Source organism: uncultured Comamonas sp. (genome assembly GCF_964277875.1).
Taxonomy (GTDB): Bacteria; Pseudomonadota; Gammaproteobacteria; order Burkholderiales; family Burkholderiaceae_C; genus Comamonas; species Comamonas sediminis.
In genome coordinates, this window is sequence record NZ_CAXYJV010000038.1 from 114,262 (window position 1) to 170,178 (window position 55,917).

A 55,917-nucleotide genomic window follows, 5' to 3' on the forward strand; every position below is an offset into this window, starting at 1 on the left:
CCCACGTAGGTGCTGCTGGCAATCCAGCCTGCCTGGATGCCGGTCAACCCCCATTGTTCGCGCAGCGACGGCAGGATGAAGGCGATGATGCCCGCATCCAGCGCCTCGAAGGCCAGGCCCAGGCCGCCAATGATGAGCAAGGTGAAATGGAAGCGGCTGAAAGGCAGCCGCTCCAGACGTTCGGAAGCGTTATACATAGAGTGGTGCTCGCTCAAAGGCCCATCAGCAGGCGTTCTTGTGGATGAAGCCGTCGCGCATGATCAGCTTGATCGCCGTGTCATGCCGGGTCAGCACCGATACATCCTCCAGCGGGTTGCCATCGACCAGCAGCAAATCGGCATAGGCGTTCTCCACCACTTCGCCCAGCAGGCCTTCGTGGTTCAGAATCTCGGCACCGATGAGCGTTGCCTGCTGCACCACCTTGGCATGGCCCAGCACCTTGGCGCGCAACACCAGTTCGTCCGATTGCATGTAGTGCGTCTCGCCCAGCAGATCGCTGCCAAAACCCATCTTCACGCCGGCGGCGTCCAGCACTTCCAGCGCCTTGAGGCCGTTGGTGCGCACCTTGGCAATCTTTTGCACCGATTCGTCGGGCAGACCGTACTTGGCGCCGTCGTTGGCCAGGCCTTCGTAGGTGATCAGGGTCGGCACCATGTAGGCACCCTTTTCCTGCATCAGCTTGGCGGTGGGTGCATCGACCAGGTTGCCGTGCTCGATGGTGCGCACGCCGCACTCGATGGCACGGGTGATGGCCTGGGGCGTATAGGCATGGGCCATCACATAGGTGTTCGCATTGTGGGCCTCTTCGACGATGGCGGTCAGCTCCGACACCGAAAAGCCCAGGTTGTTGATCGGATCGTTGGGCGAGGCCACACCGCCCGAGGCCATCACCTTGATCTGGGTGGCACCCTTCAGGATCTCTTCGCGCACCGCCAGGCGGCAGGCGTCAACGCCATCGACCACCTTGCCGATATTGCCGATCTTGTAGGCGCAGGAGCAGGGGTCGAGCGTGTCATTGCGCGCCCGGAAATCGCCATGGCCGCCGGTTTGCGACAGCGCCTTGCCGGCGCAGAACAAGCGCGGGCCGGCCACCTGGCGGGTACGCACGCCTTCGGCCAGCGCCCAGTCGGCACCACCGGCATCGCGCACCGAGGTAAAGCCCCGGTCGATCATGCCCTTCATGATGGGCAGCGCGCGCAGCAGCGCCAGCGCATTGGGCAGATTGGCAACCGCACCCAGGTTGAAGCCCGAGGCCATCACGTGCACGTGGCAGTCGATCAGACCGGGCATCAGGGTCATCCCCTTGGCATCGATGACGGTGGCATCGGCCACCTCGAAGTCTTCGGCGCTGATCTTTTCGATCAGACCGTTGCGCACCCAAATGGTATGAGTAGAAGTCAATACGAGATGCCGGGTGTCGAGAATCTTGGCATTGCGGATCAGGGTGGATTGCATAATCGGATTTGGCGTTCACAGCGCCATGGTTGCCTCTAATGCCCCGAACTCTAGCCAAGCTGCAACAATATGTGGCAATGACATGAGGTCATGCATCTGCCAATTTTTTCTACCGTCATGAGTGGAGCTCATACCCCATGCGCCGTCGCTGCCCCACGATCTCCGAGCTGAACGCCTTCCTGCTGTCGGCGCAGCACCTGTCGTTTTCCAAGGCCGCCAAGGAGCTGTTCGTCACGCAAAGCGCCATCAGCCGCCACATTGCGGGCCTGGAGGCCTACCTGGGCCACCCGCTGTTCATGCGCCGCAGCCATGGGTTGGCGCTGACCCATATCGGCGAGAACTACCTCAAGCTCGTGCGCCCGGCGATGGAATCGCTCGAACGCGCCACCACCCAGGTCATCTCCACCGCGCAGAACGCCCATCTGCTCAGCCTGTCGGTCGCGCCCACCTTTGCGGCCAACTGGCTGTTTCCCCGGCTGGAGAGCTTTCGCGCCAGCAACCCGCACATTGCCATCCACTTTGTGCGCTACAGCACCACCGACAGCGCAGAGACGGGCGATGGCTTCGATGCCTCCATCCAGTACGGCTACGGCGACTGGCCGATTGCCGATGCCCAGTACCTGATCGGGCGCGAGACCAGCATCGTCTGCTCGCCCAGCTACCTGCAGCAGCACCCGATCGTGCATTTCAGCGACCTCAAGCAGTGCAGCCTGCTGCAGCACATCGAGCTGCCCACTTCCTGGGACGACTGGTTCACCGCCTACGCCGGCCCCTATGAAGGGGCACGCATCGGCCCCGGCTTCAACCTCTTTACCCTCATCATCCAGGCGGCCATTGGCGGCCTGGGCGTTGCCTTGGTCCCTAGTTGCCTGCTGCAGGAGCCGCTGGCATCACACAAACTGGTCGAGCCCTTTGGCCAGCGCTTTGAAAGCCCACTGGGCTACTACCTCTGCGCGCCCACCTGGCGCAGCGACATGGAGAGCTACCAGCGCTTTGGCGAATGGCTGCAGCAGGAATGCCGCCGCCCTCCTACAGCCACTTGATCTGCGGAGGCAGCCTCGCCCCAGCCGCTTGGTTCTATGCTGGTCGCCATCTGCGATCGAAGGAGTTCTCCCATGAAAACCAAGCATTCCGCCTTCAACAAAATTGCCCGTGCCGTCGCCAAGTTCAGTGGCCGGCCAGTGTGCTTTGTCGGTGCTGTCCTGGTGATTGTGCTGTGGGCGGTCAGCGGTCCGTTTTTCGGCTTCAATGACACCTGGCAGCTGGTGATCAACACCGGCACAACCATCGTCACCTTCTTGATGGTGTTCCTGATCCAGTCCACCCAGAACAGCGACACCGAGGCCATGCAGATCAAACTGGATGAACTGATCCGCGCCATCGAGCCGGCCCGCAACTGCATGCTGTCGCTCGAAGAGCTGGACGAAGAGGAGCTGGACGCCTTGCGCAAGGAGTTCGACATCCTGGCCGAAAAAGCGCGCCAGAAACAGGATGCACAGCAGCATCCCAGCGCTGGCTGAAGGCCCCGCCCTGCGCTGCACAGGGCGGTGAGCGGCCTGCATTCATCGCTTCCGCTGCGCGCATGGGCCGCCGGCCCATGCAAAGCCTGGGCGTCTCAGCGCTTGTGCTTGTTCTTTGCCCCGCCCTGGCGCGCCTTGAAGCGGGGGTTGGACTTGCAAATGACATAGATGCGGCCACGCCGCTTGACCACCTGGCAATCACGGTGGCGCTTCTTGGCTTCCTTGAGGGACGACAGAACTTGCATGCAGTGCTTCTCCAAAACGGCAACAGATGCTTAAATGATAATGCATTCTCATTATCAATTCAAGCATCCGTGGCTTGCAACAAGCAAGCGCCACCAGGTGCCTGCGCCAACACCTGGGCCAACACCAGGTCGGGTGCAGGCCAACAGGTTGCCAGCGATCCTGCGCCCGTGGTCAGGATGCACCCACGCTGCCCGTTACCGGCAGCACAATGCCTGAGATATAGCTGGAGCACACCTGCGACGCGAGAAACACATAGGCGGGTGCCAGCTCCTCGGGCTGCGCGGGGCGGCCCATCTGGGTGTCGGCACCAAACTCGCGCAGGTCCTCCGCGTCCTTGTCGGCCGGGTTCAAGGGCGTCCACACGGGGCCAGGAGCCACCGCATTCACGCGGATGCCGCGCTCCATCAGGTTCTGGGCCAGCGCCTTGGTGAACGCATGGATGGCACCCTTGGTTGCGGAGTAGTCCAGCAACTCCTTGCTGCCGCTCAGGCCCGTGACCGAGCCGGTGTTCACGATGGCATCACCCCGCTGCAGATAAGGAATGCTCGCCTTGACCATGTGGAAGTAGCCAAAGATATTGGTGCGGAAGGTCTCGTCCAGCCGCTCGATGTTCAGGTCTTCAATGTCGGCCGCATGCTGCTGGAATGCCGCGTTGTTGACCAGTACATTGAGCGCACCAAATTTCTTCAGCACCTGCTTGACCGCCTGCTCGCAAAATTGCGGGTCCTGCACATTGCCGGAAATCGCCAGACTCTGCTGGCCCTCCTCCTCGATCAGGCGGCAGGTTTCCTTGGCATCGTCGTGCTCGTTCAGGTAGAGGATCGCCACATTGGCGCCCTCGCGCGCAAACAGCACCGCCACCGCCCGGCCAATGCCCGAGTCTCCGCCGGTGATGACCGCCGTCTTGCCCTCCAGCTTGCCGCTGCCCCGGTAGTTTTCTGCCAGATAGAGCGGCTGCAGATCCAGCGCTTTCTCAAGGCCGGGCTTGGCCAGCTTTTTGCCGGGCATCGGTGGCGTGGGCACCTCATGGCCGGGGCCGGGTGCGGTCTTTTTGCTGGTTTTATCGTCCTTGCTGCTCTTGGCTTTTTTGGACGCTTTGGCCGCCTTGTCCCGCGCGTCGTTTTGGCCTTGCTCTTGCTGGATGCGCTGCTGCGCAGCCACCACTTCCTCGACCGAGCGCTTTTCTGGCGGAGGCTTCTTGCTGACGCTCTTTTGGGATGGACTGTTGGATGGGCTCATGCTGAAACTCCTTGGATCTTGAACTTTGGAAAAAATGAAACGGCATCGCGCAGCGGCAGACCACTGCAACATCAACCTCGACAGCCCTACATGCACTTACCCGCTGACAAGCTTGTCCGACATACGGCCGCCGCACCGCGCAGTACAAAGAAGGCAGAAAGGAGGCCGCCAATGCCAACCCCCACTACGCCCCCTCAGCCGCCGGTGGCGCCACCACCGCCGGATCTGCCCAAGCCCGAGCCCATCGATCCGCCCGACAGCACCTTGCCGATCGAGGAACCCGGGCATGAGCCACCGGTGAAGGATCCGGAACCGGTCTAGACCGGCAACGCAACAGGCCAGCACACCACCCGGTGGCTGGCCTGTTCTTAGTTCTTCTTGGCAGCGGCGTTGCGCTTGCGGGTGGCCGCTGCTTTTTTAGCCGATGCGGATCGCGCCTCGGGGCTGCGGCTGGCGGCGGCTTTCTTAGCAGCTGCCGAGCGCGCGGCTGCGAGCTGCGAGCCCGGCCCTGTTGCCTTGCCCCGGCCGGATCCGGAGCGCTTGCCGCCACCGGTTTCCTTGTTCACCGTGGCCCAGGCGCGTGAGGCAGCCTCGTCTTCCGAGACGCCTTTTTTCTCGTAGCTTTTCTCGATATGGCGAGCCATGCGTTTTTGCTTATCGGTATAAGCGGATTTATCTCCTTGGGGCATCACAAAACTCCTTGGGTGGGTGCAGGCAGGGATGAGGGCGGAGGCGGTATGGGGCGGTCCGTGGTCATGGCCCCACCGCGTTGCCGGGCTCCGTCATTGGGAAGGGTCACCATCGGCGGGCGGGCCACCGCCGCCTGGCCGTGGCTTCTTGGGGGTGGTGGGAACGGGCTTCTGGGCCTGGGCCCCTACCAGGGCGAGAAACATGGGGTGCAGGTGGCGCATGGCGTCCTCCAATCGCTGAACAGGCTTTCAGAGTAGCTCTGGCGCACAGCGCTGCCTGTCGGAAAAACGCTTCCCAATACATTGTTCCGCTTCACACATGGCGTAACGGCACTGGGCGTACCCCCGCGCGCTACGCAGACCTACACGGCCTGGCCCCTGCGCTTGCAACACTGGGCTTTTGCCCCATGCTGAATCCAGCCGTATGCGCCGGTGCGCCAACGACTCCACCAGCTGCACCAGGAGAGCCACCATGCCCCAACCCTACGAGCCCAGTCCGTCCCCTGCCCAGCCCCCCATTCCCGGCCAGCCGCAGCCGGCGCCTGGTGAGCCGGGCACGTATGAGCCCAGCCCTTTGCACCCCTACCCAGGCAACCCGCAGCATCCCTATCCCAGCGAGCCGGCACACCCCTACCCCGGCAACCCCGAGCACCCTTACCCCGGCACGCAGCCAGAGCCAGCGCCCGATACGACGACGAGCCAGTCAGTGGGAGGGGATGCAGCGCTGTAGCGGCAGCAGGCTTACTTCTGCGTGGCCTGCAGCAGGTCCAGGCGGCGCTGCACCTGGTCGGCCAGTGCCGTATCGCCCAACGCGCGCGCCAGGCGCTGCTGGTTGATCAGCCAGGCCATCACGGCACGGCGCCAGCCTTGGGCAGAGGCGGTATCGACCGCCTGGGTGACGACCGCCATCGGCACCGGTCCGCGCACCGCCAGCACGCCGGCCGCGACCAGGCGCGACAGCGGGTCTTCCATAGCGGCCAGCGCAGCGGCTGCTTGCTCAGGCGCCAGCGGCGCCACTGCCTGCTGGGCCTTGGGCAGCAGCGCCACATCGCCAGCAGCCAACTGGCCCTGCAGATAGCGGGCATAGGCCTGCTCGGCATCGGCAGCATCCTGGGCCACGGCCTCAAAGCCCGTGCAAGGGGCAGCCTCCAAGGCAGCTACCTGTGCAGCGCAGCGCGCCAGCTCCAGCCGGGCCAGCAGATCGGGCCGGGCCGTGCGGCTCACCTCTTCACGCGCACGCCGCCATTCGGCCTCCGCCACCCGTTGGTTGCCTGACAGGTAGGCATCGGTCGCGCGTTCGGCAGCACCCTGTTCGTTGACCGCCCAGTCGGGCGCCTTCTTGCCGCTGGCGCAGCCGCCCAGCACAGCGGCGGCCAGCAAGGCTGCGGCCAGGCGGGCGGTGATGGCAATCGCGGTACTCATGGCAGTCGCACCTCGGCATCCTTTTTGGCAAACGGCCATTTGCGGTTCAGCTCGGTCAGCATGCCTTCGACCTTGCGCAGATTGGCCTCCACATCGGCACGCAAATCACCCAGCTGGCTGGTGGCATCCTTGGCATTGGCGCCCACGGCCTGGGCCTCCACCAGCACCGCATCCACCTTCTTCAGGCTGCCGCGCACATCGCCGAGCACGGCATTGAGTTGCTGCACCGTGGCGCGCACTTCGGGCATCACGCCATCGGCACCAAACACCTGCTTGTCGGCATTCTTGGCCAGGCCATCGAGGCGCGCCAGCAGCTGGTTGGTGCGGTCCAGGGTCTGCGATATCTTGCGCGCCTCGGCGTCCCCACCCATCACCACGCCCAGCGCGCCGCTGGGGCCGTTGAGCTTGGTGCTCAGGTCACGCAGCTGCTCCAGGGTGCCACCCAAGGCCGAGCCAGCCGAGGTCATCATGTTCAGGTTCTCCAGCAGCTGGCGGGCATTGCTCATCAGCTGCGGCAGCTCGGCCGTCGCATCGCCCGACAGCACCGCGCGCACCGCGCCATCCTCCAGCTGCGGGTCGTCCAGAATGCCCGAATAGGCCTTGATCGTCGTGCCCCCTACCAGGCCCTTGACCAAGGTGAACACGCTGCTGCTGCGCAGCCAGTGCGCATCTTTCTCGGGCACATCCACATGGATGCGCACCGTGCCATCGGGCGCCAGCTCGATCTTGCTGACCTTGCCAATCGCAAAGCCGGAGAAGGTCATGTCCAGACCGATGGAGACACCCTCGGAATCATCGGCCGTCAGGATCAGCGACTGCTTGGGCTCGAAGACGCCGCGCGCATACATCAGATAAAAGGCCGAGCCCAGGATCAGCAGCAGGGTAAACAGCAGCAATGCCCCGGCCTTGCGCTCCAGGTGCGGCACTGGCGTCAGGCCATCGACGGCCACCCCATCGACCACCGCCGCACGCCGTGCAGAGGCGGCAGAAGACGGCGGCGCAGGGCGGTCGGCAGAGTCGTGGGGTTCTGGTATTTGCATGTACCGCGATCTTACCCGGGCTGGCTGTCAGCTTCAAAAGAAAGCTGCAGGGGGTTGTTTTGAAAGGCAGACACTCACTTTCCAGCCCAGTCGCCCGCGGCTTGCCCGGCGCTTGTTACACATTGCCGCTGCGCTAGCTCTTATACTGTACATATATACAGTTATTTGTCATGCCCAAACTCGATGCCCTGTCCTTGCCGCCCGCGGTGAACGCCCAGCTCTGGCGGGGCGATCACATGGTGCGCGCGCCGATGGCGGGCATCCCCACTGGCTGGGATGCACTCGATGCCGAGCTGCCGGGCAAGGGCTGGCCCAGCCAGTGCCTGACCGAGGTGCTGCAGCCCCAGGCCGGCACCTTGGAGTGGCGCCTGACCGGCCGAGGCCTGCAGCAGTGCCCAGCGCACAAGCCCGTCATCGCGCTGGGCCCGCCACTGCCGCCCCACGCCAGCGGGCTGGCCCAGAGCGGCCTGGCGCCCGGGCAACTGGTATGGATACACAGCAGCCGCCCGCAAGACCAGCTCTGGGCGCTGGAGCAACTGCTCAAAGCCAATGCCGCAGCGGCCTTGCTGGCCTGGCTGCCCCAGGTGCAGCCCGAGCAGATACGCCGCCTGCAAATCAGTGCCCAGCAGTTTGAAGGGCCCGTCTTTGTCTTTCGACCCGAGAGCAGCCAGCACCAGGCCTCCGCCGCCCCGTTGCGGCTGCTGGTGCGCAGCAGCCAGCCGTGGTCACTGCAGCTGCAGCTGCTCAAACGCCGGGGCCCCGTGCACCAGGGCACGCTGGAGCTGCCTGCCGTGCCGCCCAGCCTGCAAGCCGTGCTGCCCGCCCGGCTGTGGCCTGGCACCGCGCCGCTGCCCCAACCGGTCACCGCTGCCGTTTCCGTCTCCTCCTCCAACACTGCCCTTAGCTTGCCATACCATGACACCGATCTGGGCCGCCCTGCTGCCCCACTTCCCCTGCCCCGCAGCCAGCGCGCGCGCCAGTCCAGCCTGCTCCACTGAAGCTGCCCACGCCACGCCCTTGGCCGATATGCAAGGCCTGGCGCTGTGGGCGCAGCAGTTCACGCCGCGCCTGGCCTGCGTGCCATCGGACACGGTTTTTGGCGATGCACTGGTGCTGGAGCTGTCGGCCAGCGAGCGCCTGTTTGGCGGACGCCAGCCACTGGCCCGGCGCCTGCTGCGCGAGAGCCGCGAGCTGGGCGTGCAGGCCATCAGTTGGGCCCCCACCAGCCTGGCCGCGATTGCGCTGGCGCGCTGCGGTATCCGCCACGGCATGGGCCAGCCGCTGCCGCAGGTGCTGGCCCCTTTGCCGCTGCATGCCATCGATGCGGTGGCCCGGCATGCCGAGCTGCTGAGCCAGCTGGGCTGCCAGAGCCTGGGCGCCGTCCATGCACTGCCCCGGGGGGCGCTGGCCCGGCGCATGGATACCGGCATCCTGACCGCCCTCGACCAGGCCCATGGCCTGCTGCCCGACCGCTACTCCTGGATCAGCCTGCCTGCCCGTTTCGATGCCCGGCTGGAGCTGCCCATGCGCATCGACCAGGCCGATGCGCTGATGCAGGGTGCGCGCCACCTGCTGCTGCAGCTGTGCGGCTGGCTGGCTGCCCAGCGTGCAGGCGTGCGCAGCTTTCGGCTGCGCTGGTGCCACGATGCGATGCGCTCCCGCCATGTGGGCGATGGCGGCGAGCTGACCATCCACACCGCCAGCACCACGCGCGACCTGCAGCACCTGTGCCGCCTGCTGCAGGAGCACCTGGCCCATGTGGAACTGCAAGCCCCGGTGGGCGAGTTGAGCCTGCATGCCGATACGCCCGAAGCGCTGCAAGAGCGCAGCGCCAGCCTGCTGCCTGACAAAACCGCCGATGGCGAAAGCCTGGAGCAGGTGCTGGAACGCATCACCGCCCGCCTGGGTGCCGACCAGGTGCAGCGCCCGCTGCTGCGGCCCGACCACCGCCCCGAGTGGCAGGTGCAGTGGCTGCCCGCGCAGCCCGCCGGCAAGGCCAAGGCCGCCCCACCCGCTGCACAGCCCCATGTACCACTCCATGTGCCGCCCCTTGCCCAACCCAGCTTCTTGCTGCCCACGCCGCTGCAACTGCTGCAGGACAAGCAGAGCCGGCCGCTCTACCACGGCCCCTTGCAATTGCTGCTGGGCCCGCAACGCATTGAAGGCGGCTGGTGGCACCGCAGCCCCGGCTTTTTGCCGGTGAGCGATGCGGATGGAGACACCCACATCGACGAGGCGGCCCCCGGCAGCGACCACCGCGATCACCGCAATGACCGCGAAAGCCCGCCCAAACCCGCCCCCATCACCCAAACCGCCCACACCGCGCTGCGCGATTACTGGGTCGCCCACAGCCCGCATGCCGGCTTGCTGTGGATCTTCCACACCCGCTTGTCCGCCAACAGCGGCGCCTGGTTTCTGCATGGCCGTTTTGCCTGAGCAGCGCCGCACCCGTCTAGAGCCATGGCCACGCGTCCCAAACTCACCATCCCCCACTACGCCGAGCTGTGGTGCCTGAGCAATTTCAGCTTTCTGCGCGGCGCCAGCCACCCGCATGAGCTGGTCGAGCGCGCCCACGCCCAGGGCTACCGCGCGCTGGCCCTGACCGATGAATGCTCGCTCGCCGGCATCGTGCGTGCCCATGTCGCCGCACGTGACTGCGGGCTGCCGCTGATCGTCGGCGCGCAGTTTGAGGTGCAGCCCAGCGATGCGGCCGCGCCCGCCTTCACCCTGGTGGCACTGGCCTGCAACCTGCATGGCTATGGCAACCTCTGCGCCCTCATCACCCAGCTGCGGCGCAAATCACCCAAGGGCAGCTATGCGCTGGCGCAATCAGCCATCCACCCGCGCGCGCTGCAAGACTGCCTGCTGCTGCTGGCCCCCAGCCGCCAGGCCAGCCCGGCGCAGATCGAGGCCCAGGCCGCCTGGCTTCAGCAGCACTTTGCCGGCCGCTGCTGGCTGGCCGTGCAGCTGGACCGCAGCCTGGGCGACGAGGCCTGGCTGGCGCAGATGCGCGCAGCGGGCAGCAGCAGCGGCGCGCCGCTGGTAGCCGCCGGCAATGTGCACATGCATGTGCGCTCGCGCAAGCCCATGCAGGATGTGCTGACCGCCATCCGCCTGCGCACACCGCTGACCGACTGCGGCTACGCGCTGCAGCCCAATGCCGAGCAGCACCTGCGCAGCCGGCTGCGGCTGGCGCAGATGTACCCGCCCGATCTGCTGGAGGCTAGCTTGGGCATTGCAGCGCGCTGCCAGTTCTCGCTGACCGAGCTGCGCTACCAGTACCCCGACGAGGTGGTGCCGCCCCAGCTCACACCGGCGGCCTACCTGCGCCAGCTCAGCTACGAAGGGGCGGCCCGCCGCTGGCCGCAAGGCACGCCGCCGAAGGTGCAGGCCACCTTGGAGAAAGAGCTGGCGCTGATCTCCGAGCTGCAGTACGAGCACTACTTTCTGACCGTCTACGACATCGTGCGCTTTGCCCGCAGCAAGGACATCCTCTGCCAGGGCCGGGGCTCGGCCGCCAACTCGGCGGTCTGCTATTGCCTGCAGATCACTGAGGTCGATCCAGACAAGACCCGGGTGCTGTTCGAGCGCTTCATCAGCAAGGAGCGCAACGAGCCGCCCGATATTGATGTGGACTTCGAGCATGCCCGGCGCGAAGAGGTCATCCAGTACCTGTACAAGAAATACGGCCTGCACCGCGCCGGCCTCACCGCCGTGGTCATCCGCTACCGGCGCAAATCCGCGATCCGCGATGTGGCCAAGGCGCTGGGCTTTGCGCTGCCCAGCATTGACCTGCTGGCACGCGACCATTCGCGCTGGGACGACGAGCTGCTGCGGGCCGAAGCGCTGGCCCAGTGCGGCCTGCAGGCGGGCGACCTGGCCGTGCGCCAGCTGCAGGAGCTGGTCGAGACCCTGCGCGATTTTCCGCGCCACCTGTCCCAGCATGTGGGCGGCTTTGTGCTCACGCGCGGCCCGCTCTCGCGCATCGTGCCGATCGAGCGCGCCAGCATGGAGAACCGCACCGTCATCCAGTGGGACAAGGACGACCTCGATGCCGTCGGCCTGCTCAAGGTCGATGTGCTGGCGCTGGGCATGCTCACCGCGCTGCAAAAAATGCTGCACCTGGTGGGCGCACGCCAGGGCCGCAGCTTTGCGCTGGGCGATATCCCGCACGGCGACGAACCCACCTACGACATGATCTGCGCGGCCGACACGATCGGCGTCTTCCAGATCGAGAGCCGCGCCCAGATGAGCATGCTGCCGCGCCTGCGGCCGCGAGCGTTCTACGACCTGGTGATCGAGGTCGCGCTGGTGCGGCCCGGCCCCATCCAGGGCGGCATGGTCCACCCCTATCTGCGCCGCCGCCAGGGGCTGGAGAAAGTGCAGTACGAAAGCGAGCTGCTGCGCCCGGCGCTGGAGCGCACCCTGGGCGTGCCCATCTTCCAGGAGCAGGTGATGCAGATCGCCATCGATGCGGCCGGCTTCAGCGCCGGCGAGGCCGACCAGCTGCGCCGCTCGATGGCGGCCTGGCGCCGCACCGGCAACCTGCAAAAGTACTACGACAAGATCATCAACGGCATGACCGGCAACGGCTACTCGCAGGCCTTTGCCGAGTCGATCTTTCAGCAGATCCAGGGCTTTTCGGAATACGGTTTCCCTGAAAGCCATGCCGCCAGCTTTGCGATCCTGGTGTACTTCAGCGCCTGGATCAAATGCCACTACCCAGCCGAGTTTCTGGTGGCCATGATCAACAGCCAGCCGCTGGGCTTTTACAGCAACAGCCAGCTGATCCAGGATGCCAAGCGCCATGGCGTGCAGGTACTGCCCGTCGATGTGATGCACAGCGGCATGGACTGCAGCACCGAGCCTTCCAGCGGCCCCTATCCCGCCGTGCGCCTGGGCCTGCGCCTGGTCAAGCAGCTGCAGCTGACGCAGGCCGCGCGCCTGCTGCAGGCCCGCGAAGCCGCCCCCTTTGTCAGCGCCCAGGACCTGGCACGCCGCGCCCAGCTCGATGCCCCGGCGATGAAGTACCTGGCCGCCGCTGACGCACTGGCCAGCCTCGAAGGCCACCGCCGCAACCAGCTCTGGCAGGCCTCCGCGCCGCTGCACCACAGCCGCCTGCTGCGCGCCGCCCCCATCGACGAAGACGAGCTACAGTTGCCCGCCGCCAGCGAGCAGGAAGACATCCACTGGGACTATGCCGCGCTGGGCCTGAGCCTGCGCCGCCACCCCATGGCCTTGCTGCGCGAGCGCCTGCAGCGCCACCGCTTCCAAACCCAGGCAGAGCTGCGCGAAGCCCGCGACGGCAGCTGGGTGCGCGCCTGCGGCATCGTCACCCTGCGCCAGCAGCCGCCCACCGCCAAAGGCGTCATCTTCATCACCCTGGAAGACGAAACCGGCAACCTGCAAGTCATCTGCTGGCCCCACCTGCGCAGCGCCCAGCGCGACGCGCTGCTGCACTCTCAGTTCCTGGCCGTGCAAGGCCGCTGGCAGCGCAGCGGCGAGGTCGGCAACCTGATCGCGCACCAGCTGCGGGATGTGTCGGATTGGTTTGACAGCCTGCGGATTCGGAGCCGGGATTTTCGGTGAGTATTTTTTAATAATGCATGCGGCATCCCACCGCATATTTTCATCTTGACGACATACAACGGTATTGAGAAATTCTCCGCGTGCTTTTTCAACATAACCCAGGGTATTCCCTTTCACTGATTTAAGCGATTGACAACAGGAATGGGCGGAAAGAAAATTTAAAGTTACATTTCCAAACAAAGTCCATCAAGGATTCTGGCCAAGTCATGACACCGATCTCAAAGTCCATCGCTGTATCAGCACTCTTCGTTTTCGGCGCAGCGTCAAATGCACAGACGTTTGTCTCGGAGCCATTCAGAAGTGACCAGGCTGCCGCATGGTCTTTGTTGGGCTCAGCCAGGCTCACAGCGTCACCAACACCGTCTACGGCAGTAGGGGCAGACAATGACAGTGCAGGTAACGGCTGGCTCGAAATAACACCAAATGCGGGGAGCCAAATCGGGGCCGCAGTATTCAACTCCCCCGTTAGCAGTGCTGCCGGCCTGGATGTCGAATTTGATTACGCCATGTACCTATCGACCAACAATGGCGGCTCTCTGACACCGGCATTTGGTCAAGGAGATGGGTTCACGGTGTTCCTGATGGATGGAAGCCAAGCCGCCAATCTGGGACTCGGCGGCTCACAGCTGGGCTACAACACCATGCTGGGTGCCTATGTCGGTTTGGGATTTGACCGCTATGGTGGAGGTTTGGGAAATTCCGGCTTCGGCACATCGTCAAACCATCTGGGTATGCGTGGCTCCAGCAGCAGTAACCCATGGCTGGGAGAGATGCCCTACAGCGGAAACCTATCTGCCAACCGATCAGCGCCCAAGCATGTTCGTGTGACGATCACGCCTGCACCCGATATCCGCTTGACGGTTTCCATCGATGGCGTCGAAATCTGGAGCAAAGATATTGTCATTGGCGGAACACCCATTAATGGCATCAACGCCGTCCCCGCAAGCTTCAAACTGGGACTGAGCGCATCAACCGGGGGCGCCAGCCAGAATCAACAGTTCCGGGATATGGTCATCACGGGCCTCACTCCGATAACGGCCGCCGACGACGAGTTCGTGGTGAATGGCGTGATCAACGACAGTGTTCGCCTCAATGACCCCCATGCCTTCAGCGATGCTGAATACACGCTTGTGTCTGCACCGGCACCATCGCAAGGCAACGTCTCCCTCAACCCTGACGGAAGCTTCAGCTTCACTCCGGCCGCCGGCTTTTCAGGTACTGGCTTCGAATACCAAGTCTGCGCCGGGCCCGGCGGAGCATTGCCATGCACACAGGCACAGGTGGTTTTGAAGCTTGCCGCAGCAACGGCACCGACCATCACCAGCGCAACGGCCAGCGACAAAACCATCACGTTGGCCATCGACCCGCCGGCCCCGTTGATAGCGGGAGTAAGCGTGTTGAACTATGACGTGCAATGCACCTCATCGGCGGGGAACATACAGGCACAGGCGGTAACTCCACCAGTGGCATTGAATGGGCTGGCCAATGGCGTCAGCTACTCCTGCCAGGCCGTGGCCCACCTCTCCAACGGCGAAACCACGCCCCCATCGTCAGCCGTTGAGGTGACGCCCCGAGCCCCCACCCCCCAAGCGGTCCCGGTGCTCAACCAATGGCTCGTGGCTTTGCTGAGTGCAGCATTGGCGGCCGTGGGCTGGTTTGGCGCACGCCGATCACATCGAAAGCATCCATCGGCCAAAGGCCAGACGTTTTTTGGGTACTGGTAAAGGGCCACAGCCGGCACTAAAGCGCGCATGGGCTACAGAAACCAACCAAGCCGTGCCCACTATCCGGCGGGGCACGGCCTTTTTTAAAAACGGGAGCTGTTGTGCTGGCCTTGTCAGGCCGGAGGCAACAAACAGCTTCAATGCGGGCTCGCCGTAGGCCGCATGATGATCTCGCTGGTATCCACATCCGCCGGCTGCGAGATCGCAAAATGGATGGCCCGTGCGATCGCCGATGCGCTGATGGCCACCTTGCGGAACTCCTTCATCTCTTCGCGGCCAGCGGCATCCGTGATGGTTTCCGCCAACTCCGACTCCGTCACCCCGGGGCTGATCGTGGTCACGCGGATGTCGCTGCTTTCCTGCCGCAGGCCTTCCGAGATGGCCCATACCGCGTACTTGGTCGCGCAGTAAACTGCGGCAGTGGGCGACACCGCATGCGCACCGATGGAGGCAATGTTCACGACATGCCCAAAGCCCTGCTGGCGCATGGCGGGCAGCACCGCCGCAATGCCGTGCAGCACACCACGAATGTTTACATCAATCATCCAGTCCCACTCGTCCACCCGCAATGCGGCAAGCGGTGACAAGGGCATCACGCCGGCGTTGTTGATGATGGCATCGATGCGCCCATGGCGATTCAGCGCATGGTCCGCAAAGGCCTGCAGCTGCGCACGCTGGGTGACATCCAGCGCCAGCGCTTCGGCCACACCGCCTGCGTTCTGGATATCGGCCACGATCTGGTCCAGTTTGTCGACCCGGCGGGCGCCGAGCACGACGGTGGCGCCGTGCGCGGCCAGCAGCTTGGCAGAGGCCTCACCGATACCGCTGCTGGCACCAGTGATCAAAATGACTTTGTCGAGCAAGTTTTTCATGGAGAACTTTCTGCAATGGCGTTGGAAAGTTCAAACTGTAGGCAGCTTGGCTTGATCAGAGAAGTGCACCAATGCTGCACAATTCGGTTAGACTTTCTAACCAATGAAAGACGAACTCCAGTTGCTCCCCTGCTTTTTGGCGGTGGCCAACGCACAAAACTTCCGTGCAGCGGCCGACCAGCTCGGCGTGACGCGCTCTGCCGTCAGCCAGGCCATGCGCAAGCTGGAAGACCAGTTGGGCATCGCCCTGGTCCACCGCACCACCCGCCATGTGCGCCTGACCGAGGCTGGCCAGACGCTGCACCAGCAAATCAGCGGCCCTTTGGCTGCCGTAAAGGTGGCGCTTGAAGAAGTATCTGAAGAAGGCCCGGCGCGCGGGCTGCTGCGCGTGGCGGTCACCTCTATCGCCGAGCGCTTTCTGTCCGGCCCCTTGATCAGCGCCTTTGCCGCCGCCCACCCGCATATCACCTTGGATGTCACCGTCACCGATGACGAATCCGACATCATTGCAGGTGGCTTCGATGCCGGCCTGCGCCTCGGTGAAGTCATCGAGCAGGACATGATCGCCATCCCCTTGACGGGGCCGCAACGCCAGGTGGTCGTCGCCACCCCTGCCTACCTGTCCGCACACGGAACGCCCCAGCACCCCCATGACCTGCTGGGCCACCGCTGCATCGGCTGGCGCGCCGAGCTGGAGCTCGCCCCCTACCGCTGGGAATTCCAGGAAAACGGCCGCGACTTCAGCCTCGCGGTCGCCCCCCGTGTCACCACCAATGACATGCTGCTGATGGTGCGCACCGCGCTGGCCGATGGCGGCATCACCATCGGCATGGAAGAGACCTTTGCGCCCTACCTGGAACGCGGCGAGCTGGTCTCGGTGCTGGACAGCTACCTGCCCTACTTCCCCGGCTTTTACCTCTACTACCCCAGTCGCAGAAACCAGCCGCGCAAGTTAAGGGCCTTGGTGGAGCATGTCAAAGGGTGGGCGCCGGTGGCTGGATCATCACCTGCAACAAAACCAACAAGTGAAAAATAAAAATCGATGCAGAACTCCCTTCAATCATCAGCAACATCCAACCAGGTCATCCTTGACACCGATCGTCCTTGGTCAGGTGTTCCTTGCGGACCATCAGCACCAAGGGGATATGGGGAAACCTCATCCCGCCGTGCCACCCCTCACACCCGCACCGCCGCCGCAGCATCCTTGAAAACCGGCGTCTGCACCACAGCAGCAATACGTCCTGCGGGCAACTGCAGGGCTTCGCGTATCGATGCGCGTTGCGCCCGCGCATGGACTTCGAGGGGCCAGGCGAGGACGGCGTCCAGCGATGGCGCTCCGGTGCGCAGGCTTACGGGGCCGCTCACGAAATGGCCTGACCCCGACGCGGTCTCGTTGAGCTGAAGGTCCACCGAAGGGCCGGTAGAAGCCTCCGCGCCGTGGGGCGAAAGCAGCAGCAGCGGGGGCTTGCCCTGGGTATCGGTGGGCAGCGTGAGCGGGCCGCCGATATGGGTGTAGACGGGATCTGCTATGCGCACGATGCGGTCGGCATCCACCTAGCGGCCGCCTTCGGTATCGCCAATGAGCGCGTCCAGTGGCCAGCTGTCCCAGAGCGAGGAGACCAGGCGCAAATAGTCGGCAGCGCTGGAGGGAGGCGCCGCATCCTCGGGCCGAAACCAGCCGGCGGTGGGCGCATCTGCGTGCAAGGCCAGGCCAATGCGCGGGCCATGCAGTGCGCAAGCGCCAGCCACCGTGTGCTGACAATGCAAGCGCCCCAGCGATGCCGCTGCCATAATGGCCCGCCATGACCATCGCGCTCAACACCCTGCTCATCTACGCCAAAGACATGCAACGCACGGCGCGCTTTTATGTCGAGCATTTTGGCTATGCCTCTGACTGCAAGGTGGTCGATGGCCTGATCAGCCTCCAGCCCCTGCACGGCGGCGCGGAGATCCTGATCCACCAGGCTGCCAAGAGCCTGAAGTTTGGCTCTGCAGTGCTCAAGCTCAGCTTTAGCGTGGCAGACGTTGAGCAGTTTGTGGCCCAGGCTGCCGCCCGGGGGCTGGCATTTGGCACGGTGCACCAGGCCCATGGCTATGCCTTCGCCAACACCAAGGACCCGGATGGCAACTCCATCAGCGTGTCGAGCCGCCAGTACCGGACGACCTAAGTACAAGCGACCGGCATCGTTGCTGGAGCTGCGCTATTCCAGGCCAAGGGTTTGGCTAGAATCCCCCTCTTTGTCCGCGAGCAGCACAGCGGGCCACAACCCGGCAAAGGATGGAGATGCGCTATCTGGTGGTAGGCACAAGTGGTGCAGGCAAATCAACCCTCGCCCAAGCGCTGGCAGGCCTGACGGCGTCCCGCTATATCGAGCTGGACGCGCTGTACTGGGGACCGGACTGGCAGGCCGTGCCGACGGAGCAATTCCGGCAGGGGGTGGCGCAGGCCACGCAGGGCGAGCGCTGGGTGGCCGATGGCAACTACAGCGATGTGCGCGATATCCTCTGGCCGCAAGCCACCCATGTCGTGTGGCTCAACTACAGCCGCTTCACGGTTTTCTCGCGCCTGCTCTGGCGCACGCTCCGGCACAGCATCACGCGCCAGCGCCTGTCGCACGGCAACCGGGAGTCGCTGGCGATGGCCTTGTTCTCCAAGGATTCGATCCTGCTGTGGGCCTGGACCACCTATGCCAACAACCAGCGCAAGTTTGCGGCGCTGCGCAATGATGCGCAGTTTGCGCATCTGCAGTGGCTGGAGATCCGCAAGCCTTCGGAAGCAGCGGAGCTGCTCCAGGCCATCGCGGCATCGCCACAGCGCTGACGCCGCCGCGCACCGCCTTACTGCAACCCCAGGAACTTGAACGGCGCCGAAGGCTGGAAAGCCCCGGTCGCATCGCCGGCAAACGCATGGTTCTGGTTGGGGCCCAGATCCAGCTTCAGCACCTTGCCGGTGTCGCGGCTGAAGTTCAGCGCCTTCAGGTCCACCCAGAAGGTATTGGGCGTGAGCGCCGATTCAAAGAAATAGAGCTTGCGCTTGTGGTCGAAGACCGTGCGCCAGCGCGTCGAGGAGATATTGGGCTGGTCCGGGGTCGTGATGCCATAGGGCACGGAGACATTGCGGATCACGCTGAACACGCTGGCCAGCGCCTTGTTGGGCTCCTGGTCCTGGGGCACGGCATTGACGTAGAAGGAGGCGCGCGCAAAACGGTCGGCAGCGCGGTTGGTGCCGGGCAGCATGACGGTGCCGCCAATCTGTTTCCAGTAGCTGTTCAGCGCCAGCTGCTCGTCAAAGGTGGGCGAGTTGGTCATCACCTGGTAGCTGCGGCTGTGGTGGATGACCTGGCGGCCGCCGATGTACTCGACGATGGCGCTGTCGCCACTGGCGTCCGACATCGACAGGTGCAAGGTAGTGAGCCGGTCTTCGCCGGGTACGTTGTCCGAGACGATGGTGAAGGGCTGCTGCTCCAGCGCCTTGACGGCCTCGGCCACGGTCGCAAAGTTGTCGAGCACATACTGCGCCCAGGCGGCAATCGTCAGGCCGGGCTTGCTCTTGTCATCAAATGGGGGGTACTGCGACTCGGCCAGCCACAGCAGGTTGGCACTCAGCCCTGCTTCGTTGACGCCATCGGTGGTCGAGACGTCATAGCCCGAGGTCACCAGGCTGCCATAACGCGAGGTCCAGCGCAGCGAGTTGGGCCCCGCCTGGCCCGTGCGCTCCATGCCGCGCGGCAAGACCCAGAGGTTGCTGGTGATGTCGTTTTTCCAGTCCATCGAGCGCGCGGTGATGACCTGGTCGTTCGCACCCAGGTAGACCACCCGCGTGCAGGCGATGGCGCTGCTGATGCTGCTGAGGCCCAGCACGCCCGCCAACATGGCCGCAGCCAGCTTGCGCGCAGTCGGCCGATTCATCTTGTTCGTCATTGCTCTCTCCCTCCCATCGCCAGATGGGCTCTGTCAGACAAGCCAGCGGGCCGCCTGCCGCACCGGGCAGTGGCGACCCGGCTGCGTGTTTACTGGGCGCTGGCCTTCCAGGTGCCGTCGGCCTGTTTGCAGAACCAGAACTGCCACTCCTCCTTGCGCTTGCCGGTGGGCCGGCTGGCTTCCACATTCAGCAGGCGGCAGGTATCGGCCTTCTGGGTCTGGCTGGTTTGCAGCGGGGTCAGTGCCATCTGCACCTGGCGCGAGCGCGGGCCGTGGCTGCTGGTCCATTGTGTGGTGCTTTTGTCAGCGGCATGGTTCAGCACATCGCCCACCGCCTTGCGCAGCGCGGGCACATCCTTGGCGGGAACGCTGGCGGTGATGGTCTGGTTCAGAAACGTCAGCGGAGCGGCAGAAGCGGCACAGGCCAGCCCCCCCAGAACGGTGGCCAGCACCAGGGCGGACAGGGGACGAGCAGCGGGCTTTTTCATGGTGGCATATCCTCTCATTGAATTTCTCGGTGCGGTCCCGCGCGGCTGGGCAGGCCTGCACAGCGAGCGTCCTCGGGACCGCGTTATCAGCGAGATGATCATATTCCATATAGCCTGATCCACCCACCCAATGAAGGCGACGATGGCGTTCAGCAGCGCTGCCAGGTCCCCCGCCGGATACCGCCCTGCGCTGCAAACACATCAATGACTCGCGGGCCTGGGCGGTAGCGCGGAAAGGCAGTTTCACCAGGGTGGCCGGGCATCGCAAGTGCCGCTGCCGGTGCCCAGCGGCTGGGGGGTGGTCAGGCCAACCGGGGCGGGTGCCGGGTCACTGCCGGTTCCCTCTGCTGCGACCAGCTCGGCGGGTTCTACTACCCGCACCGGCACCGCTTGAGGTCTGCGACGCGCGTGGGCGGGATGCAGGGCGTTAGTAGTAGCGCTGACCCCTTCCATGCCACCGCAGCACGAGGCTTGCCAACAGGACGATGCCAAGAAACAACGCAAATGATAATCATTTTCATATAAAATGGCATTTTTCAGGCGCCAGCAATAACAACACCTTGCCTTGAGCCTGCATCCTCCGCATGCAGCACGGGTCAGTAGCCAGCAGTCCTTCCTTCCCCTCTTCTTGCTTTAACTGGCTGGACCCTATGGCTTCTCGCACCTCTGACAAGGCGCAGCGCATGGCTGCGCGCGCCACTTCCACTTTCCAACCCCGTTACCTGGCCGCCGCCGTGGCCGCGCTCGTATCCAGCGGTGCCTGGGCGCAGCAGGCCGCGCCGGAGCCGGCTGTGCCACTGGCCCAGACAGAATCGACGATGCCGCAAGTGACGGTGCAGGCCAAGGCAGAAAAGGCCCCCGGCACGATCACCGTGATCTCCGGCGAGGAGCTGGAAAAGGCCAACAGCATGGCGGACATCTCGCGCTACCAGCCCCTGGTATCGGCCCCCGGCACGGCATCGGGCACCAGCCGCAACCGCAGCAGCTTTGACCGCTCGGGCACCACGGGCTACAACATTCGCGGTATCGAAGGCAACCGCATCGGCATGGATGTGGACGGCATTGAAATGCCCGACGCCAGCACACGCCCCTACGTCAGCCGCGCCGGCAACAACACCTTTGGCATTGGCCGCGACTTTATCGACCCCGAAATGTTCTCCTCGGTCGGTATCCAGTCGGGCACCACCACGGCCCGGCGTGCAGCCGGTGGCATTGGCGGCGCTGTCAGCTTCAAGACCAAGTCGGCCAGCGACTTTCTGCGCAATGGCAATACCAGCTACTTCGGTGGCAAGCTTGGCTTTGATTCTGCCGACCATTCCTGGAACGAAAGCATCACCGCAGCGGGCAAATCGGGCAGCCTCGATGGCCTGATCGCCTTCTCGCGCCGCGATGGCAAGGAGACCCAGAACAACAGCGCCCTGGGCATCAAGGCATCGCCGGAAGACTGGCATTCCAACGCGCTGCTGATAAAGGGCGGCCTGCAGATCGATGCCGAGAACCGCCTGGAGCTGTCTGCCGACCTGTACCGACGCAGCAACCAGAACCAGTTCTACGGCTGGAGCACCGACAACAGTTCCATCACGCAAAACAATATGCAGGACAGCGACACCAGCCGCAACACACTGCAGCTGTCGCACCTGTGGACGCCCAGCGACGCCTTTGTGGACCAGCTGGACACGCGCCTGTTCTTCCAGAACACCGATACCAAGGACGTGACCGACACCACCACCTTGGCGAGCGGCGCCGTCGCGCGCAACCTGTCGCAAAACAAGACCAAGGCCTGGGGCCTCTCGACCACCGGCGACAAGCGCATCGACCGCCACCGCCTGAGCTTTGGCTTCAACGCACAGACGCAAAGCCAGGAACGCCCCTGGGACGTTGCCGGCTACATGAAGCCACAGCCAGACACCGACACCCTGCGTTTGGGCGCCTTCATCCAGGATGACATTGGTTTTGACGTAGGCGGCAAGCGCCTGGGCGTGATCCCGGCACTGCGCGTTGACCGGGTCAAGGTGGAACCCAAGCACCTGGGCGATTTTGCCGAAGGCGCGTTGACCGAAGACGCGGCCTCCAAGCTGTACAGCAACCTCAGCAGCACCATCTGGAGCCCGAGCCTGGGCCTGACCTATGAGCTGACGCCCAAGTTCATCGCCTACGGCCAGTACAAGCGCAGTGGCCGTGCACCCACCGCTGGCGAAGTGTTCGGCTCCTGGAACATGGACCAGAACTACGCCGGCTCTGCCCAGTACGCGCTGATCGGCAACAGCAACCTCAAGCAAGAGACCAGCAACGCCTTTGAGATCGGCGTCAAGGGATCGCCGACCGACGGCGTGCTGTTCAATGCATCGACCTTCTACACGCGCTACAAGGACTTCATCGGCTACACCCGCTACACCCGCGCCAGCGCGCCTGGCAAGTTCAGCAACGTACCTGCACACATCGGCACCATCTACCAGGCCGAGAACCGCGACGAAGCCACGATCTACGGTCTGGAAATGAGCGCCCGTCAGGACCACGGCCAGTGGGCACCTGCCGTGAAGGGCCTGTACTCGACCTGGGCGCTGGGCCTGTCCCATGGCACCTCCAAGTCCAACTATGCGGGTGACAAGGATGTGCCGCTGGATACCATCCAGCCGCGCAAGGCCGTCATCGGCGTGGGCTATGACGCGCCCATGCGCGCCTGGGGCGTCAACATGACCGGCACCTTTGTGGCCGGCAAGCAGGCCCAGGCCACCAACCGCGAGAGCTACACCAACGCTGGCAGCGACATTGCCGACTCCAGCATCGAGCAGTTCCGCGTACCCGGCTATGCGCTGTTCGACCTGTCGGGCTACTGGCAGATCAACAAGAACGCCCGCCTCAACGTCGGCATCTACAACCTGACGGACAAGCGCTACTGGGATTACGCCAGCAGCCGCAGCCTGCAGCCCTCCGTCGCCAAGGACCAGCGCGACATCCAGCTGCTGACCAACCCGGGCCGCACCTACGCCGTTTCGTTGAACGTCAATTTCTAAGTTTCTCTCCCACCACGAAAGGACCCCAGCATGAACCGCTTTTCCGCCGCCATGACCGCAATCGCAGCCGCCGCGCTGCTGACGGCCTGCGCCAGCTACGACAGCAAGACCGCAGCCCCCGCCGCTGCGGCCAAGACCGAGGCCAAGGGCCCGGCCACCCCCGTGGGCGGCCACGGCCACAATGCCTTCATGGGTGGCTATGACGCCAACCGCGACGGCGTTGTCACCCGCGAGGAATACGACACCCTGCGCAAGCAGCGCTTCGTCGCCGCCGACACCAACAAGGATGGCTGGCTGAGCGAGGACGAATACGTGGCCGAGTTTGAAGGCCGCCTCAAGGCCCAATACGCCGCCGCAGGCAAGAAGCCCGACCAGCAGTACGAAGGCAGCATCAAGCAGGCCCATGTGCGCTTCCACATCCTCGACACCAACAAGGATGGCAAGCTCAGCATCGAAGAGGAAATCGACATCGCCAACAAGACCTTCAAAAACGCCGACCGCAACGGCGACGGCGTGGTCAACGCAGCCGACATGGCAGGCCAGTAAGCCATGCAAGCGCGCCATTTGTTTGCTGCGCTTGCTGCGACGTTCAGCCTGAGCGCTGCCCAGGCCCACATGCCCTTTCTGCTGCCCAGCGTGTTCGATGCGCAGCCCAAATCCACCATCAGTGTGGATGCGGGCTTTGCAGAAAAACTGTTCCTGTCCGAGGTCCAATTTGGCGACACGCCGTTCAGCGTCACCACGCCCTCGGGCACCACGCTGCCCTTTGGCGATGTGCACCAGTTCAAGACCCGCACGGTGGCGGAGCAAAAACTGCCTGACGAGAAAGGTACCTACCGCCTCTCCACTGGCCCGCGTCTGGGCGCCATCTTCCGCAGTTGGCAAGTGAACGGCAAAACCACCGTCGTGCGCGACCCCAAGGCCGTCATGCCCGAAGGTGGCGTGATGAAGCGGCACTACCAGTCGCTGTCGGTCTCCGATGCCTACGTCACGGCTGGTGCACCCACCCCCACCAAGCCCTACGGCAAGGGGCTGGAGATCGTGCCCAGCACGCACCCCAGCGATGTGTTCGCCGCAGAGAGATTCAACTTTGCAGTGCACTTTGACGGCAAGCCGCTGGCAGACCACAAGGTCAGCATCTACCGCTCGCCGATGGATCTGCAAGGCCAGAACAGCGTGGATGAGTTGAGTACCGATGCGCAGGGCGACATCAGCTGGACCCCGGGCAAGCCCGGTATCTACATGGCGCTGGTACGCCACCGCGCCCCGGCCCCCGAAGGCGCTGCCGCGCCGACCTATGGCTACAACTACACGCTGACCTTCCGCGTGCTGGCGCAGTAGTGTTGCTCAGGGCTGTGGCACGCGCAGCGCTTGCTCCATCCCGAGCAAGCTCCCCGCAGGGCCACGGCCCGCCTTCCATCACCCATCACCAGTTGGCATCCGCCCTCCCCGGCGGGCGCTGCGGTGCGAACACCTCGACCAGGTGGTCCACCAGCGCCTTGGTCTTCGCGGGCAGATGGGCTCCGCCGTGGAACTGCAGATAGATATCGGCGGGCGGCAGCTGCCAATCCGGCAGCACCGGCAGCAGTTGACCCGCGCGCAGCAGTGGGCCGACCTCCCACTCCGAGCGCATCAGGATGCCGTGCCCCGCCAACGCCCAGGCGGTGGCCGACTCGCCATCGTTGGCGCTCAGCGGCCCCCTCACCTTCACCGTTTCTGTCTGTGCCCCGTTGCGCAGATGCCAGGTGCCAAACGCCTCGTCGCCCTCGCGGATGAAGAGGCAGGCATGGCGCGTCAGCGCTTGCGGTGACGAAGGCGCGCCCCTGTCTTGCAGATAGCCTGGCGAGGCACAAAGCACACGGCGGTTGCGGGCCAGCACCCGGGCTGTCCAGCGCGAATCGGGCATGTCACCCATCCGGATGACCACATCGAAACGGTCCTGAGCGAGATCGGCAGGCCGGTCGCTCAGCTGCAGCTGTACCTCCACCTCTGGATAGCGGCGTGCAAACGTTCCCAGCGCTGGCGCAATATGCCGGCGGCCAAAGCCGAAGGTGGCATTGACCCGCAACAGGCCCTGCGGCACGGCGGCCGCCCCGCCAATGGCGCGCTCCAGCGAACCCAGCTCGGAGAGCAGACGCGCACCCTCGACCAGGTAGCGCTCGCCCTCAGGCGTCAAGCCCATGCGGCGGGTGGTTCTCTGCATCAGCCGGGCACCGAGCCGGGCTTCGAGCGCCGCCAGGCGCTTGCTGACGGCCGGGCCGGTGACACCGAGCTGCTGGGCCGCGCTGCGCATGCTGCCCTCTTTGCTGAGCAGCGCAAAAAAGGCGATGTCGGAAAATCCATCCATTCGTAACTCCAGCGACCGAAAGTCGTGCTCTGGCGCGCATTGTATATTTTTGACTCAGCGGTGAGACTTGGAGCCATCAGTACACAGAGCTTCCCACATGCACCGCACCCTTTACCGCAAGCTGGTCGACGCCCATACCGTCGCCCAGCTCGATGCGCAGAACGTCCTGCTGTTCTGCGATCTGCACTTGATGAACGAGTACACCAGCCCCCAGGCCTTTGCCGGCCTGGACGAGCAAGGGCGCCAGGTGCTGATGCCCGGCCAGAACATGGCCGTGGTCAGCCACGTGATTCCGACCGACCCAGGCGTCATCCGCGTCATCCGCGATGCTGCGCCCGCGCTGCAGGCCAGCAACCTGCGCAAGAACTGCGACCAGCATGGCATTGCCCTGTTCGATACCCAGGATGCGTTGCAAGGCATCGAGCATGTAGTGGCGCCTGAGCACGGCATGGTCCGGCCCGGCATGGTGGTCATTTGCGGCGATTCGCACACGACCACCTACGGCGCATTGGGCGCGCTGGGCTTTGGCATCGGCACCTCGGAGGTCGAGCATGTGCTGGCCACGCAGACCTTGGTGTACCGGCTCGCCAGGGACATGCGCATCCAGGTCGATGGCGTGCTGCCGCTGGGCACCACCGCCAAGGACCTGATCCTCATGGTCATCGGCCATATCGGCGCCCAGGGTGCCCGTGGCCATGTCATCGAGTTCTGCGGCACGGCATTCGACGCCATGTCCATCGAAGCCCGCTTTACCGTGTGCAACATGGCCGTCGAGGCAGGCGCCCGTGGCGCCTTGATCGCGCCCGACCAGAAGGCCGCAGACTATGTGCTTGCGCGCTCCGCAGACCTGAGCGGCGCCGTACAGCAGGCCGCCCTGCAGCACTGGGCCGGCCTGCGCAGCGATGCAGGCGCGGTGTTTGATGTGGAGCACCGTTTTGATGCCAGCGACGTGCCCCCGCATGTGACCTGGGGCACCAGCCCGGACCAGGTGGCGCCTATTGGTGGCGCGGTTCCTGACCCGGCGATGCAGGCCCCTGGGCCCCTGCGCCGCAGTACCGAGCAGGCACTGCGCTACACCGGGCTTGCAGCAGGTATGCCGCTCGAAGGCATCGCCATCCAGCATGTCTTCATCGGCTCCTGCACCAATGCCCGCGTGGAAGACCTGCGGGCCGTGGCCGAGGTGGTGCGCGGGCGCCAGGTGGCCCAGGGGGTCCGTGCGATGGTGGTGCCGGGCTCCGGCGCGGTCAAGCAACAGGCCGAAGCAGAAGGCATCGCCCGCCTGCTGCTGGATGCCGGCTTTGAATGGCGGGAGCCGGGCTGCTCCATGTGCCTGGCGATGAACGGCGACATTCTGGCAGACGGTGTGCGCTGCGCCTCCACCACCAACCGCAATTTCGAGGGGCGCCAGGGACGCGGCGCCATCACCCACCTGATGAGCCCTGCGATGGCAGCCGCCGCTGCCATCACCGGCACCATTACCGACGTTCGGCGTCTGGAGACCTTGCATGCGTGAGCAACACATCCTGAGCGGCAAGATGGCCCCTCTGGCGATCGAGAACCTGGACACCGACCAAATCATGCCCAAGCAGTTTCTGCACGGCATCGACAAGGCCGGGCTGGACAAGGGCCTGCTGTACGACCTGCGCTTTGACGCCGCAGGCCGCCAGCGCCCCGGCTTTGTGCTGAACCAGCCCGAGCGCGCCGATGTGGAGATCCTGGTGGCCGGCGCCAACTTTGGCTGCGGCTCCAGCCGAGAGCATGCCGTCTGGGGGCTGCAGCAGTACGGCATCCAGGCCATCATCGCGCCCAGCTTTGGAGAAATCTTCTACTCCAACGCGATGAACAACCAGCTGCTGCTGGTCATGCTCCCCGAGACGGACATCGCCATGCTGATGGCCGATGCCGGCAGCCTGGAGACCGCGCATGTCCATATCGACCTGCAGGCGCTCCGGGTCAAGAGCCAGAGCGTGGACGCCGCCTTCAGCCTGTCGGAACGCCACCACCGCATGCAGCTGGAGCGCAGAGACCTGATCGGCATGTCGCTGATGTACCAGGCCGACATCACGCATTTTGCGCAGCGCCACTGGGCAGCCTATCCTTGGCTCAAAGACGTGGCGCTGCGCACCCGCCAACATCTTGGCGATACGCCACGTACACAGCAACCGGCAAGCTTTGGAGGAAAAGCCTGATGTTCGAGCGTTTTGACACCCGCGATGTAGCCGTCAATGGCACCGTGATTCGTTGCCGCGTCGGGGGCAGCGGCCCCGCGCTTCTGCTGCTGCACGGCCACCCGCAGAGCCATGTGATGTGGCACCGCGTGGCGCCGGCGCTGGCCGAAACGTTCACCGTCGTCTGCGCCGACCTGCGCGGCTATGGCGACTCGGCCCGCCCCGGGGCCAGCCCGCACAACGCCGCCTACAGCAAGCGCACGATGGCCCAGGACATGGCCGATCTGATGACCAGCCTGGGCCACCAGCAGTTCCGCCTCGCCGCCCATGACCGGGGCGCGCGCGTAGCCCACCGGCTGCTGCTGGACCACCCGGACCGGGTGCAGCGCGCCATGCTGCTCGATATAGCGCCGACCCTGGCGATGTACGAGCAAACCACGCAAGCCTTTGCCAAGGCCTATTGGCACTGGTTCTTCCTCATCCAGCCTGCACCGCTGCCAGAGCGGCTGATTGACGCCGACCCCGCCGCCTACATCCGCGATGTGATGGGACGCCGCCACGCGGGTCTGGCCGCCTTCGCACCAGACGCCCTGCAAGAGTACCTGCGCTGCATCGCCATCCCTGGCACCGCCACCGCCATCTGCGAGGACTACCGCGCATCCGCAGGCATCGACCTGGAGCACGACCGGGCCGATAGGGCCAAAGGCCACCAGGTAACGGCCCCGCTGCGCGTGCTCTGGGGCGCCGAAGGCGCCGTGGGGCGCTGCTTCCCGGTGCTGGACCTGTGGCGCGAGGCGGCTACTGACGTCAGCGGCAAGGCGCTCGGCTGCGGCCACTACATTGCCGAGGAGCAGCCTACACAGTTGCTGGAGGAGATGGCGGAGTTTTTTGCCGTCTGATGGGTAGCGATGGAGGTGGTCATCTCGAGACTCGCTGAGGGTATCGGCGGGCCTTTTGCATGAACTAGGACTGATCAGCTGCTATGGAGCCCACTGCATGGGTGACCTTGGCCTGCCGACCTGCGACTGTCTCCGCCCGCTTCTTTCCATGCAGAGCTGCAGAACGCCGTTCGCCAACGCGCAGACAGTTTGCAATTTATTGCTCATCTTCAGGTCCCAACACCGAATACATCCAAGGCAGGCTGACGAGAAGTGCCTTGGCATCTACGTCAAACTCTTCCCTGTAGTGGTGCTGGTGTGGAACCGGAATGCTCGGATCACCCACCTCGAAACCGAGTGCATTGAGCCTTTCTTGGTACCGGCCGATCGGCCCGTAAGCAAAGATTTGATCGTGGCGGTCCCAGACAATAGTCGCCCTTTCTTCCACGGAATAGGCCCAAATATCAAACCTCGCGTCACCGCCTAGAAACGAGCAGAATCTGCCGATGAAATCTTGAAATTCTTCTAGTGAAAGTGCTGGACTTTGGTAGCGACCTTCCGCCCCTTCCCCTCGCGACGTGTGAAGAACAAAAAGCAGAAGATAAGGCGGCGCGAGACTGGCAACGAGCGCCGTAAATGGCAAGGCATCGCCAGCAGGTACGCCTGCTATCAAACGCGCTGTGGAATCCACTGATAAAACTGTATACACCCGTCTATGCGAGAACGGAGCCCAACTGTTGGCGACAAAATAGGAAAGCTTGTGCATCTGGGATAACCACTTGAATGTCGGCCTCTGTGTGAAGCAACCAAGGCCAGAGCAGATCACCAGATTCGCCTGATCCAAGCCGAATCGACGAATCCTAGAGCCCCTTGTGACGCTCAGATAATCTTCAGATATTAGACCCATTCAGGAACCTGACCTTTTCCACCGGAAGTGCAGTCCTGAAAGCCTTGCACACATCGCTTATCGTCGACATTTTCAATCGGTTGATGGTGACCAAGATCATTGGAATGAATCCCGCTGCTCAGATGGTTTCGACCATCCCACACGCTGTCATATAGACGGTGAATCGCCCCATCTTTGGGACCCATTGAGGCGTTTGAAATATCGCTGTTCAGAGGAGATAGCCCTGCCGCCGGCCCGACTTGGCTCTCAAAGAACTCGTTGGCCTTGGCAACAAGCTTTGGGTGATGAATCCTTGCCTAACCCATCTCTCTGATCAGGAATGAACGCCAATTCTTCTTGCATATCCGGACTCGGTTCGAGAGTACTACTGGTGATATCTTCTCAGCTGAGTGGAAGGACAGGCAGGGACGCCTGTTTGCGGCCCATTTAGCGCTGAGCCTTGTATTTCACCATTAGGCTCGCCAATGAAAGTTTTCGTCATCGGTTTAGATTCCTCCCCTACGTAGCGGCCGATTGCGGCCCTAAATCGTCATCTCGAAACTACCAAAGGCCCTTTCGCTGCCATTCATGAGTCCCACTTATGACTACATGCGCTCTAAAGGGCTCGAACAAAAGCCGCTAAACCTCTAGCATGCAAGCCATGTATCAGCGGGCCGAGCCTGCGGCCAACGGCAAAGTCCACACGCCATCGTGCCAGCACGGCGCTGCCTAACACCTTGGCCAACCAGAAGCGTTAAAGCGCTAGCCCTTGGTGGGCTCGCCCTGCACCTGCCCCCAGCCGCCGCCCAGCGCCTTGTACAAGGCCACGCTGGCGCGCAGCCGCTCCTGGTGCAGCTGCACTGCCAAGTCCTGCGCCTGGTACAGCGAGCGCTGTGTGTCGAGCAGCACCAGCTGCGTCTCGGCGCCGGCGCGGTAACGGGCCTCGGCCAGCGCCAGCGCCTTGCGGGCCTGGCGCAGCTCTTCCTCTTGCGCCAGCGCCTGCTGCTGCACACCGGCAACGGCGTTCAGGGCGGTCTGCACATCGCTGAAGGCCTGGACAATGCTCTGGCGGTAGGCCAGCAGCAGCTCCTCGCGCTGGGCGATCACCAGGTCGCGGTTGGCGGCCAGGCGGCCGGCATCAAAGATGGGCGCAGCCAGGCCTGCGGCCATCGAGTACAGCGGGTTGTCCAGCACACGGTGCAGTTGCCGGCCTTGTGCGTCCAGCCCGGCCGTCAAGCTCAGGCGGGGCAGCATCGCGGCGCGTGCGGCTTCCAGGTCGGCATCGGCCGCCTGCAAGCGGGCCTCGGCGCGGGCGATGTCGGGCCGGCGGGTGACCAGCGCGATGGGCTCGCCCTGGTCGATGCGAGGCACCTGCAAGGCCAGCACACTGCTTTGGCTGACGGCAGGGCCTTGCGCCTGGCCCAGCAGCAAGGCCAGGCTGCGCTGGGCATCGGCCTGCTGCTGGTCCAGGGCCGCCAGCGCCCGGCGCTGCGCCGCCACCAGGCCGCGTTGCTGCGCCAGCTCCAGCGGTGTGGCCGCGCCAAAATTGGCCTTGGATTCGACCAGCGCCAGCAGGCGCTCGGCGGTTTGCAGATTGCGCTGGGCAATCTCGCCGCGCTCACGCAGGCCCACGTTCAGCAGCCAGGCATCTGCCACTGCAGCGGTGACCGACAGCCGCACCGTGTCATGGTCAAAACTGCTGGCACGCAGCGCAGCGCCTGCCGCATCGCGCTGTGACTGCAGGCGGCCCCAGAGGTCCAGCTCATAGCTGGCGGCCAGGCCGACGGACAGGTTGCGGCCCGTCGTTTCGGCATGGCCGCCCAGCCGGCCTTGGTGCCCGGCCTGGGCCGTGGCGTTGACGGTGGGCAACAGCTCGGCCCCGGCATAGCGGGCGCTGGCCTGTGCCTGCTGCACCCTGGCCATGGCGGCGGCCACATCCAGGCTGTGCTGCTGGGCATCGGCCACCAGCGCATCCAGCTCCGCGCTGCCAAAGCTGCGCCACCAGCCCTGGCTGACGGCATCGCCTTGTGCAGCGTCACTGCGCTGCCATTGGGCCGGCACATGCAGCGCCTGCAGTTGCGACTGCTGCACCTGGGGCGGCGCCGACACACAGCCTGCCAGCACCAGGGCCGCTGCCAGCGCGCTGGCGGTTGGGAAGATCTGCATACTCACTCTCCTGCCAGGGCCCGTACCGGGTCCAGGCGCGCGGCCGTCCTGGCCGGCATATAACCAAACACCAGACCGGTGACCACCGCGCAGGCAAAGGCACCGCCCATGGCCCGGATGGAAAACACCACCGGCACACCGGCCAGCACCAGCACGGCGCCGACCAAGGCGCCCACCACCAGGCCCACGGTGCCACCCGACAGCGTCACCAGGCTGGCCTCGGTCAAGAACTGGCGCAGGATGTCGCTCTGCCGCGCACCCACTGCCATGCGGATGCCGATCTCCCGCGTGCGCTCGCGCACCGTCATCAGCATCACATTCATCACGCCAATGCCGCCCACCACCAGCGACACCGCCGCAATCAGCCCCATCATCACCGCCATGCTCTGGCGCGTGGCCGCCTCAGCCTGGATGCGTGCGGCGGCATTGCCGATGCCAAAGTCTTCGCGGCCGCCATGGCGTGCCAGCAGCACGCGGTGGATGGCCGTCTCGGCCTCGTTGACCACCTCGGAGGACATGGCCTCGACCACCACATAGTCCGGCTGGGTCTGCGCCTGGTAGACGCGTGCCCGGCCCGATTGGTAGGGGATGAAGACCATGTCGTCATAGTCCTGCGCGCCCGAATCCGCCCCGCGCTCGCTCATCACGCCAATCACCTCGAAGGCCGAGGTGCCGATGATCAGTTGCCGCCCCAGCGGGTTGGGCGTGTCGGGGAAGAAGTGCTTGTGCGCCTTGTGGCCCAGCACCACCAGCGGCGCCAGATCGCGGTCCTCGGTGTCCGTGTAGTAGCGGCCCAGCCTGGGCTTCCAGTGGTGCACCAGCGGCATTTCTTCGCTGGCGGCAAACACATAGACCTGCTTGTCCGCATTGCCATAGCGCACGGTGATGGGGTCGCCAATCACCGGCATCACGCGCCGTATCTCGGGCAGCTCGCGCAAGGCGTCCAGGTCTTCCTCTGTTATCTGGCCTGCCGGCCCGCCGGTCGCTGGCGGCTTGCTGCCCATGTAGAGAATCGCCGTGCCCATGGTGCCCATCTGCTCGACCACCTTGCGCCGCGCGCCTTCGCCAATGGCCAGCATCACGATCACCGAGACCACCCCGATCACAATGCCCAGCAAGGTCAGGCTGGTGCGCACCCGGTTGAGGCGCATGCCCCGCCAGGCCGAGCGCGCGGCCTCCAGCAGCTCGGCCACCAGCGGCGCGGCCGAGGCACTGCCACCCATGGGCACAGGCGCCAGCTGCATGCGCGTGCCATCGCCTTCTGCGGTAGTTGCAGTGGTTGCCGCCGTTGCAGGCTGGCTCGCACTGTCGCCCACAATGCGGCCGTCGCTGATTTCAATGACCCTCTGCGCCTGCGCCGCCACATCGCGATCGTGGGTGATCAGGATGATGGTGTGGCCGGCAGCGGCCAGTTCGCGCAGCAGCGCCATCACCTCGGCGCCGCTGTGCGAATCGAGTGCGCCGGTGGGCTCGTCGGCCAGGATGATGTGGCCGCCATTCATCAGCGCACGCGCAATCGACACGCGCTGCTGCTGACCGCCCGAGAGCTGGTTGGGCCGGTTGCCCAGGCGCTCGCCCAGGCCCAGGCGTTGCAGCAGGGCCTGCGCGCGCTGCGCCCGCTCGCCCTTCGGCAGGCCGGAGTAGATGGCCGGCATCTCCACGTTCTCACTGGCGCTTTCGCTGGCGATCAGGTGGTAACCCTGGAAGACAAAGCCGAAGGCCTCGCGCCGCAACCAGGCCAGCGCGTCCGAGTCGAACTGCGCCACATCCTGGCCCTGGAAGTGGTAGCTGCCATCGCTGGGCCGGTCCAGGCAGCCCAGGATGTTCATCAACGTGGACTTGCCCGATCCCGAGCTGCCCACGACGGCCACAAATTCGCCCGCGTAAATATCCAGGTCAATGCCATGCAACACCGTCACCAGCGGCTGGCCGCTGGCGGGGTCGCCATAGTGTTTGCGAATGCCCCGCAGTGCGATCAGTGGCTGGTTTGCGTCCACCGGGCCGCTCACCATTGCAGCCACCTGGGGCCACGCTGCAGCGGGGTTTCGCCGGTGACGACCTTCTCACCTTCGGCCAGGCCTTCCAGTACCTCCACCTGGTGGCGGCTGCGTATGCCCAGCTTCACCTTGCGGGTCTGGGGTTGGCCGCCGGCATCCAGCACCCGGGCCACATGGGCGCCTTCGCGGGCCTTGTCTTCTTCCACCGCCGTCAGCGCCACCGCCAGCGCCTGGCTGGCACGGGCGCTGACAAACACCACCTGCGCCGTCATCTGCGGCATCAGCTCGGCGTCGTCATTGCCCACGTCAAACAGCACGGTATAGGCCACGGCCTTGGTGGCGGGTGCCGGCGTCTGCGCATTGCCGGCCGGCTGGGCCTGGCTGGCTGCGGGCGCGGGCAGCACCTGGCGCACCTGGCCCTGCCAGCGCCGGGCCTTGGTCTGGCCGGCGCCCCCCAAGGTGGTGAAGTAGACCGGCATGCCCTCCTTGACGCGGCGCACATCGGCCTCGGACACCTCGGTCCAGACCGTCATCGCCGACAAATCGGCAATGCGCAGGATATTGGGCGTCTGGTAGGTCGCATTCAGAGTCTGGCCCTCGCGTGCCTCGACCGACACCACGGTGCCCGCCATCGGCGCATAGATGCGGGTGTAGCCCAGGCGTGCCTCGTCGGCCTTCAGCGATGCCTGCGTCTGGCTGATCTGGGCCTTCAAATGGTCCATGCGCGCCACGGCCATGGCCAGGTTGGCCTGGGCGGTCTGCAGGTCTTCCTCGCGTGTGGCCTCGTGTGCGCTCAGCTGCTGCTGGCGTTGCAGCTGCTGGCCCGCCAGCCGGTGCTGGGCCTGCTGCTCGGCCAGCTGGGCGCGCAGGCCCGCCAACGAGGCACGGCCCGCATCCACCGTCGCACGCTGCACGCTGGGGTCAATCTCCACCAGCAGATCGCCCTTGGCCACCTCGGCACCGGGCGCCACCTTCAGCTTCAGGATCTGGCCCGAGACCTGGGCACCCACATCCACATAGCTGCGCGGCTGCAAGGTGCCAATCGCCGTCACCGTGGCCTCGATATCCTGGCGCGCCACCGGCTCGCTCTGGTAGGCCATGGCCGGGCGGCCCGACCACCACAGCACCGCCGCTGCCACTACCGCCGCAACGGCCACCACGGTCACTCCGACACGCGAGGCCTTCATGAGATATGTCCCTCAGCCACGCCCAGCCACTGCTTGTGCACACCCGTCATTGCTTCCCCCACCATCGTCCCCTCCACGGTTCTTCAACAGGCCTTCAGGCCCACCACCAACAACCCAACAAGGCCAGCGGCGCCGCTGCAGCCGCTGCACGCGCCGCCCAGCGCGGCGCAGCCGCAATCCACAACACTGCTACCAGTGCCCCGGCCGATATCCAACCCAGCCAGGCCACCACGCCCACGGTGGCGCCCCAGCCGCCCACACTGGGCAGCACGGCGGCTGCCAGCAGCAAGCTGCCCAGCAGGCGCAGCAAGCGGCTGCGCCCTCTCGCAATCTCTTGTTCGCCCGTCAACTGCGCATGGTGGCGGTCCATCGCAAAGGCCAGTGCCGTCATGCCGGAAAAGGCCAGCGCCAATGCGTATCCAGATGCTTGCCAACTGGTCATGCGCCCACCTGTACTTTGTTTGCGGTTGAAGATGCCGCCTTGCCCGCCACCAACGCGCGGCGGCGCCACAGCACACGGCAGGCCCAGACGGCGCCCAGGCCAAAGGCCCAGGCGCCCAGCTCCACGCCGGCGCTTTCCCAGTCGCCGCGCAGCAGCTGCGCGGGCCAGTGGTCACCCACGGTCAGCGCATTCAGCACCGGCAGCAGCAGGCAGAGCGCAGCCAGCAGTGCCATCTGCTCCAGCCAGGCCTTGGCCGGGGCGCGCACAAGGACATGCAGCAGCGCGGCCAGCCACAGCCCAAAGAAGACGCCCAGCTCCCACTGCGCGCGCTGCGGCAGTTCCAGCGGCAGCAGGCGGTTGGCCCAGAGGTAGCCAATGCAGGCCACAGCCAGGCCGGCAACGGCCGCCACATTCAGCCCCTCAATCAAGCGGTAGACGGCGGCCGTGGCGCTGCCAAACTCGCCCATGTGCTTGCTGCGGCGCTTGACGACAAACAGGATGGCGCCGGTGGCCATCATCGCGGTGCCGGCCAGCCCGCAGACAAAGTAGAGCCACTTCATCGGCCAGCCGCCAAACTTGACCATGTGCAGCCCGCCCATCACTGACTGGGCGAGCGAGGCGCCCCCGCCTTCGGCCTTGCCGGGCATGCGCAGCTGCAGCAGCTCGCCGCTGGCGGCCGAGAACATGGCCATGCCGGTATTGGGGCTCAGGCGCTTGTCCGCATCGGCATCGCTGTTCCAGCCATAGATGCCAACGCGCGCAGCCGCATCACCGGGATGGTCTACCACCACCGCACGCACCGGCTGGCCGATCAGCGCCTGGCCGCGTGCGGCAAAGCTCTCCAGATCGGGCACCGCCATGGCCTCGCCCGAGCGCGCTGGTTTGCCCGGCTCAGCCAGCTCGGCCGCAAAAGTCTGGCGGTCATGGGGCGCCGTGCCGTACTGGCTCCAGATGCCGGCGGGCATCAAGGTCAGGGCCGATATCGCCACGCCGGTGTAGGCAATCATCAGCTGAAACGGCAGGGTCAACACCGCCACAGCGTTGTGCGCATCCAGCCAGCTGCGCTGGCCCTTGCGGGCGCGGAAGGTGAAGAAGTCCTGAAAAATCCGCTTGTGCGTGACCACGCCGCTGATCAGCGCCACCAGCATGGCCATGCCGGCAACACCGACCACCCACAGCCCGGCCTGGCCGGCATGCAGCTCGTAGTGGAAATGCACAAAGTGCTCGCCACCCATCGTGGCCCGCATCGCGCCATGGTGGCCCTCGTCCAAAGGCTCGCCCGTGCGGGTGTCCAGCTCGGCATCGGCGTATTGGCGCTTCTGGTCAAACCAGTAGACCTTCAGGTCGCCGCCGCCTTTGGCGTCCGTCGGCCAGATCTCCCACATCTCAGCGCCCTGGTGGTACTTCTCCATAAAGGCCGCGCCCCAGGCCAGGCGCTGGCCCCGGCTGGAGGCCAGGCCTGCTGCCTCGGTGGCGGCCTGCTCGGCCGCATGCGCCGCTTCTTCGGCATGGTGCTCAGGCGTCATCCAGTGGCCAATGGCCTCCTGGAACACCGCCAGGGTGCCGGTCAGGAACACCGCATACAACAGCCAGGAGAACCACAGCCCGCACCAGGTATGCAGCCAGGCCTGCGCCTGGCGAAACCCGCCGCGCGCTGCGCCGCTGCCCGGCCGCTTGTCGATCACGGTCTTGCCCATGTCAGCGCCCCAGCACCAAGGCACCCGCTGCCAGCAGCACGCTGGGCAACGCAATCCCCAGCCAGACCTTGCCCGGCGAGACCGGCGAGAACGCCCACACCGCCGCCAGCGCATGCAGCGCAAAGCTCCACTGCATGCCGGCCAGCACGGCCTCGGCGCGGGCAGCGGGCAGTACGGCCGCCAGGAAGACGGCCAAGGCGCTGGCCAGCAGGTAGCCGCCGAACACGGCGGCCAGCAAGCGGCTCAGGACGGACAGGCCCGGGTGGGCGCTGGGGGCGTGAGGAATCGGGTTCATGGATAGGGGCATCGTGGTGGTTGCGGGGTAAACAATTTTTTGGGTCGCCAATGGGCCTTTTCAGGCCCCTCCTCTTACATGACAAACGAGATGCAAAAAAGGGCCATTTGGTTTGTAAGCACCTGTCGAGGATCCCCCCGCCTGTCGCAGCGGGTGGGCCCTCAAACGGTACTGGTTCAAGCCAGCGGCACGGCGCTTTTTTTGTTTAGAAGGTCCCCCGCAAAGTAAGCGTCGCGCTGCGCGGGCTGCCGTAGTAGTTGCTGCCGCTCGCGTAACCCACCGACTGGTAGTAGGTCTTGTCGAACAGGTTGTTGATGTTCAAGGTCACCGTCCAGCGCGGGTCGACCTTGTACTGCAGCATGGCATTCCACACGGCGTAGCCGCCTTGGGTGAAGTCATAGCTGCGCGCCGGGTTCCAGTCCGCGTCATACAAGGTGTCCTTCACATAGTGCTTGCTCTGGATGTGGGCGCTGGTCCCCACGCGCCAGGCAGACAGCTCGCCCGGCAAGGTATACGCCGTGCTCAGCTTGAGCAGATGGCGCGGCGTGATGCTGCTGAAAGGCGCACCTTCGGTCTCATCGCGGGTGGAAACATAGGTGTAGCCCGCCGAGGCTTGCCAGCCCGGACGCAGCTCGCCGCCCACTTCCACATCAAAGCCCCGGCTGGTGACCCGGCCCTGTGGCAGGTAGCAGCAGTTGCCCGACCATTCCTCGTGGTTGCTGGGGTAGCGCGTGTCGAGCACCGCCGTGCCCGTGCGCGCCACTTGGAAAACGCTGAAGGTGGCATTGAGCTTGCCCTCCATCAGCTCGCCCTTGAGGCCGGCCTCATAGCTCTTGCCCTTGACAGGCGCCAGCGAATCGCCGGGCGGCGGGCCGGACTTGGACAGTGCCTGCGGCTTGAGGATGGACGCATGGCTCAGGTAGGCAGACCATTGGCCGTTCAGGTCATAGATCACGCCGCCATAGGGACTGAACTTGCCCGGCTCACTGAAGCGGCTGCCCGATGCCAACTCCCAGTTGCCGGCCGCATCCATCGACTCATACACCTGGTTGAACTTGTACTTGGCGTAGCGCCCACCCAGGATGACATGCAGCCGGTCGGTGGGATGCAAGCGCAGCACGCCATAGCCGCCCAGTTGCTTTTGCCCCCAGGGGTTGTAGCGGCGCGAGACCGGGCCCGCCGCCGCTGGCTGCCAACTGCCGGGGTTGAACACATCAATCGGCACCACGCCGGATGGATCGCTGGAGTAGCCCACATTCCAGAAGCTCTCGACGCTCTGGCGGTCCACGCCCAGCACCAGCTCATGGGTGCGGCCCAGCAGCGAGAAGTTGCCCGAGAGACTGGCATCCACCACGGTCTGGGTGTTCTTGTACAGGTAGTGGCCGCCGCCGTTCCAGGTCACGCCGGTGCCGGTCTCGCGGTCCAGTGCGCCATAGCCAAAGGCGGTGGTGCCGTCGTAGTCGGACGAGGTGCGGGTCACGTTCAGCTTGGCACGCCAGTTCGGGTTCAGCCTGTGCTCCAGCGCGGCAAACAGCTCGGAGTTCTGCGTGAAGCCGGTGGACCACGGCTGGGTCAAGCTGGTGTTGCGCGGCAGGCCGATGTCGCTGCCATCGTTGTAGCGCGGCACATCGCCACCGCCCTCGCCGCGCCTGCGGATGTTGGCGCGGCTCAGGCCCGCCGTCAGCAAGGTGTCGGGGCCCAGATCGGCCTCGATGATGCCGTAGAACTGGGGTGAGCGTTGGTGCTTGATATCGATGAAGGAGTCGCTGTCGGTATAGGACAGCACCGCCCGGCCACGCACCCGGCCTTCCAACGCCAGCGGCCCCGTCACGTCGAGCATGCTGCGGTAGTTGTTCCAGCTGCCCAGCGACTGCTGCACTATCACACGCGGTTCGGCCAAGGGCTTTTTGCGCACGATGTTGATGATGCCGCCCGGATCGCCCACGCCGCCCAGCAGGCCGGATGCGCCCCGCATCACCTCGACCCGGTCGTAGAAATCCATGTTCTGCGCGGCACTGTAGGTGAAGTTGGAGATGTTCAGCGGCGCGCCACCATCGACCTGCATGCTGTCAATCTGGAAACCGCGCGAGAAGAAGTTCGCAGCCTCGGCATTGGTCAAGGTCGTCGTGATGCCCGGCGTGGCGGCCAGCGCATCGCGCACTTCGGTCAGGCGGCGGTCATCGAGCTGCGCCCTCGTCACCACCGATACCGACTGCGGAATCTCGCGGAAAGCCAGGTCGGACTTGGAGGCAATGCTGGTCACCCGACTGGTGTAGGAGCCGGTGTCTTCGGTGGTGCCGTCCACCGCGCGGCGCGCCTGCACCCGCACCTCGGCCAAGGTGCTCTCGCGCGTGGGCGACGTCTCTACCGTCAAGGTGCCATCCTGCATGCGGCCCTGCAGGCCGCTGTTCTTGAGCAGGCTGTCGAGCGCCTCGCGCAGCGGCAGCTGGCCATGCAGTGCCGGCGCCTGGCGGCCGGCGGCCAGCTCGGGTGCAAATACCAGCTGCAGGCCGGCCTGGCGGGCAAACTGGTCCAGCGCAGCGGCCAGCGGCTGGGCGGCCATGTCAAAGCGCTGGGTCTGCGCCGGGGCGCCGGGTTGCGCCAGTGCGCCCTGCAGCGGCAGCGCCAAAACCAGCAAGAGTGCGGCATGGGCCAGCAGTGTGTGCCGGGCACGGAAAAGCAATGAAGGCATGAAAATCGTCCTTGTGAAGAGGGGGTGAAAGCAAACGCTCACCACAAGGACGATCGGCCCTGAAAGTTCCTGAAAAATAATTGGATCGCGGCTGCCGCAGCCCGCGTAGTGCAGTGCCATACCGTGCCCTGCTTCATCAAGACCGGCTGCGGCGGCTGAGCAGCAGGCTGCCATCGCTTTGCTGCTGCACCTGCACCGGCAAGGCCCGGGGCAGTGCCTGTATCCAGGCCTGGGCCTGGGCAATACGCACCCGGCCGCTGAGTGGCAGGCGCGCTGCATCAGGCGTGGCGTCCATCGCAAACGGCGCATAGCGCGCCAGCCGCTCCAGCGCCTGGCCCAGGGTGGCATGCTGGAACACCAGCTCGCCATGGCGCCAGGAGGCCGCCGACTCCACCGACGACAACTCGGGGCTGCGGTCGCCCGCCGCCCACTGCAGCGCCTGGCCGGCCTCCAGCGTATGTACAAAGCCATCATCCTGCGCCGTTTCGATGGCGCCGCCCTCGGCCATCGGCTCCACGCGCACCCGGCCCGATTCGACCTGCACGCTGACCCGGCGGGGGCCCCGGCCCATCGGCGTGATCTCCACGCCAAAGCGCGTGCCCAGCACGGTGATGCGCAGGCCGGCCGCCTGCACCTCGAACGGCCGGTTCTCATCACGCGCCACGTCAAAAAAGGCCGCGCCCTGCAGCAGCTGCACCGATCGGCGCGCCGCAAAATACTGCAGCTGCGCCTGGCTGAGGGCATCGAGCAGCAAGCTGGAGCCATCGGGCAGCGCATGCCGCACCTGCTGGCCGCGCGGGCTTTGCCAGCTGGCCTGCCACTGCACATGCTGTTGGCGGTAAAGCTGCCACTGCTGCCAGCCCAGATGGCCGCCCAGGCCCACACCGGCAAAACTCAGCAGCGCGGCCAGGCTGCGGCGCCGGCCGGCACGCCGGGCGCTGCCCAGGTGGTTGCCGCGCCAGCGCTGCAACGCATCTTCCACACAGGCACTGGCCTGGATCAGATCGCGCTCGATGGTGTTCAGCGATACGCCTAGCCGCTCGGCAATCAGCGGCTGCTTGTCGCCATGGATGCGGTGGGCCACAAAGGCGGCGCGGCTGCGCTCGGGCAGGCCGGCCAGTGCCGTCTCCAGCACCGCCAGCGCCTGGCGGTACATCACGGAATCGGCCACATCCGGTACATGGCTGGGCGCCAGCTGCTCCTGCAGCACAGCGCCTTCCACATAGCGGCCGTGGCGCTGGCGGCGGCGGTGCGCGTCCAGCGCCAGGTGCTGGGTCATCACCGCCAGGTAGGCTGTGGTGTCATCGGGCTGGTCGCCTGCGGCCTCCGCCTGCCCACTGGCCTGGGCATGCTCAGCCAGCTTGAGCCAGGTCTCATGCACCAGCTCGCCCGCCTCATCGCGGCTGCCGGTGCTGCGCGTCGCCACCCGCACCAGGTCGGCATAGGCCCGGTCAAAGCCGGTCAATAGCGCGCGGGTGAAGGAGGCTGACAATTCCATGGGGCTGGATCATAAGCCATGTAAAGAGAATCATTCTCAATAGCCATACTGATTTTCTGTCCTCTGGTCCCAGGAGCGGCGCTTTTATCACTACACGTACTTAGAAGAAGTACTTGAAGCTCACAGTCGCCTCACGGTCCACGCCACGGAAGATGCCCGCGTAGTAGGTCTTGTTGAAGAGGTTGTTGACGTTGAGCGCCACGCGGTACTGGGGCGTTTCATAGGCCAGCGCCAGATCGGCCACGGTCACCGCGTCGTTGTAGTTCAGGCTGCCATTGGAGGCCAGGTTATAGGGCGAGCGGCCCTTATAGCGCAGGCCGGCCCCTACCATCACGCCCGGCAGGCTGCGCGGGCGGTAGTCCAGCCAGAGGCTGGCCATGTGGCGCGAGGTCTGCAAGGTTTGCTGGCCGATCTCAGCTGGCCGGTTGCTTTGGGTGGTGCGCGGGTCCAGGTAGGTGAAGCCAAGCATGCCCTGCACTTCTGGCGTGAGCGCCATCTGCGCTTCCAGCTCAAAGCCGGTCGAGCGCACCTCGCCGGTCTGCACGCTGAAGCGCGGGTGGACCGGGTCCTGGGTGGTCACATTGGTCTGGCGCAGGTCAAACACCGAGGCGGTGACCACGCTCTTGCTGCCGGGCGGCTGGTACTTGATGCCGACCTCGTACTGCTTGCCCTTGCGTGGCGCAAAGGCACTGCCATCAAAGGCCAGGCCGGTGGTCGGGTCGAACGAGCTCGCGTAGCTGGCATACGGCGCCAGGCCATTGGCCATCTGGTAGAGCAGGCCCACGCTGCCGGTGGTGGCGTTGTCGCGCATGCGTGGCTGGTTGCTGCTGTTCTGCGTGGTGCGGGCCACATCATGGCGCAGGCTGAGGTTGGCAATCCAGGGCCCGCGCTTGAACTGGTTGAGGGTGTAGATACCGGTCTGGCGCAGGTCGCTGTTGCTGTCTTCGAGCTCAGGCACCGCAATCGACTGGCCATAGACGGGCGCGCTCAGGCTGAGGTTGGGCACATCCCAGCCAAAGCCCAGGCCGCCGCGCTCCTTGTACTTGGTGATATCGACGCCCCACGCCATGCGGTGCTCCACATCGCCCCAGCGCAGGTCCTTCTGCGCCCGGCTGTCCATCGCCAGGGTCTTGCCCTTGGTGCGCTGGGCCAGGTTGGCGCGGGTCACGCTGTCGCCATCGGCCAGCACATCCATCGCATAGATGTGGCGGTAGTCGATGTCGATCGTGGAGTAGCGCAGGTTCTGCGTCAGCGTCCAGCCGCTGTCGGTCTGGTGCGAGAACGCATAGCCCAGCGAGCGCGTGTCGCGGTCAAAGCGGTCAAACGCCGGGTCGCCTGCTGTTAGCTTGGGCGACAGCTGCTTGATCTGCGGATAGGTGAACAGGCTGGGCCACCAGGGCTTGGGCGTGCTGCGCTCGCGTGAGTAATTGGCCAGCACCGTCAGCTGGGTCTGGTTGGAGATATTCCACAGCAAGGATGGCGCAATGGCCAGGCGGTCGTCGCGCGATCCGATGGAGCGGCCATCGCTGTCCCGGCCCTTGAGGTTCAAGCGGTAGAGCAGCTTGCCGTCGGCATCCAGCGCACCGCCCAGATCGGCCGTGAGCTGGGCGCGGTGGTAGCGTCCATACGAGGCGCCCACGCTGTTGACATGGTCCGCCTCGGGCCGTTTGGACAGCACATGGATGACACCACCGGGCCGGCCCTGTCCAAACAGCATGGAGGCGGGGCCCTTGATGACCTCCAGGCTCTCGATCTCGTCGATCTCGTCGTTCCAGGAGCCATAGGTACCGGCGGCAAACTGGCGCAGCCCATCCTTGTAGTACGAGCTGCCATCGCTGAAGCCCCGGATGATGGCGCCCGTCATGCGCACATCGGCGCCGGTGACCTCGGTGGCCACGCCAGGTGTATAGGACAGCGCCTGCTCGATGCTCTTGGGCGCCTGGGCCTGCAGCTGCGCCTGGCTCACGACCGAGATGCTGCGCGGCGTCTCCATCAGGCTGGTGCCCAGCTTGGTGGCAGACCCGGGGCCGGGGCTGGCATAGCTCTGCTGCGCCTGGCCGCGCTGCGAAGTCACCGTGACTGCCGGCAAGGTGGTATCGCCCGCCTGGCCGGCGCTGGCGGGTGCCACGGCCGGGCGCGGTGCGGCTTGCAAGATATAGGCGCCAGCGGCGGTGCGCTGCAGGGCCAGGCCGGTGCCGGCCAGCAGCCGCTGCAGTGCTTCATCCGGCGCATAGCTGCCCTGCAGGCCCGCGCTGCGCAAGCCCTGGACCTGCGCTTGCGTGAAAGACAGCAGCAGGCCCGATTCGCGCCCAAAGCGGTTCAGCGCATCTTCGAGTGCGCCGGCCGGGATCTGGTAGCTGCGGCTGGCCCCCACGGCCTGCGATGCAGCAGCGGGCTGGGCATGGCTGCTGGCCATGCCGGCACAGGCCAGCGCCAGCACCAGGCTGCGGCAGGCCCAGACATGGGTTGCGGAAGAAGCGCTCAACGCAGACAGCCCGGCAGTGGGACGTGGGTGGACAGAAGACTTGGCCATGGTGATCACAAAGAAAAGAGGACGGGTGGCAGGAGCGCCGTGCAAGACGGCGCCATGCCGCTTTCCTTTGACATGTCCCGCGAGAACGAAAAACAGACCAGGCTGGCTCGAAATTTTTAGAAATTTTTTTTGGCAGTTAGACCGCCTTCTCTACCACCACCTCGCGCTGGCCCCACCAGCGCACCAGATTGCGCACCCGCAAACCTGGCAAGGCATCGAGTGTGGCCAGCACCCGCGCCACATCGGCCAGCGGGTAGCTGCCCGACATGCGCAGGCCCGCCACTGCCGGATCACAGACCAGGCGCTCCACGCTATAGGGCTGCAGCGCGGCCAGCATGTCGGCCAGCGGCATGCCGCGCGCCACCAGCATGCCGTCCGTCCAGGCCAGGCTTTCTTCGTACACCGCCTGCGGTGTCGATACCGACGCGGCTTGCAATACAGCGCTAAAACCGGCCTGCAGCACAGGCCCGGCCCCGGCACTGTGGGCCGGGGTCAGCCGCACGGCGCCATCAAACACGCTGACCAGGCTGCCCCCACCCGCCAGGCTGCGCAGCGAAAAACGGGTGCCCAGCGCCTGTGCCAGGCCTTCGCGTGTCTGCACGACAAAGTCGCGCGCAGGCTGTTGGTGATCGGCTGCCGTGGTGATCAGCACCTCGCCCTCCACCAGCTGCAGGCGGCGCAGGCCTGCGCTGTAGTCGATGTTCAAGGCCGTTGCGCCGTTCAGCACCAGCTGGGTGCCGTCTTCCAGACGCATGCGCTTGCGCTCGGCACGGACCGTGCGCACATCGGCGCTCCAGCGCCGCCAAGGCAGCTGCTGCTCGGCCTGCCAGACGATGCCCGCACCAAACACCAGCAGCGCCAAGGTCTGCACCACCTGGCGGCGGCGCGCCGATCCCCGGGGCGCCAGCGCCGCCCGCGCCACCTCGGCCGCGCCGCTGCTGCCGGGCGCCGCCAGCGCGCTGAGTTTGTCGTTGACCCGGGCCAGGTGCTGCCAGGCCGTTTCATGCAAGGGGTCCGCACCGCGCCAGGCCAGCCAGGCCTGGTGCTGGCCTTCCGTCAGCGCGCCCTCTTGCTGCTGCAGCCACCACTCCACCGCGCTGCGCGCTACCTCGGGCGGTACGGCCAAGGCACCGGGGGTCGTCATGGCGCCACCGCAAAAAAGCAGCGCATGCCCGCCTGCAGCAGGTAGCGCTTGACAGTGGTGAGCGACAGGCCGAGCGCCTGCGCAATCTCGGCCTGCTTCATGCCATCGAGCTGGGCCATCAAGAACGCGCGGCGCACAGCGGGGGGCAGGCCATCGAGCATGCGGTCGATCTCGTCGAGCGCCTCCAAGAGCAACGCCCGCTCTTCCGGCGAGATGGCCGTGGCCTGCGGCACCTGGGCCAGCGCCTCCAGATAGGCGCGCTCCAGCTGCTGGCGGCGGTAGTGGTTGGCCAGCACACGCTGGGCCACCGTCGTCAACAAGGCCCGGGGTTCGCGCGCCTGCACCGGCTCCTCGCGCGTGAGCAAGCGCATGAAGGTGTCCTGCGCCAGATCGGCCGCCTGGTGCACATCGCCCAGCTTGCGGCGCAACCAGGCCTGCAGCCAGCCATGGTGGTCGGCATAGAGCGTGGCAACTTCTGAATGCACAGGGGGTTCGGCGCTGGACATAGGGCTGGGGGCATGCAGAGATACCCAGAGACAATGCAAATAGGAATTAATCGCATTGTAACCAGTGGTATTCGACCCCTCTGGCCTCAGCGCCGTCTTGGCCCAAACCCGCAATGCCACGCAGGGAAGGCCGGGTCGCGACAATATCAGCCAAATTTGGCTATTCAAAGATTTCGATAAGCATGCGAGATATCAAGAACATGGACCTCAACCTGCTCAAGGCGCTGGACGCACTGCTCGATGAGCGCAGCGTGACCCGCGCCGCTGGCAGGCTGGGGCTGACCCAGCCGGCGATGAGCGGCATGCTGCAGCGGCTGCGCGAGAGTTTTGCCGACCCCTTGTTTGCGCGCGTCCAGCGCGGCATGGTGCCCACGCAGCGCGCGCTGGATCTGGCCTTGCCGATCAAGCAGATGCTCTGCGAGATCGATGCACTGCTACAGCCACCGGTGTTTGACCCCAGCACCGCCCGGCTCACCTTCCGCATTGCCGCGACCGACTATGCGCTGCGCGCCATTGCCGTGCCGTTTTTGGCGGCCTTGAAACGCCAGGCGCCGAGCATCCGCGTGTCACTGATCCCGCTGGAGCCGCGCCTGGTGCAGGGCCAGCTGGAGCGCGGTGATATCGACCTGGCGTTTTTGACCGGCGACAACACGCCGCAGGACATGCATGCGCGCCAGCTGTTCCAGGAGCACTATGTCTGCGTGATGCGCGAGGGCCACGCCGCTGCGGGCCGCAAGCTCAGCGTCAAGCAGTTCTGCGCGCTGGACCATGCGCTGGTGTCGTATGAGGGCGGCGGCTTCCACGGCGTGGTGGATGAGGCGCTGGAGAAGCTGGGCCAGCGCCGCGAGGTCACCTTGTCGCTCAAATGCTTTGTGGTGTTGCCCGACATCCTGCGCTCCAGCGATATGGTGGCCGTGCTGCCCAGCCGCCTGGTGGCAGGCATGGAGGGGCTGTCGGTCTGCAAGCCGCCGGTGGAGGTGCCAGGGTTCAGCCAGTTGGCCGTCTGGCATGAGCGCAGCCACCACGACCCGGCACAGCGCTGGCTGCGTGAGTTGCTGTTTGCATCCATGCCGGCGATGCAGTAGCCCCGCAAACGAGGGGTCACAGAGGTAGCGCAGGAAGGGGCTGATATCAGCCAGCCAGATGGCTGCCATAAAAAACCAGCATTTGGTTTATGGCCAGCGCGCCTCAATTGCGAGCGGTGGACGGCCTGCGCAGAGCCTTGCCCGGGACAGCCAATGCCTGCCCTGGTAGATGCCAAACAGTCTGCGGCGCGGCAGGCTGCACGGCCGACCCATTCCCTCTTTTCTTTTGTATATCCAGCATATCCATGTCTGCCCTGTTTACCCCCTTCACCCTCAAAGACGTCACCCTGCGCAACCGCATTGCCGTGCCTCCGATGTGCCAGTACAGCGCCACCGATGGATTCACCAACGAATGGCACCAGGTGCACTACCCGTCGATCGCCCGGGGCGGCGCGGGTCTGGTGATTGTCGAGGCCACCGGCGTCTCGGCCGACGGCCGCATCAGCCCTGGCTGCCTGGGCCTTTGGGATGACGCCCATGTGCCCGGCCTGGCACGCATCGCTGCCGGCATCGAGGCCGCAGGCGCTGTGCCCGGCATCCAGATTGCCCACGCCGGCCGCAAGGCCAGCGCCAACAGCCCTTGGGAAGGCGACGACCATATCCCCGAGAGCGACCCGCGCGCCTGGCCAACCATTGCCCCCTCGGCCATCGCCTTTGGTGGTGATCTGGGCCGCGTGCCGCGCGAGATGACCCTGGCCGATATCGCGCGCGTCAAGGCTGACTTTGTCGCCGCCGCCCGCCGCGCACTGGCCGCCGGCTTCAAATGGCTGGAGCTGCACTTTGCCCATGGTTACCTTGCCCAGAGCTTTTTCTCGGCCCATTCCAACCAGCGCAAGGATGCCTATGGCGGCAGCTTTGACAACCGCGCCCGCTTTGCGCTGGAAACGCTGGCCGCCGTGCGCGAAGTGTGGCCCGAGAACCTGCCGCTGACCGCCCGCTTTGGCGTCATTGAATACGATGGCCGCGATGAAGAAACCCTGGCTGAATCGATCGAGCTGGTGCGCCGCATGCGCGAAGGCGGACTGGACCTGCTCAATGTCAGCGTGAACTTTGTCATCCCCGGCGTGCAGATCCCGTGGGGCGAGCCCGCCTTCCTGGCCCCGATTGCCGCCCGCGTCAGCCGCGAAGCCGGCCTGCCCGTCGCATCGAGCTGGGGCATTGACGACGCCGAGCTGGCCGAGCGCGTCGTGGCCGACGGCCAGATGTCGCTGGTGATGATGGGCCGCTCGATGCTGGCCAACCCGCACTACCCCTACACGCTGGCCCAGCAACTCAAGGCAGCGCGGCCTGACTGGGTACTGCCGGCCCCCTACGCGCATTGGCTGGAGCGCTACCGGGGCGCTGGCAAACAGGCAGCCACTGCCTGATCGCTGCATCCCTGCGCGGCCGTGGCCGCGCAGGCCTTTGCCCGCTTAACGGGTACAGCGGGCGCAGCACAGGGCGCAGTTGCCGCCCGTCCAAGCCAATGCCCGCCGGGCTGTACAGCGGGAACTGCTGGCGCCATGATGCAGCCGGTGTGCGGGGAGACCGGGGGCCAAAGCGCGGCCTGGGGCGCACCGCGCCGCGCGGCCTTCGATGGCGCTCTCCTCGCCGGCGATTTATCCAAAAGCCATTAAAGCCAATCCAAACGGCGCATAACCATCGCCATTGATGTGGCAAGAATGCATCGGCACCGCACTATTTCCTCGCCCCCCGGTAAGCCGGGCCAGTACCGGCATGCGTTGCCTACCGAGGTGTCTGCTTACTGCGTGTCCCAGCCTCCGTCTTCGCGCATGGCAGGCCGGCGCTGCACCGGACCTGGCGTCTGGGCCATGGCAAGGCGCTATTTGATCTGCATCAACAACGGGCCGCTGAAAGATTTCGCCTGTGCTGTCCTACATGCAGATTTTTTCCGTCTCAGTTAATGTGGTCGGCGCCCAATGCAAACAATTCTTAACACGCTGTACACCGCTTTGATGGCTTCGGGGCGGTAGGGCAGCCTTCTTTTGACCTGAAAGGCTCGTATGGATTGGCTCAGAGGTATCTTGCACCAGGCGCCGGAGATTGCGCTGTTTGCAGCGCTCGCACTAGGCTACGGCATCGGCAAGCTGCGGTTCGGTTCGTTCCAGCTGGGGGGGGTGGCAGGATCGCTGTTGGCAGCGGTGCTGATCAGCCAGGTGGGGGTCCAGATCGATTCGGGCATCAAGGCGGTGCTGTTTGCGCTGTTCATCTATGCGGTGGGTTTCGAGAGCGGGCCCCAGTTCTTCCGATCTCTGGGGCGGCAGTCGATCAAGGAGATCCTGATGGCGGCGGTGGTCGCCATCTCAGGCCTGGTCACCGTCGTGGTGCTGGCGCGGGTCTTCCACCTGGACAAGGGCCTGGCCGCAGGGCTGGCCGCTGGCGGGATGACGCAGTCGGCCATCATCGGCACGGCGGGCTCGGCCATCGAGAAGCTGGGCCTGGCGGCCGATGAGGTGCAGCGCATGCAGGCCAATGTGGCCATCGGCTATGCGGTGACCTATATCTTTGGCTCGTTCGGCGCCATCTTGCTGTGCGTGAATGTGCTGCAGTGTCTGACCGGCCGCAAGATCCATGACGATGCCATCCAGGCCGAGCAGGAAATGCTCAAGGGCGTGCACGTCTATGGCGCAGGTGAATCGCCTGCGGCGCCCGATCTGGTGGGCCGCATCTTCAAGGTCCGGCAATCGGGCCGCACCGTGGCCGAGCTGGAAGCCAGCGCGCCGCAAGGCTCGGTCACCATCGAGCGTATCCGCCGCAAGAATGCCTTGGTGGGGGTGGACCCCCAGCTGGTGCTGGAAGCGGGCGACATAGTGCTGCTGGTGGGCCGGCGCGCAGCGGTGGTGGCGCTGGGTGCCAACATCGGCGATGAGCTGCAAAGCGCCGAAGACATGGACGTGGTGATGGTGCGCCGCGATGTGTCCATCACCAACAGCCAGTACCTCAACCGCAGCGTCAAGGACATCCTCGACAGCCTGACGCCCGAGTTCAAGCACGGCGTCTATGCGGTGGCGCTGACCCGCTCGGGCTCGCCGTTGCCGATCACCCCTACCACCTTGATCGTGCCCGGCGATGTGGTGACCTTGTTTGGCACGCCGCAGGATGTGCAGAATGCCGCGCAGTCGGTGGGGCCCATCCTCATCCCCAGCGACAAGACGGACTTTGTCTTCCACGGTCTGGGCATCACCGTGGGGCTGCTGATCGGTCTGCTGGTGCTGCGCATCGGCTCGATCCCGATCACCCTGGGCAGCGGCGGTGGCGCCCTGCTCGCGGGGCTGCTGTTTGGCTGGTGGCGCAGCCGCAAGCACACCTTGGGCAATATGCCGACTGCGGCCTCTACCCTGCTGCGTGATCTGGGCCTGGCCGGCTTTGTGGCCATGGTGGGCCTGCAATCGGGCCAGCAGGCGGTAAGCACCGTGATGGAGCAAGGCCTGAGCCTGTTCCTGATGGGCATGGTGGTGACCATCGTGCCGCTGCTGATTGCGATGCTGTTTGGCAAGTATGTGCTGCGCTATGAGAACGTCGCCATCTTTGCAGGGGCCCTGTCGGGCGCACGCAGTGCCAACCCCGCCTTTGGCGAGGTGCTGGACAAGGCGGGCAACGCCATCCCCACGGTGCCGTTTGCTATCACCTATGCGCTGGCCAACGTGTTTCTGACACTGCTGGGTCCGCTGGTGATCGCTTTTGCCTGAGCGGCGCTGCGCCCTCTCACGGATCCATTGACACACCGGCGGCACCGTGCCGCCTCCCCGTTTCCCGTTTATCCCGTTTTTCAACGACTGCAAGGAGTTGCACCATGTCTCAGGACTACCAGCGTCTGGCCCATTTGAGCCCGTTCGAGCTCAAGGATGAATTGATCAAGGTGGCATCGGGAAAGGCCAACCGGCTGATGCTCAACGCCGGGCGTGGCAACCCGAACTTTCTGGCGACAACGCCCCGGCGCGCCTTCTTCCGCCTGGGGCTGTTTGCAGCGGCTGAGTCCGAGCTGTCGTATTCGTACATGACGGCCGGCATCGGCGGCCTGGCCAATATCGAAGGCATCGAAAACCGCTTCGAGCGCTACACCGCCGAACACCGCGACCAGGAAGGTGTGCGCTTTCTGGCCAAGTCGCTCAGCTATGTGCGGGACCAGCTGGGCCTAGACCCGGCCGCCTTTCTGCATGAGATGGTGGACGGCATCCTGGGATGCAACTACCCGGTGCCGCCACGCATGCTGACCGTGAGTGAGAAGATCGTGCGCCAGTACATCGTGCGCGAGATGGCCGGCGGCGCGGTGCCGGTGGAGTCGGTCGATTTGTTTGCGGTCGAGGGTGGCACCGCCGCGATGGCCTATATCTTCGAGAGCCTGCGCATCAGCGGCCTGCTCAAGGCCGGCGACAAGGTCGCCATCGGCATGCCGGTGTTCACACCGTATATCGAGATCCCGGAGCTGGCCCAGTACGCGCTGGAGGAGGTACCCATCCATGCCGATCCGGACAATGGCTGGCAGTACTCCGATGCGGAGCTGGACAAGCTGCGCGACCCGGCCGTCAAGATCTTCTTCTGCGTCAACCCGAGCAACCCGCCGTCGGTCAAGATGGACCAGCGCAGCCTGGAGCGCATCAAGACCATCATTGCCGACCACCGGCCCGATCTGATGGTGCTGACCGACGATGTCTACGGCACCTTTGCCGATGACTTCCAATCGCTGTTCTCGGTCTGCCCGCACAACACCTTGCTGGTTTACTCCTTCTCCAAGTACTTTGGTGCCACGGGCTGGCGCCTGGGCGTGATTGCCGCGCACAAGGAGAACGTCTTCGACAAGGCGCTGGCCCAGTTGCCCGAGAGCGCCAAGCTCGAGCTGGACCACCGCTACCGCTCTCTGCTGCCCGATGTGCGATCGCTCAAATTCATCGACCGCCTGGTGGCCGACAGCCGCGTGGTGGCGCTGAACCATACGGCCGGCCTGTCGACCCCGCAACAGGTGCAGATGGTGCTGTTCTCGCTGTTTGCGCTGATCGATGAAGCCGACGCCTACAAGCAGGCGCTCAAACAGCTGATCCGCCGCCGCGAGGCCACCCTGTACCGCGAGCTGGGCATGCCGCCGCTGCACAACCCCAACTCCGTCAACTACTACACTTTGATCGACCTGCAGAGCGTGACCTGCAGGCTTTATGGCCAAGCGTTTTCGGACTGGGCAGTGCAGCAGTCCTCGACCGGCGACATGCTGTTCCGCATTGCCGATGAAACCGGTATCGTGCTGCTGCCAGGCCGGGGTTTTGGCTCCGACAGGCCATCGGGCCGGGCATCGCTTGCCAACCTGAACGAGTATGAATACGCCGCCATCGGCCGCGCGTTGCGCAAGATGGTGGATGAACTGTATGCGCAGTTCCAGGCCCAGGCGGGCGGCAAGGGCGGCGCCGCTTAAGCGCGGCGCAGGCGCAGCGCGGGCGCAGCGCTGGCCCGCGCTGCACTGCCCTCGCCTGCCCCACCTCCGCTGCAGCAGACCCCTGCAGCAGGCCGCTAGAACAGCTCCTGCTGCATCGAGGTCAGACTGCTGAAGTCCTCCCCCAATGGCTGCAGGATCGAATCGGCAATCGGCTGCAGCTGCTTGCTCAGGTAGTGCTCGTAGTCGATCGGCGACTGGCGCACCTCCAACGGCTCGGGCCCGCTTTTGCCCATCACATAGCGGATCCAGCCACCGCTTTGGTATTGCAGCGGGCGGCCCAGGCGCCGGTTGTAGTCATCGGCCATGCGGGCGGCACGCACCTGCGGCGGCAGGTTGGCCACATAGGCATCGAGCCGGTGGCGCAGGCGCTTGCGGTAGACGAGCAAATCATCCTTCTGGCCCGCCAAGGTGGCCTGTGCATAGCCGATGACAAAGTCGCGGTAGGGCAGCCCCTGGAAGACGCGCGAGAGCAGCCCTTCCTGGAACTGGCGCGCCAACGGCGTCCAGTCGCTGCGCGCCATCTCCAGGCCCCGGTAGACCATGGCCTCCTTGCCATCGGCATCCACACTCAGGCCTGCATAGCGCTTTTTGCTGCCCACGTCCGAGCCCCGGATGGTGGGCATGAAGAACTTCTTGTAGTGCGTGTCGAACTCGATCTCAAGAAAGCTCTCCAGGTTCTGTTCCTGGCGCAGGCCTTGCGTCCACCAGGCATTGATATCGCTGACCAGCGATGTGGCGACCGCATGGGCCTCCTGGTTGCTGTGGGCGCGCCCCAGCCAGATGAAGATCGAATCCGTATCGCCGTAGATGACCTCGTAGCCGCGCTGCTGCACCAGCGCCTTGGTGCGCTTGACCATCTCATGGCCGCGCAAGGTGATCGACGAGATCAGCGCCGGGTTGAAGAAGCGGCATTCGGTCGCACCCAGCACCCCGGCAAAGGAGTTCATCACCAGCTTGAGCGCCTGCGACAGCGGCTCGTTTCTGCTGCGCTTGGCCTCATCGCGTGCGCGCCAGAGCGTGGTGACGATCTCGGGCAGGCAGTGCTTGTCGCGCGAGAAGCGCGTGTCCATCGGCCCGTGGATCAGTGACGCGGTATCGCTGGCATGCAGGCCTTCGGCCAGGCCCACCGGGTCAACCAGGTAGGTACGGATGATCGAGGGGTAGAGACTTTTGTAATCGAGCACCACCACCGAGTCATAAAAGCCCGGCCGCGAATCCAGCACATAGCCGCCCGGCGAGGACTTGCCGCGCACATCGCCCACATTGGGCGCCACATAACCTTGGCGGTGCATGCGCGGCAGGTAGTGGTGGCTGAACGCCGCTATCGAGCCGCCAAACTGGTCCAGCTGCAGGCCGGTCGCATGCGCCCGCTCCATCGCAAACTGCAGCAGTTGGGCCTTGTCAAAAATGCGCAGCACCAGCTCGCAATCGCGGATGTTGTAGACCGCCAGCGCAGGCTTGTCCTTTTGGTAGCGGCGCTCGATCTCGGCCATCTTGTCGTACTCGTCGCCAATGTCCTTGCCCTCGCCCAGCAAGGCCTGAGCCACGTTCTCCAGGCTGAATGACGGAAAGCTCCACACCGCCGCCCGCAAGGCCTCGATGCCATCGATGACCGCGCGGCCGGGCATCGGCGCAAACCAATAATCTTGCTTGCCCGGATGCGCCCGCCAGGCAATGGGCCGGCCCTCGCGCCCCAGCAGCAGCGGGGTGGCGCAGTCGTCTGCGGTCTTTTGCAGCACCCGCAGGTCGAACTGGACCACATTCCAGCCGACGATGACATCCGGGTCATGGCGCGCAAACCAGTCGTTGAGCTGCTCGATCATCGCCTTGCGGCTGGCGCAATACACCAGCCTGAAATCGCGGGCGGGTTCGAGGGGGCCAGCCTGCCCACCGGGCGCCGGCGCATCGCCGAGCATGAACACCACCCGCTGGCCTGCGCCATCGAGCGCAATCGAATACAGATCCTGGTGCTGGCTGGTTTCAATATCGAGCGACACCAGCTTGAGCGCCGGCCGGTACGCCGCTGCGGGCAGCAGCTTGCAGTCCACCACCGTGCTGCCCTGCAACAGCCCGCCTTCGACCTGCACGCCAGCGGTGATAAAGCGCTCCATCAAATAGCGCTCGTGGGGGCGCACATCGGCCTCCAGCAGCGATACCCCTATCTGCTTTAAGCCACGCGCGAGCTTGCCCAACTGCCGGTAGTGCTTGGCATAGACGCCCAGCACCGGCTCCTGCTGAAAACTCCTGAGGGCCAGCTCACGCAGATCCGTATCGGGCATCGCCAGCAACTGCGTCTGCACCACCACCCGGTGCCGCGCCTCGACAAACGCCACCGAGGCCTGCCGGGTCAGCAGCACTTTCAGCGGACCGCCATCGGTCGCCAGCCAGTACTCAATCTCGGTGCCCGCAGCCGTGTCCCGCCAATGGCGGGTCAGGATGAAACCTTGGAGGGGGGTGGAGGGCACGGTAGACGAAGCAAACAGAAGGGAGCCGACAGCAGCGCCTTCTATTGTCGTCGCTCAGTGCAGAGCTCGCGCCCGACTGGCGGAATTCTGAGATGGCACTGGCCTTTCTTGATTCCTCGAAGATAGGGAGTTGCTGGACCAAGCCTCAAGAGCAGCTCGGGTGAGGAATATTCTCAAAAAACCGAATTCTCTCACCCTCGAAGATAGAAATGCATATTACCAAGCCAGCTATCACCGCATATTGCCACCACAGCACGACTGGGTTTCGATGCATTTGGGCTGAATGCTAATCCCTAGTGTATTGAAGTAATATTTTTCAGCTGCTTTTGAGTTTGGTTTTTTAGGCCAATTTATGTATTCAACTTTAACCCCCTCTGGAACCAATGGAGTGAGTAATTTAGAAATATTACTCAAACGTTTGGCAGAAACATTTTCAGTATTTTTATCATTTACACTGTAATTTGCGAAAACCAAAACTGAGCTAATTCCATAAAAATCTCTCAAATCAATAAACCATAGCACTACATTACGCGCTGTGGACGTGCCAATGGTAGTACTTCCCTCCTCGAACTCAATGAACTGCTGCAGACCACCTAGCTTACACGCAACGGCAGGAGAGTTTACAATGAAAGATAAAGCAATGAAAATACATCTGATAGCATTCATTTTAAAATCCAATATTTAAAAAAATTAGTCAATACCCAATATATACGCAGCCAAGCTATCCGCATTCATTTTCGCTTTAGCATTACTGAAATTTTTAGCTGCATTGAACACACCATTAAAACTATCGATAGAGCCTGCAACATCATAGAAATGTGTTACCTCATGAATAAGTGTCAACAACTGCGAGTCTTTCTGCCCAAACTCTGAGCCACCGTATGAATAACCCATTTTCGGCAATTCAAAAAATCCCATATTTATAGCAATACGATGAGCCAAAATATCCGTCGGGCAAACTGCAGCAAGCACTCCCGTCAATACCATACCTTGCCCGGGCAAACAACCTGATCGCACGCTATTCTCTTGTGTGTTGTACTCAAAATTTTCAGGAGTGAGGGATCTCAGAACCCTTATGACTGAATCCAATATTGCAAGCAAGTAGTTGCGGATATCTCCATCTGCACTATTGAACCATTTTTTGGTTCTTTCTTTGCTAGTTTCATCCCAACGCGATAGCTCAGCATGCCTGTCTTGCGCATAGCCTATCGCAGAGTCACGCAAACTCATCATCAACTCACCAAACTGCCGCCCCTTTACGTCATAGCAAATATTAACGACCCCATC

General features: G+C 64.6%; 49 protein-coding genes and 1 pseudogene (2 of these 50 cut by a window edge). 21 read left to right on the top strand and 29 right to left on the bottom strand.

Features of this window, described 5'->3' with window-relative positions; genetic code table 11:
- A protein-coding gene (locus ACHWUQ_RS14115; protein ID WP_239811283.1) for an MFS transporter crosses the window boundary here: on the bottom strand, positions 1 to 197 show its start. It extends 1,162 nt beyond the left edge of the window; 197 of the gene's 1,359 nt are visible here — the first part of the coding sequence; it begins with the start codon at positions 195 to 197; its stop codon lies off the left edge, out of view.
- A gap of 25 nt (positions 198 to 222) precedes the next feature.
- Positions 223 to 1,455, bottom strand: a complete 1,233-nt coding sequence (locus tag ACHWUQ_RS14120) for an amidohydrolase family protein (protein ID WP_239811282.1) — start codon at positions 1,453 to 1,455, stop codon at positions 223 to 225.
- A 137-nt stretch (positions 1,456 to 1,592) separates the two neighbouring features.
- Here ACHWUQ_RS14120 and ACHWUQ_RS14125 point away from each other — a divergent pair, with 137 nt between their 5' ends.
- Entirely contained in the window at positions 1,593 to 2,498 is a 906-nt protein-coding gene (locus ACHWUQ_RS14125) for a LysR substrate-binding domain-containing protein (protein ID WP_312409910.1), read from the top strand.
- 72 nt (positions 2,499 to 2,570) lie between these two features.
- Entirely contained in the window at positions 2,571 to 2,975 is a 405-nt protein-coding gene (locus tag ACHWUQ_RS14130; RefSeq protein WP_239811280.1) for a low affinity iron permease family protein, read from the top strand.
- 95 nt (positions 2,976 to 3,070) lie between these two features.
- Here ACHWUQ_RS14130 and ykgO read toward each other — a convergent pair whose 3' ends face one another.
- Positions 3,071 to 3,220, bottom strand: coding sequence for a type B 50S ribosomal protein L36 (gene ykgO / locus ACHWUQ_RS14135; RefSeq protein ID WP_116925897.1), 150 nt, complete (start codon positions 3,218 to 3,220; stop codon positions 3,071 to 3,073).
- 172 nt (positions 3,221 to 3,392) lie between these two features.
- Positions 3,393 to 4,460, bottom strand: a complete 1,068-nt coding sequence (locus ACHWUQ_RS14140; RefSeq protein WP_394681511.1) for an SDR family oxidoreductase — start codon at positions 4,458 to 4,460, stop codon at positions 3,393 to 3,395.
- A 171-nt stretch (positions 4,461 to 4,631) separates the two neighbouring features.
- Here ACHWUQ_RS14140 and ACHWUQ_RS14145 point away from each other — a divergent pair, with 171 nt between their 5' ends.
- Positions 4,632 to 4,781, top strand: coding sequence for a hypothetical protein (locus tag ACHWUQ_RS14145; protein ID WP_165841178.1), 150 nt, complete (start codon positions 4,632 to 4,634; stop codon positions 4,779 to 4,781).
- A gap of 47 nt (positions 4,782 to 4,828) precedes the next feature.
- Here the strand turns inward: ACHWUQ_RS14145 and ACHWUQ_RS14150 are convergent, their stop codons facing one another.
- Both ACHWUQ_RS14150 and ACHWUQ_RS14155 read right to left on the bottom strand, forming a co-directional pair.
- Entirely contained in the window at positions 4,829 to 5,104 is a 276-nt protein-coding gene (locus tag ACHWUQ_RS14150; protein ID WP_312834279.1) for a plasmid stabilization protein, read from the bottom strand.
- Positions 5,105 to 5,242: 138 nt separating this feature from the next.
- Entirely contained in the window at positions 5,243 to 5,371 is a 129-nt protein-coding gene (locus tag ACHWUQ_RS14155) for a hypothetical protein (RefSeq protein WP_256460959.1), read from the bottom strand.
- A gap of 250 nt (positions 5,372 to 5,621) precedes the next feature.
- Between ACHWUQ_RS14155 and ACHWUQ_RS14160 the strand changes: the two genes are divergently transcribed.
- Positions 5,622 to 5,879, top strand: a complete 258-nt coding sequence (locus ACHWUQ_RS14160; protein ID WP_394681512.1) for a hypothetical protein — start codon at positions 5,622 to 5,624, stop codon at positions 5,877 to 5,879.
- 11 nt (positions 5,880 to 5,890) lie between these two features.
- Here the strand turns inward: ACHWUQ_RS14160 and ACHWUQ_RS14165 are convergent, their stop codons facing one another.
- Both ACHWUQ_RS14165 and ACHWUQ_RS14170 read right to left on the bottom strand, forming a co-directional pair.
- Positions 5,891 to 6,571, bottom strand: a complete 681-nt coding sequence (locus ACHWUQ_RS14165) for a hypothetical protein (RefSeq protein WP_312458950.1) — start codon at positions 6,569 to 6,571, stop codon at positions 5,891 to 5,893.
- A complete protein-coding gene (locus ACHWUQ_RS14170; RefSeq protein WP_239811275.1) occupies positions 6,568 to 7,611 on the bottom strand; it encodes an MlaD family protein in 1,044 nt (347 codons plus the stop codon). Before ACHWUQ_RS14170 ends, ACHWUQ_RS14165 begins: the two co-directional genes overlap by 4 nt.
- A 170-nt stretch (positions 7,612 to 7,781) precedes the next feature.
- Here ACHWUQ_RS14170 and imuA point away from each other — a divergent pair, with 170 nt between their 5' ends.
- From imuA to ACHWUQ_RS14190, 4 genes are all read left to right on the top strand, one after another.
- On the top strand, positions 7,782 to 8,609 hold the full coding sequence (gene imuA, locus ACHWUQ_RS14175) for a translesion DNA synthesis-associated protein ImuA (RefSeq protein WP_394681513.1): 828 nt from the start codon (positions 7,782 to 7,784) through the stop codon (positions 8,607 to 8,609).
- Entirely contained in the window at positions 8,527 to 10,047 is a 1,521-nt protein-coding gene (locus ACHWUQ_RS14180) for a DNA polymerase Y family protein (protein ID WP_312834276.1), read from the top strand. Before imuA ends, ACHWUQ_RS14180 begins: the two co-directional genes overlap by 83 nt.
- 24 nt (positions 10,048 to 10,071) lie before the next feature.
- Complete coding sequence (locus ACHWUQ_RS14185) at positions 10,072 to 13,200, top strand: error-prone DNA polymerase (RefSeq protein ID WP_394681514.1); 3,129 nt, start codon at positions 10,072 to 10,074, stop codon at positions 13,198 to 13,200.
- A 206-nt stretch (positions 13,201 to 13,406) separates the two neighbouring features.
- Entirely contained in the window at positions 13,407 to 14,924 is a 1,518-nt protein-coding gene (locus ACHWUQ_RS14190) for an Ig-like domain-containing protein (protein WP_394681515.1), read from the top strand.
- 137 nt (positions 14,925 to 15,061) lie between these two features.
- Here ACHWUQ_RS14190 and ACHWUQ_RS14195 read toward each other — a convergent pair whose 3' ends face one another.
- Positions 15,062 to 15,796, bottom strand: a complete 735-nt coding sequence (locus ACHWUQ_RS14195; RefSeq protein WP_394681516.1) for an SDR family oxidoreductase — start codon at positions 15,794 to 15,796, stop codon at positions 15,062 to 15,064.
- A gap of 103 nt (positions 15,797 to 15,899) precedes the next feature.
- Here ACHWUQ_RS14195 and ACHWUQ_RS14200 point away from each other — a divergent pair, with 103 nt between their 5' ends.
- On the top strand, positions 15,900 to 16,832 hold the full coding sequence (locus ACHWUQ_RS14200; RefSeq protein WP_394681517.1) for a LysR family transcriptional regulator: 933 nt from the start codon (positions 15,900 to 15,902) through the stop codon (positions 16,830 to 16,832).
- Between the two features lie 140 nt (positions 16,833 to 16,972).
- Here ACHWUQ_RS14200 and ACHWUQ_RS14205 read toward each other — a convergent pair whose 3' ends face one another.
- Both ACHWUQ_RS14205 and ACHWUQ_RS14210 read right to left on the bottom strand, forming a co-directional pair.
- A complete protein-coding gene (locus tag ACHWUQ_RS14205) occupies positions 16,973 to 17,350 on the bottom strand; it encodes a hypothetical protein (RefSeq protein ID WP_394681518.1) in 378 nt (125 codons plus the stop codon).
- A complete protein-coding gene (locus ACHWUQ_RS14210; protein WP_312834269.1) occupies positions 17,351 to 17,587 on the bottom strand; it encodes a hypothetical protein in 237 nt (78 codons plus the stop codon).
- An 11-nt stretch (positions 17,588 to 17,598) separates the two neighbouring features.
- On the opposite strand from ACHWUQ_RS14210, the gene ACHWUQ_RS14215 reads away from it, so the two are divergent.
- A complete protein-coding gene (locus tag ACHWUQ_RS14215) occupies positions 17,599 to 17,964 on the top strand; it encodes a VOC family protein (protein WP_394681519.1) in 366 nt (121 codons plus the stop codon).
- Positions 17,965 to 18,041: 77 nt separating this feature from the next.
- A pseudogene (locus ACHWUQ_RS14220) lies at positions 18,042 to 18,617 on the top strand (ATP-binding cassette domain-containing protein); the annotation flags it as partial.
- A 17-nt stretch (positions 18,618 to 18,634) separates the two neighbouring features.
- Here ACHWUQ_RS14220 and ACHWUQ_RS14225 read toward each other — a convergent pair.
- The gene (locus tag ACHWUQ_RS14225; RefSeq protein WP_312525835.1) at positions 18,635 to 19,669 is read right to left on the bottom strand and encodes a linear amide C-N hydrolase; all 1,035 of its coding nucleotides are present in this window, start codon (positions 19,667 to 19,669) and stop codon (positions 18,635 to 18,637) included.
- Positions 19,670 to 19,806: 137 nt separating this feature from the next.
- Positions 19,807 to 20,205 (bottom strand): hypothetical protein, encoded by a 399-nt coding sequence (locus tag ACHWUQ_RS14230; RefSeq protein WP_312459082.1) that lies wholly within the window; start codon positions 20,203 to 20,205, stop codon positions 19,807 to 19,809.
- A gap of 650 nt (positions 20,206 to 20,855) precedes the next feature.
- On the opposite strand from ACHWUQ_RS14230, the gene ACHWUQ_RS14235 reads away from it, so the two are divergent.
- The 3 genes from ACHWUQ_RS14235 to ACHWUQ_RS14245 are packed head-to-tail and all read left to right on the top strand — an operon-like array spanning position 20,856 to position 24,560.
- Entirely contained in the window at positions 20,856 to 23,219 is a 2,364-nt protein-coding gene (locus ACHWUQ_RS14235; RefSeq protein WP_394681520.1) for a TonB-dependent hemoglobin/transferrin/lactoferrin family receptor, read from the top strand.
- 30 nt (positions 23,220 to 23,249) lie between these two features.
- Entirely contained in the window at positions 23,250 to 23,765 is a 516-nt protein-coding gene (locus ACHWUQ_RS14240) for an EF-hand domain-containing protein (protein ID WP_394681521.1), read from the top strand.
- A gap of 3 nt (positions 23,766 to 23,768) precedes the next feature.
- Positions 23,769 to 24,560 carry a DUF4198 domain-containing protein gene (locus ACHWUQ_RS14245; RefSeq protein ID WP_394681522.1) on the top strand — a complete coding sequence of 264 codons (792 nt, stop codon included), beginning with the start codon at positions 23,769 to 23,771 and terminating at the stop codon, positions 24,558 to 24,560.
- 85 nt (positions 24,561 to 24,645) lie between these two features.
- Here ACHWUQ_RS14245 and ACHWUQ_RS14250 read toward each other — a convergent pair whose 3' ends face one another.
- Complete coding sequence (locus tag ACHWUQ_RS14250) at positions 24,646 to 25,566, bottom strand: LysR family transcriptional regulator (RefSeq protein ID WP_394681523.1); 921 nt, start codon at positions 25,564 to 25,566, stop codon at positions 24,646 to 24,648.
- A gap of 97 nt (positions 25,567 to 25,663) precedes the next feature.
- Here ACHWUQ_RS14250 and leuC point away from each other — a divergent pair, with 97 nt between their 5' ends.
- From leuC to ACHWUQ_RS14265, 3 genes are read left to right on the top strand one after another with little or no spacing between them, the layout of a single operon-like run.
- A complete protein-coding gene (gene leuC, locus ACHWUQ_RS14255) occupies positions 25,664 to 27,079 on the top strand; it encodes a 3-isopropylmalate dehydratase large subunit (protein WP_394681524.1) in 1,416 nt (471 codons plus the stop codon).
- Complete coding sequence (leuD, locus tag ACHWUQ_RS14260; RefSeq protein ID WP_394681525.1) at positions 27,072 to 27,755, top strand: 3-isopropylmalate dehydratase small subunit; 684 nt, start codon at positions 27,072 to 27,074, stop codon at positions 27,753 to 27,755. Before leuC ends, leuD begins: the two co-directional genes overlap by 8 nt.
- Positions 27,755 to 28,633 (top strand): alpha/beta fold hydrolase, encoded by an 879-nt coding sequence (locus tag ACHWUQ_RS14265; protein WP_394681526.1) that lies wholly within the window; start codon positions 27,755 to 27,757, stop codon positions 28,631 to 28,633. The genes leuD and ACHWUQ_RS14265 overlap by 1 nt, the downstream gene beginning before the upstream one ends.
- Before the next feature lie 196 nt (positions 28,634 to 28,829).
- Here ACHWUQ_RS14265 and ACHWUQ_RS14270 read toward each other — a convergent pair whose 3' ends face one another.
- From ACHWUQ_RS14270 to ACHWUQ_RS14325, 12 genes are all read right to left on the bottom strand, one after another.
- Entirely contained in the window at positions 28,830 to 29,378 is a 549-nt protein-coding gene (locus ACHWUQ_RS14270; protein ID WP_394681527.1) for a hypothetical protein, read from the bottom strand.
- Positions 29,379 to 30,260: 882 nt separating this feature from the next.
- Positions 30,261 to 31,664, bottom strand: a complete 1,404-nt coding sequence (locus ACHWUQ_RS14275) for an efflux transporter outer membrane subunit (protein ID WP_394681528.1) — start codon at positions 31,662 to 31,664, stop codon at positions 30,261 to 30,263.
- A 2-nt stretch (positions 31,665 to 31,666) separates the two neighbouring features.
- Positions 31,667 to 33,676 carry an ABC transporter permease gene (locus tag ACHWUQ_RS14280; RefSeq protein WP_394681529.1) on the bottom strand — a complete coding sequence of 670 codons (2,010 nt, stop codon included), beginning with the start codon at positions 33,674 to 33,676 and terminating at the stop codon, positions 31,667 to 31,669.
- Positions 33,670 to 34,848, bottom strand: coding sequence for an efflux RND transporter periplasmic adaptor subunit (locus ACHWUQ_RS14285; protein WP_394681530.1), 1,179 nt, complete (start codon positions 34,846 to 34,848; stop codon positions 33,670 to 33,672). The genes ACHWUQ_RS14280 and ACHWUQ_RS14285 overlap by 7 nt, the downstream gene beginning before the upstream one ends.
- 94 nt (positions 34,849 to 34,942) lie before the next feature.
- A complete protein-coding gene (locus tag ACHWUQ_RS14290; RefSeq protein WP_394681531.1) occupies positions 34,943 to 35,290 on the bottom strand; it encodes a DUF3325 domain-containing protein in 348 nt (115 codons plus the stop codon).
- Positions 35,287 to 36,987, bottom strand: coding sequence for a PepSY-associated TM helix domain-containing protein (locus tag ACHWUQ_RS14295; protein WP_394681532.1), 1,701 nt, complete (start codon positions 36,985 to 36,987; stop codon positions 35,287 to 35,289). The genes ACHWUQ_RS14290 and ACHWUQ_RS14295 overlap by 4 nt, the downstream gene beginning before the upstream one ends.
- 1 nt (position 36,988) lies before the next feature.
- Positions 36,989 to 37,282 carry a DUF3649 domain-containing protein gene (locus ACHWUQ_RS14300; protein WP_312459130.1) on the bottom strand — a complete coding sequence of 98 codons (294 nt, stop codon included), beginning with the start codon at positions 37,280 to 37,282 and terminating at the stop codon, positions 36,989 to 36,991.
- A 205-nt stretch (positions 37,283 to 37,487) separates the two neighbouring features.
- Entirely contained in the window at positions 37,488 to 39,974 is a 2,487-nt protein-coding gene (locus tag ACHWUQ_RS14305) for a TonB-dependent siderophore receptor (RefSeq protein ID WP_394681533.1), read from the bottom strand.
- Between the two features lie 136 nt (positions 39,975 to 40,110).
- A complete protein-coding gene (locus ACHWUQ_RS14310) occupies positions 40,111 to 41,472 on the bottom strand; it encodes a sigma-70 family RNA polymerase sigma factor (protein WP_394681534.1) in 1,362 nt (453 codons plus the stop codon).
- Positions 41,473 to 41,572: 100 nt separating this feature from the next.
- Positions 41,573 to 44,005, bottom strand: coding sequence for a TonB-dependent siderophore receptor (locus ACHWUQ_RS14315; RefSeq protein ID WP_394681535.1), 2,433 nt, complete (start codon positions 44,003 to 44,005; stop codon positions 41,573 to 41,575).
- Positions 44,006 to 44,141: 136 nt separating this feature from the next.
- Complete coding sequence (locus tag ACHWUQ_RS14320; protein ID WP_394681536.1) at positions 44,142 to 45,149, bottom strand: FecR domain-containing protein; 1,008 nt, start codon at positions 45,147 to 45,149, stop codon at positions 44,142 to 44,144.
- Entirely contained in the window at positions 45,146 to 45,655 is a 510-nt protein-coding gene (locus ACHWUQ_RS14325) for a sigma-70 family RNA polymerase sigma factor (RefSeq protein ID WP_312525686.1), read from the bottom strand. Before ACHWUQ_RS14325 ends, ACHWUQ_RS14320 begins: the two co-directional genes overlap by 4 nt.
- 182 nt (positions 45,656 to 45,837) lie before the next feature.
- Here ACHWUQ_RS14325 and ACHWUQ_RS14330 point away from each other — a divergent pair, with 182 nt between their 5' ends.
- From ACHWUQ_RS14330 to ACHWUQ_RS14345, 4 genes are all read left to right on the top strand, one after another.
- On the top strand, positions 45,838 to 46,740 hold the full coding sequence (locus ACHWUQ_RS14330; protein ID WP_394681537.1) for a LysR family transcriptional regulator: 903 nt from the start codon (positions 45,838 to 45,840) through the stop codon (positions 46,738 to 46,740).
- 245 nt (positions 46,741 to 46,985) lie between these two features.
- A complete protein-coding gene (locus ACHWUQ_RS14335; RefSeq protein ID WP_394681538.1) occupies positions 46,986 to 48,107 on the top strand; it encodes an NADH:flavin oxidoreductase/NADH oxidase in 1,122 nt (373 codons plus the stop codon).
- A 636-nt stretch (positions 48,108 to 48,743) separates the two neighbouring features.
- Positions 48,744 to 50,429, top strand: a complete 1,686-nt coding sequence (aspT, locus tag ACHWUQ_RS14340; protein WP_394681539.1) for an aspartate-alanine antiporter — start codon at positions 48,744 to 48,746, stop codon at positions 50,427 to 50,429.
- A 104-nt stretch (positions 50,430 to 50,533) separates the two neighbouring features.
- The gene (locus ACHWUQ_RS14345; protein WP_312410057.1) at positions 50,534 to 52,144 is read left to right on the top strand and encodes a bifunctional aspartate transaminase/aspartate 4-decarboxylase; all 1,611 of its coding nucleotides are present in this window, start codon (positions 50,534 to 50,536) and stop codon (positions 52,142 to 52,144) included.
- 95 nt (positions 52,145 to 52,239) lie between these two features.
- On the opposite strand, the gene ACHWUQ_RS14350 is transcribed toward ACHWUQ_RS14345, so the two are convergent.
- The 3 genes from ACHWUQ_RS14350 to ACHWUQ_RS14360 form a co-directional block, all read right to left on the bottom strand.
- Positions 52,240 to 54,630, bottom strand: coding sequence for a DNA polymerase II (locus ACHWUQ_RS14350; protein WP_394681540.1), 2,391 nt, complete (start codon positions 54,628 to 54,630; stop codon positions 52,240 to 52,242).
- Positions 54,631 to 54,861: 231 nt separating this feature from the next.
- Positions 54,862 to 55,296, bottom strand: a complete 435-nt coding sequence (locus ACHWUQ_RS14355) for a hypothetical protein (protein ID WP_394681541.1) — start codon at positions 55,294 to 55,296, stop codon at positions 54,862 to 54,864.
- Positions 55,297 to 55,320: 24 nt separating this feature from the next.
- Positions 55,321 to 55,917, bottom strand: the 3' portion of a protein-coding gene (locus ACHWUQ_RS14360) for a M35 family metallo-endopeptidase (protein ID WP_394681542.1). The gene runs 183 nt beyond the window's last position; the window shows 597 of its 780 coding nt (coding positions 184-780); its start codon lies beyond the right edge, outside the window — the gene reads right to left on this strand; it ends in the stop codon at positions 55,321 to 55,323.

Excerpts from the sequence above, each read along its gene's own strand:
- ACHWUQ_RS14120 (WP_239811282.1), bottom strand. The coding sequence starts at position 1,455 with ATGCAATCCACCCTGATCCGCAATGCCAAGATTCTCGACACCCGGCAT.
- ACHWUQ_RS14125 (WP_312409910.1), top strand. The coding sequence starts at position 1,593 with ATGCGCCGTCGCTGCCCCACGATCTCCGAGCTGAACGCCTTCCTGCTG.
- ACHWUQ_RS14130 (WP_239811280.1), top strand. The coding sequence starts at position 2,571 with ATGAAAACCAAGCATTCCGCCTTCAACAAAATTGCCCGTGCCGTCGCC.
- ykgO (WP_116925897.1), bottom strand. The coding sequence starts at position 3,220 with ATGCAAGTTCTGTCGTCCCTCAAGGAAGCCAAGAAGCGCCACCGTGAT.
- ACHWUQ_RS14140 (WP_394681511.1), bottom strand. The coding sequence starts at position 4,460 with ATGAGCCCATCCAACAGTCCATCCCAAAAGAGCGTCAGCAAGAAGCCT.
- ACHWUQ_RS14145 (WP_165841178.1), top strand. The coding sequence starts at position 4,632 with ATGCCAACCCCCACTACGCCCCCTCAGCCGCCGGTGGCGCCACCACCG.
- ACHWUQ_RS14150 (WP_312834279.1), bottom strand. The coding sequence starts at position 5,104 with ATGGCTCGCCATATCGAGAAAAGCTACGAGAAAAAAGGCGTCTCGGAA.
- ACHWUQ_RS14155 (WP_256460959.1), bottom strand. The coding sequence starts at position 5,371 with ATGCGCCACCTGCACCCCATGTTTCTCGCCCTGGTAGGGGCCCAGGCC.
- ACHWUQ_RS14160 (WP_394681512.1), top strand. The coding sequence starts at position 5,622 with ATGCCCCAACCCTACGAGCCCAGTCCGTCCCCTGCCCAGCCCCCCATT.
- ACHWUQ_RS14165 (WP_312458950.1), bottom strand. The coding sequence starts at position 6,571 with ATGAGTACCGCGATTGCCATCACCGCCCGCCTGGCCGCAGCCTTGCTG.
- ACHWUQ_RS14170 (WP_239811275.1), bottom strand. The coding sequence starts at position 7,611 with ATGCAAATACCAGAACCCCACGACTCTGCCGACCGCCCTGCGCCGCCG.
- imuA (WP_394681513.1), top strand. The coding sequence starts at position 7,782 with ATGCCCAAACTCGATGCCCTGTCCTTGCCGCCCGCGGTGAACGCCCAG.
- ACHWUQ_RS14180 (WP_312834276.1), top strand. The coding sequence starts at position 8,527 with ATGACACCGATCTGGGCCGCCCTGCTGCCCCACTTCCCCTGCCCCGCA.
- ACHWUQ_RS14185 (WP_394681514.1), top strand. The coding sequence starts at position 10,072 with ATGGCCACGCGTCCCAAACTCACCATCCCCCACTACGCCGAGCTGTGG.
- ACHWUQ_RS14190 (WP_394681515.1), top strand. The coding sequence starts at position 13,407 with ATGACACCGATCTCAAAGTCCATCGCTGTATCAGCACTCTTCGTTTTC.
- ACHWUQ_RS14195 (WP_394681516.1), bottom strand. The coding sequence starts at position 15,796 with ATGAAAAACTTGCTCGACAAAGTCATTTTGATCACTGGTGCCAGCAGC.
- ACHWUQ_RS14200 (WP_394681517.1), top strand. The coding sequence starts at position 15,900 with ATGAAAGACGAACTCCAGTTGCTCCCCTGCTTTTTGGCGGTGGCCAAC.
- ACHWUQ_RS14210 (WP_312834269.1), bottom strand. The coding sequence starts at position 17,587 with ATGGCAGCGGCATCGCTGGGGCGCTTGCATTGTCAGCACACGGTGGCT.
- ACHWUQ_RS14215 (WP_394681519.1), top strand. The coding sequence starts at position 17,599 with ATGACCATCGCGCTCAACACCCTGCTCATCTACGCCAAAGACATGCAA.
- ACHWUQ_RS14225 (WP_312525835.1), bottom strand. The coding sequence starts at position 19,669 with ATGTTGGCGGGCGTGCTGGGCCTCAGCAGCATCAGCAGCGCCATCGCC.
- ACHWUQ_RS14230 (WP_312459082.1), bottom strand. The coding sequence starts at position 20,205 with ATGAAAAAGCCCGCTGCTCGTCCCCTGTCCGCCCTGGTGCTGGCCACC.
- ACHWUQ_RS14235 (WP_394681520.1), top strand. The coding sequence starts at position 20,856 with ATGGCTTCTCGCACCTCTGACAAGGCGCAGCGCATGGCTGCGCGCGCC.
- ACHWUQ_RS14240 (WP_394681521.1), top strand. The coding sequence starts at position 23,250 with ATGAACCGCTTTTCCGCCGCCATGACCGCAATCGCAGCCGCCGCGCTG.
- ACHWUQ_RS14245 (WP_394681522.1), top strand. The coding sequence starts at position 23,769 with ATGCAAGCGCGCCATTTGTTTGCTGCGCTTGCTGCGACGTTCAGCCTG.
- ACHWUQ_RS14250 (WP_394681523.1), bottom strand. The coding sequence starts at position 25,566 with ATGGATGGATTTTCCGACATCGCCTTTTTTGCGCTGCTCAGCAAAGAG.
- leuC (WP_394681524.1), top strand. The coding sequence starts at position 25,664 with ATGCACCGCACCCTTTACCGCAAGCTGGTCGACGCCCATACCGTCGCC.
- leuD (WP_394681525.1), top strand. The coding sequence starts at position 27,072 with ATGCGTGAGCAACACATCCTGAGCGGCAAGATGGCCCCTCTGGCGATC.
- ACHWUQ_RS14265 (WP_394681526.1), top strand. The coding sequence starts at position 27,755 with ATGTTCGAGCGTTTTGACACCCGCGATGTAGCCGTCAATGGCACCGTG.
- ACHWUQ_RS14270 (WP_394681527.1), bottom strand. The coding sequence starts at position 29,378 with ATGCACAAGCTTTCCTATTTTGTCGCCAACAGTTGGGCTCCGTTCTCG.
- ACHWUQ_RS14275 (WP_394681528.1), bottom strand. The coding sequence starts at position 31,664 with ATGCAGATCTTCCCAACCGCCAGCGCGCTGGCAGCGGCCCTGGTGCTG.
- ACHWUQ_RS14280 (WP_394681529.1), bottom strand. The coding sequence starts at position 33,676 with ATGGTGAGCGGCCCGGTGGACGCAAACCAGCCACTGATCGCACTGCGG.
- ACHWUQ_RS14285 (WP_394681530.1), bottom strand. The coding sequence starts at position 34,848 with ATGAAGGCCTCGCGTGTCGGAGTGACCGTGGTGGCCGTTGCGGCGGTA.
- ACHWUQ_RS14290 (WP_394681531.1), bottom strand. The coding sequence starts at position 35,290 with ATGACCAGTTGGCAAGCATCTGGATACGCATTGGCGCTGGCCTTTTCC.
- ACHWUQ_RS14295 (WP_394681532.1), bottom strand. The coding sequence starts at position 36,987 with ATGGGCAAGACCGTGATCGACAAGCGGCCGGGCAGCGGCGCAGCGCGC.
- ACHWUQ_RS14300 (WP_312459130.1), bottom strand. The coding sequence starts at position 37,282 with ATGAACCCGATTCCTCACGCCCCCAGCGCCCACCCGGGCCTGTCCGTC.
- ACHWUQ_RS14305 (WP_394681533.1), bottom strand. The coding sequence starts at position 39,974 with ATGCCTTCATTGCTTTTCCGTGCCCGGCACACACTGCTGGCCCATGCC.
- ACHWUQ_RS14310 (WP_394681534.1), bottom strand. The coding sequence starts at position 41,472 with ATGGAATTGTCAGCCTCCTTCACCCGCGCGCTATTGACCGGCTTTGAC.
- ACHWUQ_RS14315 (WP_394681535.1), bottom strand. The coding sequence starts at position 44,005 with ATGGCCAAGTCTTCTGTCCACCCACGTCCCACTGCCGGGCTGTCTGCG.
- ACHWUQ_RS14320 (WP_394681536.1), bottom strand. The coding sequence starts at position 45,149 with ATGACGACCCCCGGTGCCTTGGCCGTACCGCCCGAGGTAGCGCGCAGC.
- ACHWUQ_RS14325 (WP_312525686.1), bottom strand. The coding sequence starts at position 45,655 with ATGTCCAGCGCCGAACCCCCTGTGCATTCAGAAGTTGCCACGCTCTAT.
- ACHWUQ_RS14330 (WP_394681537.1), top strand. The coding sequence starts at position 45,838 with ATGCGAGATATCAAGAACATGGACCTCAACCTGCTCAAGGCGCTGGAC.
- ACHWUQ_RS14335 (WP_394681538.1), top strand. The coding sequence starts at position 46,986 with ATGTCTGCCCTGTTTACCCCCTTCACCCTCAAAGACGTCACCCTGCGC.
- aspT (WP_394681539.1), top strand. The coding sequence starts at position 48,744 with ATGGATTGGCTCAGAGGTATCTTGCACCAGGCGCCGGAGATTGCGCTG.
- ACHWUQ_RS14345 (WP_312410057.1), top strand. The coding sequence starts at position 50,534 with ATGTCTCAGGACTACCAGCGTCTGGCCCATTTGAGCCCGTTCGAGCTC.
- ACHWUQ_RS14355 (WP_394681541.1), bottom strand. The coding sequence starts at position 55,296 with ATGAATGCTATCAGATGTATTTTCATTGCTTTATCTTTCATTGTAAAC.